The organism is Micromonospora sp. NPDC051227 (genome assembly GCF_044455385.1).
Taxonomy (GTDB): Bacteria; Actinomycetota; Actinomycetes; order Mycobacteriales; family Micromonosporaceae; genus Micromonospora.
Genome location: NZ_JBITET010000006.1, coordinates 345,328 through 402,998, shown reverse-complemented (window position 1 = coordinate 402,998; position 57,671 = coordinate 345,328). Strand labels below are relative to the sequence as shown.

44 protein-coding genes (1 of these 44 running past the window's edge) are annotated in these 57,671 nt (G+C 71.3%); 29 read left to right on the top strand and 15 right to left on the bottom strand.

Annotated elements, in window-relative coordinates:
- The 4 genes in view from ACIA47_RS18495 to ACIA47_RS18480 are tightly spaced (at most 9 nt apart) and all read left to right on the top strand, a layout consistent with a single transcriptional unit that may run on beyond the window.
- Positions 1–873, top strand: the 3' portion of a protein-coding gene (locus ACIA47_RS18495; RefSeq protein ID WP_396709332.1) for an endonuclease domain-containing protein. 237 nt of this gene lie to the left of the window's left edge; only the last 873 of its 1,110 coding nucleotides appear in the window; its start codon lies beyond the left edge, outside the window; it ends in the stop codon at positions 871–873.
- Positions 870–1,589, top strand: a complete 720-nt coding sequence (locus ACIA47_RS18490; protein ID WP_396709330.1) for a hypothetical protein — start codon at positions 870–872, stop codon at positions 1,587–1,589. Before ACIA47_RS18495 ends, ACIA47_RS18490 begins: the two co-directional genes overlap by 4 nt.
- A complete protein-coding gene (locus ACIA47_RS18485) occupies positions 1,586–4,831 on the top strand; it encodes an ATP-binding protein (RefSeq protein WP_396709328.1) in 3,246 nt (1,081 codons plus the stop codon). Before ACIA47_RS18490 ends, ACIA47_RS18485 begins: the two co-directional genes overlap by 4 nt.
- 9 nt (positions 4,832–4,840) lie before the next feature.
- Complete coding sequence (locus ACIA47_RS18480; RefSeq protein WP_203117119.1) at positions 4,841–5,173, top strand: putative quinol monooxygenase; 333 nt, start codon at positions 4,841–4,843, stop codon at positions 5,171–5,173.
- 65 nt (positions 5,174–5,238) lie between these two features.
- Here ACIA47_RS18480 and pdxY read toward each other — a convergent pair whose 3' ends face one another.
- The 3 genes from pdxY to ACIA47_RS18465 all read right to left on the bottom strand — a co-directional run bounded on the left by pdxY (position 5,239) and on the right by ACIA47_RS18465 (position 8,226).
- Positions 5,239–6,090 carry a pyridoxal kinase PdxY gene (pdxY, locus tag ACIA47_RS18475; protein ID WP_203117116.1) on the bottom strand — a complete coding sequence of 284 codons (852 nt, stop codon included), beginning with the start codon at positions 6,088–6,090 and terminating at the stop codon, positions 5,239–5,241.
- A 173-nt stretch (positions 6,091–6,263) separates the two neighbouring features.
- Positions 6,264–7,058 carry a trypsin-like serine protease gene (locus tag ACIA47_RS18470; RefSeq protein WP_112584497.1) on the bottom strand — a complete coding sequence of 265 codons (795 nt, stop codon included), beginning with the start codon at positions 7,056–7,058 and terminating at the stop codon, positions 6,264–6,266.
- A 151-nt stretch (positions 7,059–7,209) separates the two neighbouring features.
- Positions 7,210–8,226 carry a LacI family DNA-binding transcriptional regulator gene (locus ACIA47_RS18465; RefSeq protein ID WP_396709325.1) on the bottom strand — a complete coding sequence of 339 codons (1,017 nt, stop codon included), beginning with the start codon at positions 8,224–8,226 and terminating at the stop codon, positions 7,210–7,212.
- Between the two features lie 256 nt (positions 8,227–8,482).
- Between ACIA47_RS18465 and ACIA47_RS18460 the strand changes: the two genes are divergently transcribed.
- The 11 genes from ACIA47_RS18460 (at position 8,483) to ACIA47_RS18410 (ending at position 21,929) form a co-directional block, all read left to right on the top strand.
- The gene (locus tag ACIA47_RS18460; protein ID WP_396709323.1) at positions 8,483–10,837 is read left to right on the top strand and encodes an AbfB domain-containing protein; all 2,355 of its coding nucleotides are present in this window, start codon (positions 8,483–8,485) and stop codon (positions 10,835–10,837) included.
- 480 nt (positions 10,838–11,317) lie between these two features.
- Positions 11,318–12,610: a cytochrome P450 gene (locus ACIA47_RS18455; RefSeq protein ID WP_396709321.1), complete on the top strand. Its 1,293-nt coding sequence runs from the start codon at positions 11,318–11,320 to the stop codon at positions 12,608–12,610.
- Between the two features lie 261 nt (positions 12,611–12,871).
- Positions 12,872–13,354, top strand: coding sequence for a helix-turn-helix transcriptional regulator (locus tag ACIA47_RS18450; RefSeq protein WP_203117103.1), 483 nt, complete (start codon positions 12,872–12,874; stop codon positions 13,352–13,354).
- 252 nt (positions 13,355–13,606) lie between these two features.
- Positions 13,607–16,006, top strand: a complete 2,400-nt coding sequence (locus tag ACIA47_RS18445; protein ID WP_396709319.1) for a nitrate- and nitrite sensing domain-containing protein — start codon at positions 13,607–13,609, stop codon at positions 16,004–16,006.
- 16 nt (positions 16,007–16,022) lie between these two features.
- Positions 16,023–16,427 carry a roadblock/LC7 domain-containing protein gene (locus ACIA47_RS18440; RefSeq protein ID WP_030490280.1) on the top strand — a complete coding sequence of 135 codons (405 nt, stop codon included), beginning with the start codon at positions 16,023–16,025 and terminating at the stop codon, positions 16,425–16,427.
- A 53-nt stretch (positions 16,428–16,480) separates the two neighbouring features.
- Entirely contained in the window at positions 16,481–17,674 is a 1,194-nt protein-coding gene (locus ACIA47_RS18435) for an ABC transporter substrate-binding protein (RefSeq protein WP_238684964.1), read from the top strand.
- Positions 17,671–18,567: a branched-chain amino acid ABC transporter permease gene (locus tag ACIA47_RS18430; RefSeq protein WP_203117091.1), complete on the top strand. Its 897-nt coding sequence runs from the start codon at positions 17,671–17,673 to the stop codon at positions 18,565–18,567. The genes ACIA47_RS18435 and ACIA47_RS18430 overlap by 4 nt, the downstream gene beginning before the upstream one ends.
- Positions 18,564–19,583: a branched-chain amino acid ABC transporter permease gene (locus ACIA47_RS18425; protein WP_396709316.1), complete on the top strand. Its 1,020-nt coding sequence runs from the start codon at positions 18,564–18,566 to the stop codon at positions 19,581–19,583. The genes ACIA47_RS18430 and ACIA47_RS18425 overlap by 4 nt, the downstream gene beginning before the upstream one ends.
- A complete protein-coding gene (locus tag ACIA47_RS18420; protein ID WP_203117084.1) occupies positions 19,580–20,323 on the top strand; it encodes an ABC transporter ATP-binding protein in 744 nt (247 codons plus the stop codon). The genes ACIA47_RS18425 and ACIA47_RS18420 overlap by 4 nt, the downstream gene beginning before the upstream one ends.
- Positions 20,323–21,093 (top strand): ABC transporter ATP-binding protein, encoded by a 771-nt coding sequence (locus ACIA47_RS18415; RefSeq protein ID WP_396709314.1) that lies wholly within the window; start codon positions 20,323–20,325, stop codon positions 21,091–21,093. The genes ACIA47_RS18420 and ACIA47_RS18415 overlap by 1 nt, the downstream gene beginning before the upstream one ends.
- A 32-nt stretch (positions 21,094–21,125) precedes the next feature.
- Positions 21,126–21,929 (top strand): class I SAM-dependent methyltransferase, encoded by an 804-nt coding sequence (locus ACIA47_RS18410; RefSeq protein ID WP_203117078.1) that lies wholly within the window; start codon positions 21,126–21,128, stop codon positions 21,927–21,929.
- Positions 21,930–22,550: 621 nt separating this feature from the next.
- On the opposite strand, the gene ACIA47_RS18405 is transcribed toward ACIA47_RS18410, so the two are convergent.
- Positions 22,551–23,492 carry a hypothetical protein gene (locus tag ACIA47_RS18405; RefSeq protein WP_396709311.1) on the bottom strand — a complete coding sequence of 314 codons (942 nt, stop codon included), beginning with the start codon at positions 23,490–23,492 and terminating at the stop codon, positions 22,551–22,553.
- A gap of 285 nt (positions 23,493–23,777) precedes the next feature.
- Between ACIA47_RS18405 and ACIA47_RS18400 the strand changes: the two genes are divergently transcribed.
- Entirely contained in the window at positions 23,778–24,758 is a 981-nt protein-coding gene (locus ACIA47_RS18400) for an ATP-binding cassette domain-containing protein (protein WP_396709309.1), read from the top strand.
- Entirely contained in the window at positions 24,755–25,582 is an 828-nt protein-coding gene (locus ACIA47_RS18395; protein ID WP_396709307.1) for an ABC transporter permease, read from the top strand. Before ACIA47_RS18400 ends, ACIA47_RS18395 begins: the two co-directional genes overlap by 4 nt.
- Before the next feature lies 1 nt (position 25,583).
- On the opposite strand, the gene ACIA47_RS18390 is transcribed toward ACIA47_RS18395, so the two are convergent.
- Complete coding sequence (locus tag ACIA47_RS18390; RefSeq protein WP_396709305.1) at positions 25,584–28,766, bottom strand: BTAD domain-containing putative transcriptional regulator; 3,183 nt, start codon at positions 28,764–28,766, stop codon at positions 25,584–25,586.
- A gap of 113 nt (positions 28,767–28,879) precedes the next feature.
- Here ACIA47_RS18390 and ACIA47_RS18385 point away from each other — a divergent pair, with 113 nt between their 5' ends.
- The 6 genes from ACIA47_RS18385 (at position 28,880) to ACIA47_RS18360 (ending at position 35,874) form a co-directional block, all read left to right on the top strand.
- A complete protein-coding gene (locus ACIA47_RS18385; RefSeq protein WP_091406882.1) occupies positions 28,880–29,713 on the top strand; it encodes an ABC transporter ATP-binding protein in 834 nt (277 codons plus the stop codon).
- Between the two features lie 31 nt (positions 29,714–29,744).
- On the top strand, positions 29,745–30,728 hold the full coding sequence (locus ACIA47_RS18380) for an ABC transporter substrate-binding protein (RefSeq protein WP_396709303.1): 984 nt from the start codon (positions 29,745–29,747) through the stop codon (positions 30,726–30,728).
- A gap of 5 nt (positions 30,729–30,733) precedes the next feature.
- Positions 30,734–32,833: an iron ABC transporter permease gene (locus tag ACIA47_RS18375; protein WP_396709360.1), complete on the top strand. Its 2,100-nt coding sequence runs from the start codon at positions 30,734–30,736 to the stop codon at positions 32,831–32,833.
- Positions 32,834–32,860: 27 nt separating this feature from the next.
- Positions 32,861–33,766, top strand: a complete 906-nt coding sequence (locus ACIA47_RS18370; protein ID WP_203119922.1) for a siderophore-interacting protein — start codon at positions 32,861–32,863, stop codon at positions 33,764–33,766.
- A gap of 131 nt (positions 33,767–33,897) precedes the next feature.
- On the top strand, positions 33,898–35,358 hold the full coding sequence (locus tag ACIA47_RS18365) for an SDR family oxidoreductase (RefSeq protein ID WP_196922553.1): 1,461 nt from the start codon (positions 33,898–33,900) through the stop codon (positions 35,356–35,358).
- A 39-nt stretch (positions 35,359–35,397) separates the two neighbouring features.
- The gene (locus ACIA47_RS18360) at positions 35,398–35,874 is read left to right on the top strand and encodes a heme-degrading domain-containing protein (protein WP_396709300.1); all 477 of its coding nucleotides are present in this window, start codon (positions 35,398–35,400) and stop codon (positions 35,872–35,874) included.
- 45 nt (positions 35,875–35,919) lie between these two features.
- Here the strand turns inward: ACIA47_RS18360 and ACIA47_RS18355 are convergent, their stop codons facing one another.
- Positions 35,920–37,296: an FAD-dependent oxidoreductase gene (locus ACIA47_RS18355; RefSeq protein ID WP_203119643.1), complete on the bottom strand. Its 1,377-nt coding sequence runs from the start codon at positions 37,294–37,296 to the stop codon at positions 35,920–35,922.
- Between the two features lie 237 nt (positions 37,297–37,533).
- Between ACIA47_RS18355 and ACIA47_RS18350 the strand changes: the two genes are divergently transcribed.
- Both ACIA47_RS18350 and ACIA47_RS18345 read left to right on the top strand, forming a co-directional pair.
- Positions 37,534–38,910, top strand: a complete 1,377-nt coding sequence (locus ACIA47_RS18350; protein WP_396709298.1) for a serine hydrolase domain-containing protein — start codon at positions 37,534–37,536, stop codon at positions 38,908–38,910.
- Positions 38,911–38,996: 86 nt separating this feature from the next.
- A complete protein-coding gene (locus ACIA47_RS18345) occupies positions 38,997–40,325 on the top strand; it encodes an alpha/beta hydrolase (RefSeq protein ID WP_396709296.1) in 1,329 nt (442 codons plus the stop codon).
- Between the two features lie 59 nt (positions 40,326–40,384).
- Here ACIA47_RS18345 and ACIA47_RS18340 read toward each other — a convergent pair whose 3' ends face one another.
- Positions 40,385–41,605 (bottom strand): MFS transporter, encoded by a 1,221-nt coding sequence (locus ACIA47_RS18340; RefSeq protein ID WP_396709294.1) that lies wholly within the window; start codon positions 41,603–41,605, stop codon positions 40,385–40,387.
- Positions 41,606–41,646: 41 nt separating this feature from the next.
- On the opposite strand from ACIA47_RS18340, the gene ACIA47_RS18335 reads away from it, so the two are divergent.
- Positions 41,647–42,741, top strand: a complete 1,095-nt coding sequence (locus ACIA47_RS18335) for an ROK family protein (protein ID WP_396709292.1) — start codon at positions 41,647–41,649, stop codon at positions 42,739–42,741.
- Between the two features lie 116 nt (positions 42,742–42,857).
- Here ACIA47_RS18335 and ACIA47_RS18330 read toward each other — a convergent pair whose 3' ends face one another.
- Positions 42,858–43,241, bottom strand: a complete 384-nt coding sequence (locus tag ACIA47_RS18330; protein WP_203119634.1) for a MerR family transcriptional regulator — start codon at positions 43,239–43,241, stop codon at positions 42,858–42,860.
- A 117-nt stretch (positions 43,242–43,358) separates the two neighbouring features.
- Between ACIA47_RS18330 and ACIA47_RS18325 the strand changes: the two genes are divergently transcribed.
- On the top strand, positions 43,359–44,063 hold the full coding sequence (locus ACIA47_RS18325) for an SDR family oxidoreductase (RefSeq protein WP_203119632.1): 705 nt from the start codon (positions 43,359–43,361) through the stop codon (positions 44,061–44,063).
- A 57-nt stretch (positions 44,064–44,120) separates the two neighbouring features.
- Here the strand turns inward: ACIA47_RS18325 and ACIA47_RS18320 are convergent, their stop codons facing one another.
- Complete coding sequence (locus ACIA47_RS18320) at positions 44,121–45,368, bottom strand: L,D-transpeptidase (RefSeq protein WP_396709290.1); 1,248 nt, start codon at positions 45,366–45,368, stop codon at positions 44,121–44,123.
- A 204-nt stretch (positions 45,369–45,572) separates the two neighbouring features.
- On the opposite strand from ACIA47_RS18320, the gene ACIA47_RS18315 reads away from it, so the two are divergent.
- Complete coding sequence (locus ACIA47_RS18315) at positions 45,573–46,106, top strand: hypothetical protein (RefSeq protein WP_396709288.1); 534 nt, start codon at positions 45,573–45,575, stop codon at positions 46,104–46,106.
- Positions 46,107–46,335: 229 nt separating this feature from the next.
- The gene (locus ACIA47_RS18310; RefSeq protein ID WP_396709286.1) at positions 46,336–47,472 is read left to right on the top strand and encodes a DUF1996 domain-containing protein; all 1,137 of its coding nucleotides are present in this window, start codon (positions 46,336–46,338) and stop codon (positions 47,470–47,472) included.
- Between the two features lie 228 nt (positions 47,473–47,700).
- Here ACIA47_RS18310 and ACIA47_RS18305 read toward each other — a convergent pair whose 3' ends face one another.
- From ACIA47_RS18305 to ACIA47_RS18280, 6 genes are all read right to left on the bottom strand, one after another.
- Positions 47,701–47,979, bottom strand: a complete 279-nt coding sequence (locus ACIA47_RS18305) for a hypothetical protein (RefSeq protein ID WP_396709284.1) — start codon at positions 47,977–47,979, stop codon at positions 47,701–47,703.
- A 510-nt stretch (positions 47,980–48,489) separates the two neighbouring features.
- A complete protein-coding gene (locus ACIA47_RS18300; RefSeq protein ID WP_396709282.1) occupies positions 48,490–49,701 on the bottom strand; it encodes a helix-turn-helix domain-containing protein in 1,212 nt (403 codons plus the stop codon).
- A gap of 442 nt (positions 49,702–50,143) precedes the next feature.
- Entirely contained in the window at positions 50,144–51,121 is a 978-nt protein-coding gene (locus ACIA47_RS18295) for a hypothetical protein (protein WP_396709280.1), read from the bottom strand.
- A 32-nt stretch (positions 51,122–51,153) separates the two neighbouring features.
- Positions 51,154–52,683 carry an OmpL47-type beta-barrel domain-containing protein gene (locus ACIA47_RS18290; RefSeq protein ID WP_396709278.1) on the bottom strand — a complete coding sequence of 510 codons (1,530 nt, stop codon included), beginning with the start codon at positions 52,681–52,683 and terminating at the stop codon, positions 51,154–51,156.
- 8 nt (positions 52,684–52,691) lie between these two features.
- Positions 52,692–56,630, bottom strand: a complete 3,939-nt coding sequence (locus ACIA47_RS18285) for a ThuA domain-containing protein (RefSeq protein ID WP_396709276.1) — start codon at positions 56,628–56,630, stop codon at positions 52,692–52,694.
- Positions 56,631–56,653: 23 nt separating this feature from the next.
- Positions 56,654–57,658, bottom strand: coding sequence for a multicopper oxidase domain-containing protein (locus tag ACIA47_RS18280; RefSeq protein ID WP_396709274.1), 1,005 nt, complete (start codon positions 57,656–57,658; stop codon positions 56,654–56,656).
- Positions 57,659–57,671: the final 13 nt, after the last annotated feature.

Here is a 57,671-nt window from a genome sequence, read left to right as displayed (position 1 = left end):
CCCCGCTGGCTGACGGGGGCCGACCATTTCGACAGCGAGGGCACGCTCGGCGTGGCCGCGGTGCGGGCCCTCGCGGCCCGTACCGCCGCCCGCTCCCGGCACTTCGGCCCGTTCCTGGCCGACCTCGCCGAGCGAGGGCTGCGCGGCCCGCACCACCCCGGCGGCCGGTCCCGCTTCGCGCCGGGGGTACGCGCCGCCGGGCTCGCCCGGGTGATCGCCGACGCGTACGACCGGCAGAGCTGCGTACTCGTCGTGGCAGTGCCCGACCTGGACGCCGACGCCGACGCCGAGCGGACGCTGGTGGCCGCCGCCGAGTGGCTCGTGCGGCACGGCGGCTTCACCGTGTGGTTGGCCGGCGGGCCGCTGCGCCACGCCGACCGGGTGCGCTCGGTGCCGATGCCGGTGCCGGCGCGGTTCGCCGGGCTGGCCAGCACTACCGAACGGATTCCGACCACCGCCGCCGAGCCGGAGTCGACGGTGCTGGCCTGGCCGCCGATCGCGGGCGTGCCCCGCGGTGACAGCGCCGCCGAGCAGGCGTTGGAACGCGCGCTCGCGCCGCACGACTGGGCGCGGGGTCGGCGGTGGAACCAGACCTACGAGTGGCACGTGCTGGCCACGGCGTACCGTCTGGATCTGTTTTGGCCCACGGAGGGTCTTGCGGTCGAGGTGGACGGCCCGGAGCATCGTGGGCGAATCGCTTTCGCCAACGACCGGCGGAGAGACGTACAGCTGCAACTTCTCGGGCTGGACGTGCTCCGCTTCACCAACGAGCAGGTGCTCACCGACGCGCCGGCGGTGGTCGACGGGATCCGTCGGCTGCTGGCCCGGCGACGCGCGGGCGGCACGTACCCCCACGGAGATGAGACATCATGACGAGCCCGGCGGACGTCCCGCACCTGACGCCGAACCAGATCAACGCCCTCGTGGTGCTGATGGTCGAGGCACGCCGACTCACCAACGTCGAGCTGAAAGAGCTGGCCGGTTTCACGCTGACCGGCAAGGACAACACGAAGCTCGTCGACCTGGGCCTGGTGGACACCGATCGGACGCACCGGCCGTTCGCCCACGAGCTGACCGAGCAGGGCTGGCGGGTGGCACGTCAGCTGCACACCGCCGCGCCGCCGAAGGCGGGTGGCTCGACGACCCGGTCCCTGTTCGTCGTCCTGTCCAACCTGCACCGTTCGCTGGACCGGCTCCGGGTCAGCCACGGCGACTTCTTCAAGCGGACCGAGGCGACGGCCGCCGCCCTCAGCGAGCCGCGACCCGAAGCACCGGCACCCACTGTGAGGGCGGCGACCGCCGCACCGGCGGCACCGGTGTCCGCGGCGGAGGTGGAGGCACTGGTCCGCTCGGCGTACCGGGATCTGGCCACCGCGCCGGGCGCCTGGGTGGGCCTCGCCGACGTCCGCGACCGGCTCACCGACACCGATCGGGCCGCCCTCGACGCGGCGTTGCGGGCGATGGTCGGCCGGGAGGACGTCCGCATCATCCCGGTGGCGAACACCAAGTCACTGACCGCACGGGACCGGGCTGCGGCCGTCCGCATCGGGAACGAGGACAACCACGCCCTGGCGATCGGCCCGGCATGATCTCGGAGGACCAGCGGGCCGCGCTGGAAGCGGTCAGTCTCAACCCGGCGGTCACCCCTGACGACGTCTGGCGGCCCAGCCCGCACAACGTCCCGGAGCTGCACGAGAAGGTGGCCGCGGAGATCCTGCGCGGGGTGGCGCGGGCCCGCACCGACGACACGAGCATGCCGCTCGGGGTGGCCATGCAGGGCCGCGCGGGCGCCGGCAAGACGCACCTGCTCGGGGCGGTCCGCGAACGGATCCAGGGCGACGGCGGCTACTTCTTCCTGGTCGACATGGTCAGTGGCAAGACGTTCTGGGAGAGCGTGGCCCTGGCCCTGGTGGAGGGGATGGGCCGCCCCCACGTCGGCTGGGGCACCCAGTTGAAGACCTTCCTGCGTCGACTCACCCCCCAGCTCGGCCTGCCGGTGGAGGTCCGCGACGCGGTCGCCGGCGCCCGACCGGTGACCCGTGCGCAGCTCGACACCTTCATCTGGGCGCTGCGCGAGCGCGATCGGGAGGTCGGGCGGGACGCCCAGGACACCGCTCGGGCGCTCGTCCTGCACGGCGCCATCGACTTCGAGGCACAGGACGTCGGTTACGCCCACCTGATCTCCGAACCGGGTGACCCGGCCGCGCGGGCGGCGTGGGGGTTGAGCGCCGCGATCCGCACCCCCCAGCAGGTCGTGCAGGACATCTCCCGGCTGATGGCCCTGACCCTGGACCCCACTGTCATCGCCGTGGACCAGCTCGACACGCTGTTCGCCCAGACCAGCACCTCACTGCTCAACCAGCATCAGGGTCTGGAGGACGGCCAGGCCAAGGTGCTCGGCCCGATCGCCGACGGCCTGCTCAAGCTCCGCGACATCACCCGCCGCACGCTGGTCGTCGTCTCGTGTCTGCCGGACACCTGGGTGCTGATGACCCGCACTGCGCCCACCCCGGTCGCTGACCGCTTCCGTACGGCGCATTTGCCGGACCGGATCCCCACCCCGGAGATCGGGCAGGCCATCGTGGCGAAGCGCCTCGCCGCCGCCTACGCGGGAATGTACTTCGGGCCACCGCACCCCACCTGGCCGATCGTCCCCGCCGCCTTCGCCGACGCACCCACCCTGACGCCACGCGCCCTGCTCCGCCGGGTGGACCGCCACATCGCCTGGTGCCGTGATCGCGACGAGGTGGTCGAGCTGGACCGGCTCATCGACGGCGCCGACTCGACGCCGACGGTCAGCACCACCCGTGGCGCTTCCGCCGATCCGACGACGGACGAGCGCCGCCTGCACGAGTTGGACGCGCGGTTCGCCGAACTGGTCGAGGCCGCGGACGTGTCGGCCGCCGTCGACCCGAAGAGCGAGGACGAGCACATGCCGCCGCTGCTCGCCGCCGGCCTGGCCGCCTGGATCGCCGAGCAGGCGCCGACCGGCGCCACCTACAAGTACGATCCGCCGCCCGGGCGCAGGCCCGCGCTGCACGGGCGGCTGATCGAGGTGCTCGACGAGGCCACCGAGAACGAGGCGCACTGGTGCTTCCGCGCGATCGCACACCCCAATGCCATCGCCGTCACCGCCCGGGTCAAGGCCGCCTGCACCCTCGCCGGGTTGGACCGGGACCTGCCACAGCGGCGGCTGATCCTGCTGCGCAACGGTCCGTGGCCGACCGGGAAGCGTACGACCGAGGTGTTGACCGGCTTCGACGCGGCCGGCGGCCTGCGGTGCGCCGTGTCGGAGGCGGACCTGCGGGTCTTCGCGGCGCTGCGGGTGATGGCGGCCGAGCCGTCCACGGGGTTGCAGGAGTGGCTGGTGGCCCGCCGCCCGGCCAGCGGAACCGAGCTGTTCCGCGCGGTCCTGCCCGGGCCCGACGGAACGCGCGGGGATGCCCCGCCGCCGACGACCGACGACGAGCCACCGTCGGGCGGCCCCGAGTCCGACCCGACGACCCTGCCGGCCGCCGACGTCCCGGTTGACGCGTCGACCGGTGCGCCGGCCGAGTCCGTACCCGCTGACCCGGCCGACCTCGTGGTCGGCGAGGGCGGTCGGGCCGTCGGGCTGGGGCGGGCCGTCGACGGCGGTCACCCCTTCACGGTGCCCCTGGAGTCGTTGCGCCGCCACGCGGTCGTGTTCGCCGGGTCCGGCTCGGGCAAGACCGTGCTGATCCGTCGGCTGGTCGAGGAGTGTGCCCGCGAGGGGGTCTCCGCGATCGTGCTCGACCCCAACAACGACCTGGCCCGGCTCGGCGACCCGTGGCCCGACCCGCCGGGCGGCTGGGGCCCCGGTGACGCCGAACGCGCCGCCGACTACCTCGCCCACACCGAGGTGGTGGTGTGGACGCCCCGGGTCACCGCCGGTCGGCCGCTGAGCTTCCAGCCGCTGCCCGACTTCACCTCCCTGCGGGACTGGCCCGACGAGTTCGACCAGGCCGTCCGCTCCGCCGTGGAGGCACTCGCGCCACGGGCGGGCGTGGACCGCTCCAGCCGGCTCGCCCAGCAGGGCAAGGCCGTCCTCACCGAGGCCCTCCAGGCGTACGCGCGCAGCGGGATGGTCGGCCTGCCCGGCTTCACCGAGTTCCTCACCGATCTGCCCGAGGGGGTCAGCCGGCTGGCCCGCGCCGGGAAGCTCGCCGAGGAGTTGGCCGAGGCGCTCAAGGCGGCGATGGTCACCGATCCGCTCTTCGGCGGGGTCGGCGCGCCGGCAGACCCGGGGCTGCTGCTGACGCCGTCGGCGGGGCGGCGGGCCCGGGTGTCGGTGATCAGCTTTGTCGGCCTCACCTCCGACCAGGAGCGGCAGAGCTTCGTCAACCAGTTGCAGATGGCGCTCTTCGCGTGGATCAAGCGGCACCCCGCCGGTGACCGACCGCTGGGCGGGCTGTTCGTGATGGACGAGGCGCAGACGCTCGCGCCCTCGACCGGCACCACGGCCTGCACCGCCAGCTCGATCGCGCTGGCCTCGCAGGCCCGCAAGTACGGCCTCGGGCTGGTCTTCGCCACCCAGGCGCCCAAGGGTCTGCACAACCAGATCTCCGGCAACGCGACGACGCAGTTCTTCGGGCTGCTCAACGCGCCGGCGCAGATCGACGCGGCCCGGCAGCTCGCCGAGGCCAAGGGCGGGCGGCTGCCGGACATCGGCCTGCTCAACAGCGGTGAGTTCTACGCGGCCGGGGAGGGGTTCTCGTTCGTGAAGGTCCGTACCCCGCTGTGCCTGACCCACCACCCGAAGGCGCCGTTGACCCCCGAGGAGGTCGTCGCCCGCGCCCGCCCGGCTGGGTAGCCTGGGGCCATGATCTTCATTACCGCCAAATTCAGGGTCCTGGCCGAGCACGCCGACCGGTGGCCGCAGATCGCCGCCGAGTTCACCGAGGCGACCCGGGCGGAGCCGGGCTGCCTGTGGTTCGACTGGTCCCGCAGCGTGGACGATCCCAGCGAGTACGTGCTGGTCGAGGCGTTCCGCGACGACCAGGCCGGCGGGGCCCACGTCCAGTCCGCGCATTTCCGCACGGCCCAGGAGACCCTGCCGCAGTACCTGGCCGAGACGCCGCGGATCGTGAACGCCACGGTGCCGCAGGAGGACTGGTCGCTGCTCGGCGAGATGGCCGTTCCCGAGGGTCGCTGACCGCCACCGGTCCGCGGTCAGCGACGGTCGTCAAACGCAGCCCGTCGGCGGTCAGCGACCCGCCGTCAGCGCAGCCGGCGGGCGGTGAAGCGGGTCGGCGGGTCGGCGATGACGTCCTGCGCCGCGATCAGCTGGATCTCCCGGGTGCCCGCCGCGAGAGTGGCCTCGAGCACGGCGTAGACGGAGGCGATGGTGCGTTCCAGCGCGGTCGCGGGTGAGCCGGTCGTCCACAGGTGCGCGAGGTACAGCGCCGCGGTGACGTCGCCCCCACCGTTCGGGTTTATCGGCAGCAGCGGTGTGGTCACCGCCCAGGCGCCCTCGTCGGAGACCGCCACCACCTCCAGCGAGTCCGGCGGCAGGTCGCCGTGGAGCACGCTGGTCACCAGGACGTGCCGTGGCCCGGTCGCGCGCACCACGTCGACCGCGTCGAGCACCTCGGCCAGCGAGTTCGTCGTACGGCCGGCGAGGAAGTCCAGCTCGAAGTGGTTCGGCGTGATGATGTCCGCACGGGGCACGACGGTGTCCCGTAGGTACTCCGGAATCCCCGGCCGGACGAACATGCCCCGACCGGCGTCGCCCATCACCGGGTCGCAGCAGTACAGCGCGGCCGGATTGCTCGCCTTCACTGTCGCCACCGCGTCCAGGATTACCGCGCCCATGGCCGGGTCGCCCTGGTAGCCGGAGAGCACCGCGTCGGCGCTGCCGAGGACACCGCGGTCCTCGATGCCCGCGATCACCTCCGCCACGTCCGCCGCCCGGAGCATCGGGCCCCGCCACGCGCCGTACCCCGTGTGGTTGGAGAAGTGCACAGTCAGGACCGGCCAGACCTCGTGCCCGAGGCGTTGCAGCGGAAAGGCCGCCGCCGAGTTGCCGACGTATCCGTAGGCGACCGACGACTGGATGGACAGGATCTTCACCGGCCCATCATCGCCGCTGCGGCCGGCGGCGCACTGACGGCCCGCCGAATCTGTCGGGTGGCCCACTCGCCGCCCGCCGTCGCGGCCCGGTGGCCCACGAGCCGACCACCCATCTGGACGCACGAACGGGCGGCCCGGACCGTGCCGTCCGGGCCGCCCGAGCGGGTGTACGGTCAGCCGCCGAGGCTGGCCGCGGCCGAGGCGATCGACGAGGCGAAGTAGCTCACCTGGGTGTAGACACCCGGGTAGTTGGGCCTGGCGCAGCCGTTGCCCCAGCTGACGATGCCGACCTGGATCCAGGCGTTGCTGGCGTCGCGGCGGAACATCGGGCCGCCCGAGTCACCCTGGCAGGTGTCAGTGCCGCCGCTGGCGTAGCCGGCGCAGATCTCCTGGGCGGGGATGAGATCCCCGCCGTAGTTGGCGTTGCAGGTGGAGTCGCTGACGAACGGCACGTTCGCCTTGAGCAGGTAGCGCTGCTGACCGCCGCCCTCGCGCGCGGCGCCCCAACCGGCCACCGTGAAGGTGCCGCTGTCGTACGCGGTGGTGCTGGCGATCGGCAGCGTGCTCAGCCCGGTGACCGGGCTGGCCAGCCGGATCAGCGCCCAGTCACGGCCGGCGCCGTTGTAGCCGGGGGCACGGTAGACGTAGTTGGACCGGACGGTGATCCGGCTGGACGACTGGAGGTCGACCGTCCCGAGCGTCGCGGTGATGCTGGTGTTGGTGCCGGTCGCGCCCACGCAGTGTGCCGCGGTGAGCACCAGCCGGGGGCTGTACAGCGCCCCGCCGCAGCCCATCGAGAGACGCACCATGAACGGGAACTCGCCCTGAGCGGCGCGGGTGCCGCCGACGACGTTCGGCGTCACGGGGCTGTCGGCCGCGGCGGCCGGTGCGGTGAGGGTGAGGCTGGCCGCGGTCACCGCGGCCAACGCGGTGGCCAGCAGGCCAGTGAGGGTACGCCAGCGAACCATGCATTCCTCCGCATCAGGATGGCACGCCTCGTGAGCGCACCGCAGTCGAGATAGCGGTCATCATATTGAGGATTATGAATCTAGTGGGTCATCCTCTCTGGGTCGTACCACCGGCGGTATGGATCTCGCGCGGCGGGCGGGCGGGCGATGGTCAGGCGGCTGGCGTGCCGGTGCTCTGCCGGCGCAGAAGCCGGAACGATGTCTGCACGGTGAGCGGCCCGGCGATTTCCGTGCCCTCGATGCGGGCGATGAGGCGGCGCACCGCGAGACGGCCGATCTCCCTCTTGTCCGGAGCGATCGTGGTGAGGGTCGGGGTAGTGAACCGCCCCTCCTCGATGTCGTCGATCCCGACCACCGCGACGTCCTCGGGCACCCGGTGACCGGCCTCGGCCAGCGCCCGCAGCGCGCCGATGGCGACCAGGTCGTTGTAACCGAACACCGCGTCCGGCGGGTCACCGAGGTCGAGCAGGTCACGCATGGCGCGCATGCCGTCGAGCCGACCGAACGCGTCGGTGCCGGCGACCAACTGCGGTCGGTACGGCAGGCCGGCGGCCGCCAGGGCCTCCCGGTAACCCCGGACCCGCAGGTGGGCCGACTGTCGGTCACCGCCCAGGGTGGCGCCGATGAACGCTATCCGGCGGCGGCCGATCGCCACGAGGTGCCGGATAGCGGCGTGGCTGGCGGCCACGTTGTCGATGGCGATGTGGTCGTGCGGCACGTCGTAGACTCCCTCACCGATCAGCACGAGTGGGCTGCCGGCCGTCCGGGCCAGCACCTCCTCCCGGCCGATGCGCACCGGGCTGAGGATCAGGCCGTCGATGATGCGCTGCCGGGAGCCGTCGAGGAGCGCCAGCTCCGCCCCCCGATCCGCGGCGGTGTTCTCCATGACGAGTGTGTAGCCGAGCGCTGCGGCCTCGGAGATGGCGATCTCGGCGAGCTCGGCGAAGTAGGGGTTGGTCAGCTCCGGGATGGCCAGGGCGATCAGGCCGGTACGGCCCCTGCGGAGGTGCCGGGCGCCGAGATTCGGGCTGTAGCCGAGTTCGTCGATGGCCTGCTGCACCCGTTGCCGGGTCCGCTCCCCCACCGGCCGGTACCCGTTCACCACGTTCGAGACCGTGGCCAGCGAGACACCGGCGCGCTGGGCGATGTCCTTCAGGTTGACGCCCATCCCCAACCTTTCGCGAATTCGACCGGGCCGGCCGACCGGGCATTGACGAACAAGCATTGACGGGAGGGTCGGCGCGGCTCTATAACGTTAAACAGGTGATGATGGATGTCAATATTCCGGCCGCCGTTGCCGGGTGGAGATCCCACCGACATCCGTCGCTGACGCCCGTCCCTCGTCAATGACCACCCGATGCCCACCACCCGCGCGCTTCGGGCCTGGCTGCACCGCCCGCGGCGACTCCTCACCCGGAGACGGCATGACACGTCACGTCCCCATCCGCCCCGCCCTGCCACTGCTGCTCGCCATCGCCCTGGTCGCCGGCGTGCTCGCCGCGCCCGCCTCGTCGGCGTACGCCGCACCGGCCAAGACGCCGCCACTGACCACCCCCTGGACCAGCCAGGCGCTGGCCGGCACGCCACTGCCCGAGTACCCGCGGCCCCAGATGACGCGGCCGGACTGGCTCAACCTCAACGGCGAGTGGCAGCTACGCCAGTCGGCGACCGACGACGCCCCGCAGTTCGGCACCAACCTGCCCGAGCGGGTCAACGTGCCCTTCCCTGTGGAGAGCGCCCTGTCCGGCATCCAGCGGGCCGCCAACGACAACCGCAACTACCTGTTCTACCGACGCACCGTCACCATCCCGGCGAACTGGTCGGGTCGGCGCACCCTGCTGCACTTCGGCGCCGTCGACTGGCAGAGCACCGTCTGGGTCAACGGTGTCCGGGTCGGCGCGCACACCGGCGGCTACGACGCCTTCACCTTCGACGTGACGCCCCAGCTCACCACCGGGACGAACGAGATCGTCGTCAAGGTCTGGGATCCCACCGACACCCGGCAGAACGGCAGCCTGCCCGCCATCGGCAAGCAGACCAAGACGCCCAGCGGGATCTTCTACACCCCCAGCTCCGGAATCTGGCAGACGGTGTGGATGGAGCCGGTGCCCGCCGCCTCGATCAGCAGCGTGGACGTCTACCCGAACCTCGCCAACAACACGGTGCGGGTCCGGGTCTTCACCCGAGGCGACGTGAGCGGGCACAGCGTGCTCGCCGAGGCGCTGAACGGCACCACAGTGGTCGGCTCGGCCACCGGCGGCTTCACCGACTTCAGCGTGCCGGTGCCCAACGCTCGCCGCTGGTCACCCGACGACCCGTTCCTCTACAACCTCCGGGTGACCCTTCGCGGCGCCACCGGCGCCACAGTGGACCGGACCACGCACTACTTCGGGATGCGGGAGATCACCACCGGCCTGGTCAACGGGGTGCTGCGCCCCAAGCTCAACGGCCAGTTCGTGTTCCAGGTCGGCACCCTCGACCAGGGCTACTGGCCGGACGGGCTCTACACCGCGCCCACCGACGCCGCCCTCGCCTTCGACCTGCAGAAACACAAGGACCTGGGCTTCAACATGGTGCGCAAGCACATCAAGGTCGAGCCGCAGCGCTGGTTCTACCACGCCGACCGGCTCGGCCTACTGGTCTGGCAGGACATCCCGTCGCTGACCGCACAGGACGTGAACCCCACCGACGCCCAGCAAGCGCAGTTCGAGGCCGAGGCACGCGAGATCGTCGACGAGCACCGCAGCTCACCCGCCGTGATCGCGTACACGCCCTACAACGAGGGCTGGGGCGAGCGGTCCCTCGCCGACACCCGGCGGGTCGCACAGAACATCAAGAACCAGGACCCGACACGTCTGGTCAACCCGCACAGCGGCCACAACTGCTGCCAGTCCCTCGGCAACCCCGGCAACGGCGACATCGACGACTGGCACGTCTACCTCGGCCCGGACTCGCCCGTACCGTCGAGCAGCCGGATCGCGGTGCTCGGTGAGTTCGGCGGCCTGGGCCTGCACACGCCGGGCCACGAGTACAGCCCTAGCGGCAACTTCTTCGCGTACGAGTGGCAGTCCAGTTCGAACGCCCTCACCGACCGGTACGTGGGGCTGGTGCAGGGCACCCAGAACCTGATGCTCGGCAAGGGGCTCAGCGCCTCGATCTACACCGAGATCACCGACCTGGAGGGTGAGCTGAACGGGTTCCTCACCTACGACCGACAGGTGATCAAGATGGACCAGGCGCGGGTACGCTCCGCCAACACCGCCCTGATCAACGCCTCGAAGGCCATCGGCAGTTCGGCACCCGTCGCCCTGCCGGTCAACACCCGCCGGTCGTTGCAGGTGACCACGCCCGGCTTCACCAACCGCTACCTACGCCACCAGGACAGCCTGGCCTACACGGAGGTGGTCGACGCCGCGAGTTCCAGCCTGCTCAAGGCCGACGCCACGTACGCCGTCCGGCCCGGTCTGGCCGGTGCCGGTTGCTACTCGTTCGAGTCGGTCAACTTTCCCGGGCAGTACCTGCGCCACCAGAACTCCCGGGTCCGCAACTCGCCGGACGACGGCTCCGCGCTGCTGCGCGCCGACGCCACCTGGTGCGCCCGTACCGGCCTGACCGGCACCGGCGTGTCGCTGGAGTCGTACAACTTCCGAGGTAGGTACCTGCGGCACTACAACGCGGAGGTCTGGCTCAGCAACGGCGCCGGCGGCGACGCGTACAACACGCCGACGTCGTGGACCGCCGACAGCACCTGGAACATGGCCGCCCCGTGGGCGCCCTGACCGCTGCGCGCTGACCGGGCCGTTGCGACAAGAAGAAGCGCGGGGGTTCCGGCGTGGGCCGGAACCCCCGCGACGCGTGGACGGCGTGTCGCGGGCCGGCTCGGCCCGCCCGGGGCTCGGCCCCTTCCGTCGGCGCCGGCCCCTTCCGTCGCGGTCGGTGACCGGACTCCGGCGTCACTCGTCGTCTCGGGGGTCGTTTCCCCGGTCATGAGCGAAAGCGGCGAGTTGATTGCACCGTCCGGCCGGGTCGACTTCGGGGCAAGGACCGCGCCGCAACTTGCATCTGGCCAGGTTCGCTCCGCTGTTGCAACACGCAATTAAGCCGACCAATAAATAGACGAGAACCAATCTTGACTTGTGCGGCCGGCCAGCGCACCGTAAAGAGCCAGAGGCAGATGCACGCCATTATCGGCCCGGCTGAAGTGGATCGCCAAATGGGAGCGCTGCCGGTTTAGCGCCGCGTGCATCAGGAGGCTTTCCATGCGGTTGAATCCGTTCACCGGGCTCTATCTCACCGATCCGGCAAGCATGTGGCGACGCATTCTCGACGATCCCGACGGGGTGCACTACGCCGAGGATCTGGGCCTGTGGTTGATCAGCCGGCACGCACACGTCCGGCGGGCCCTCGCCGACGCCACGACATTCGCCAACGCTCTCACCCTCGCCCCGGTCTACGAGGTGTGTCCATCGGCACTGAACGTGATCATGCAGATCGACGCGCCACCCACGACGGCCGCCGCGGACCCGCCGACGCACCCGCGCACCCGCCGGGCCCTACGGGCGACCTTCGCGAACACCGCCGAGCGGGTCGAGGCTGAGTACGGAGAGATCATCCGACGCCGGGTCGACCAGCTGGTGTCCCGTCTCGCCGCCCGCCAGGGCGACCATGTCGACCTGATCCCGGAGTTCGCGACCGAGCTCCCCCTGCTGGTGGTCCTGGACATCCTCGGGGTGCCCGACGCCGACATCGGGCGCATCAGGAGTTGGGCGGACGGCCAGATCGCCCTCATCTGGGGGCAGCCGGACCCGGCCGAGCAGGTACGCCTGGCCCAGGGCCTGCTGGAGTTCTGGCACTACTGCGAGGACCTGGTCCGCCGACGGCTGGACAGTGGACACCGGGGCGAGGACTTCATCAGCCGCGCCCTGGAATACCGGGACGACGACGACAGCGTGCTGACGGTGCCCGAGGTGGCGAGCCTTGCCTTCAACCTCCTGGTCGCGGGCCACGAGACCACTGCCGGGTTGCTCGCGCACGCGCTCGACCAGGCTCTGTCCACCCCCCAGCGCTGGTCGGCGATCACCGCGGACCCGGGGCTCGTCCCCGCCTTCGTGGGCGAGACGCTGCGGTTCGCGCCCGCCATCGACGGGTGGCTGCGGGTGACCACCCGAGATGTCACAGTGGGGGCGGTGACGATCCCCGCCGGGGCGCGTTGCCTGCTGTTGATCGGAGCCGCGAACCGGGACCCGGCGGCGTTTGATGACCCGGACCGGTTCGACCCACACCGGGCCGATGTGGGCAATCACCTGTCGTTCGGCCACGGTCCACATTTCTGCATCGGCGCGGGATTGGCGCGGCTTGAGGCCGGGATCGCCCTCAGCCGGCTCGCCGAAGCCATTCCCGGGCTAAGGTTGGCACCGGAGCAACATCGCTCATACAAACCCAATGTCGCGTTTCGTGCGCACCGCACGCTGCTCGCCACAATCGGCGTTCCGGCACCCGCGGACGTGTTGGCGGCACGGAATGGCGCGACGGCCGAAGTGCACGCCGCCTGAGAACTCGCGAGCGCCAGCGGTGCTGACCTGCGGACAGGTCGAGGGTGGGATGGGCGACGTGGCCCGCTCCACCCGGCGCATCCGGGTGCCGACACCGGGGCCGGCGCGCACCTTTCCCGCTTTTCCCGACGATCCATGCCGGTGAACGTCTTCACACTCATCGCGTCCTGGGTTAAGAATTGCCCTCTGTGAATGTTCGGCTCATCGGCCAATCTCGATCTGGTGGCCGCCGCTGAATGTCCGTTCCACGAAGGTGAGCGCATGGAGCACACGTCCCCGTCGAGCTCGGCTCACTCTGCGGCCAGTCAGCGGTTCCGACGGGAGTTGCGCGACTGCCGCGTCCAACGGGGCCTGACCCAACGAGCCCTGGCGGACCTGGTGCGGTTCAGCAGGGAGACGGTCGCGGCGGTCGAGTCAGGGCGCCGGTTCGGCAGTCACGAGTTCGCGCTGCGCTGCGACGACGTGCTCGGCACCGGCGGCCGGCTGGCCGCACTGTGGCCCCAGGTCGCGGCCGAGCAGTTGGCGGCCGACGGTCGCCGAGGCCCCCGCGCGCCGGAACCGGCTCGACTGGATCGGCAGGTGCCGCGTCAGCGTGGACGGCGTGACGCGCGCGACCCGGGCGCGGTGGTGGACGCGATCGACGAGCTGCGTGAGCTGATCGGCCAGGTGCTCAACGGTCAACCCGGATCGGATGAACCGGAGCGGCGACACCCGCCGGCCGGGCCCCTCGACCACCAGCGCTGACCCGACGAATCCGCTACGACCTCGGGGCGTCACCGGTCGCTGACGTTGGGTACAGATGCTGGTACGGGCAGTTTGTACCACGGCCAGGTCTGGTCTACGAGCGCGACTTCCGGCCGAATGGGACTTGCATTCGGCAACGTGCGATAGACCGTCATCGACGAGTCGTGGGAGTCAATCTTGGCGTCGAGCACCCGGTCCCACGCGGCCAGACCCTACCCGACCCGTCGACGCGGTTGGAAGATTGCCGGCCGAATGCGGCTCATCGTCGCAGCCCCGCTCGTCGCCGTGATCGGCTTCGCCGGTCTCGCGCTGACCGAGAGCGCACGCCAGACGGCCCGGGCCAGCGACCTGCGGATCCTGGCGCAGGTCGGTGCCGAGGCCGGCGACCTGGCCTACCGGCTGCAACGCGAACGCATCGCCGCCGCCGACCTGCTCACCTATGCCCGGCCGGAGCAGCAGGACGCCTTCGGCGCGGAGATGGTCGCCACCGATGACGCCGTCGTCCGCTACCGCGGGCAGCGTGACCGGCTGTCCACCGACAACGACACCAACACGGCTCTGCTGCGGCGCATCGACGCGGCACTGGACGGCCTCGCCCCGCTGCGCACCCAGGTGCGCACCGCCACGCACGCGTCGGTGTCGGCGATGACCTTCAGCTACCGCATCGCGATAGCCGACCTCATCAACTTCCGGGAGAACGTCTCGCACGGCGTGGTCGACGCCCAGCTCGCCGACGGGATCCGGGCCTCGGCGGCGCTGTCGAAGACGGCCGAGGCCATCGGTCAGCAACAGGTGGCCGTGCTGCGCGCCGTCGCCGGCGGCGAGCTGACCCCGGCCATGCAGCAGGACATCACCGCGGCCCGCACCAGCTACACGGAGTCGAGCCTGTCGTTCCTGGCCCTGGCCCCACCGGAGTGGAGCGTCTGGTGGGAGCAGGCTGGCACCGGCAAGGAGGCTCTCACCCTGCAACGGATGCAGGACGAGGTGTCCCGGGCCCAGCCGGGGGCGCAACTGAAACTGGAGACCGACGCCTGGGTGTCCACCACCCAGACGCGCGCCGCCCGGCTGGCCGACCTGCGCGCCCGGGTCGACGACGCGGTCCGCGACGACGTTCGGGCCGCGCACGCCGACCAGCGCCAACGGGCCGTTGCCGAGGCGGCCAGCGTCCTCCTGGCCCTGATCCTCACCGCGCTGGTGACCTGGGCCGTCGCGCGGCAGATCACCCGACGGCTGCGCCGGCTACGGGACGCGGCCAACGCGGTGGCCTTCGAACAGCTCCCTGCCGTGGTGGCCCAGCTCCAACAGCCCGGCAGCGCCACCGTCGACCCACAGAAGCTGGCCCACCAGCAGTCCAGTGCCGCCCTCGAACCGTCCAGCGACGACGAGATCGGCGAACTGGGTCAGGCGTTCAGTGCCGTGCACCAGGCCGCGGTGCGGACCGCTGCCGAACAGGCCGTCATGCGTGCCAACACCGCGGACATCTTCATCCACCTGAGCCGCCGCGAACAGCGACTGGTCGACGCCGTCCTGGCCCAGGTCGACCTGGTCGAGCGGGACGAGACCGACCCCGACCGACTCGACCAGCTGTACACACTGGACAACCTGGCGACCCGGATGGGCCGGATCAACGCCAGCCTGCTGGTACTCGGCGGTGTCGGCGTGGGTCGCGTACGCCAGCGCGACGTCCCGCTGCAACAGGTGCTCCAGGCAGCGCTGTCCCAGATCGAGCACTACGCGCGGGTCCGGCTCGGCATGATCGACGGGGACGTCGCGGTGGCCGCCAAGACCGTCGACGAGGTCGTGCACCTGCTCGCCGAGCTCATGGACAACGCCACGACGTACTCGCCGCCGGGCAGCGAGACCTGGGTGAGCGGCCGGAGCCTGGGAGACCGCGTCATCGTCCAGATCAGCGACGAGGGCGTGGGGCTGTCCGCGCAGCGGATGCAGCAACTCAACGAGCTGCTGGCCCGCCCACCGGCCATCGACGTGGCCGCCGTACGGGCGATGGGGCTGGTCGTGGTGGGCCAGCTCGCGGCCCGGCTGGGCGCCACCGTCCAACTGCGACGCGGCCCCCGACGCGGCATCCTCGCCGAGGCGACACTGCCCGCGGCCATCATCCGGTCGCTGCCACCGGAGGAGTACCTGCTCGCACCCGGCCGGCTGTCGCGGCGGGCAGCGCGGACGCCCGCCCCCCCGCCGCCGTACCAGCCGCGCCCCGAACCCACCGCCGGACGCCCGCCGGCCGAACGGACCCTGCCGGCCGCGCCGGTCTTCCGACCGGCTCCCCCACCCCCGGACCGGGGTGACGCGCCCACCGAGGAGCTGCTCATCTTCGAACAGGTCAACCACTGGTTCCAGAACGACGTCGTCGACGGTCAGGACGGCCAGAACGGCCAGCAGTGGTCCAGCCCCGCCGACGACGCCTGGCGTACGGCCGCCCAGGCCCACACCCCCGACGTCGCCACGACCACCAACTCCGGCCTGCCCAAACGGCAGCCGCAACGGCACCTCGTGCCCGGCGGTGTGACAGTGCCCCAGCAGCAGCAACGGTCCGAGTACCGCGACCCGGCACAGGTGGCGACGGCGATGGCCGCGTACGCGCGGGGCGTGGCGAACCGACGGCGCACCCCGATCAACCTCGCCAACAAATAACGCGACAGGAGAGCACGTGACCGACCAACAGGATCTCGGCTGGCTGCTGGACAACTTCGCGGCCCGCGCGACCGAGGTCAGCCACGCGATCGCCATTTCCAGCGACGGCCTGATGGTGGCCGCCACCCGCGACCTGCCACCGGACCGGGCCGATCAGTTGGCCGCCACGGGTAGCGGGCTGGTCAGCCTGCTGCGGGGGGCGGCGGCCTTCTTCGACGCCGGCGCGGTGATCTCCAACGTCACCCAGCTCGAGGGCGGGTTCATGTTCTCCATGGCCTTCAACGACGGCGCCTCGCTGCTGGTGCTCGCCGCGCCCGAGTGTGACGTGGGCAAGGTCTCCTACGAGATGACCGAGCTGGCCAACCGCATCGGGGACGCGCTGACCCCCGCTGCCCGAGCGGCGCTCGCCCGCAGCCGCTGACCACCCCGGCGCCCCCACGCCGGAGACCCCTTCCCCTTCCTCTGGAGTTAGACATGCCTCTCACCACGCCTTGGCGCAGCCGTGCCCTCACCGCCGCGCTGCTCGCCGCCGTGCTGACCACCAGCACGGCCTGCGGCGACGACGCTCCGGGCACGAGCGCCGGCGGCTCGATAAAGATCGGTCTGCTCGCCTCGCTGTCCGGGACGTACCAGGCGGTCGGTACGGAGATCCGCGACGGCTTCCAGCTCTACCTGGACACCCACGACGGCAAGTTGGGCGGCCGGCAGGTCGACCTCATCGTCGCGGACGAGGGCAACGGCGCCCAGACCGCGGTCCCGGCGGCGACCAAGCTGCTCAAGCAGGACCGGGTGTCCGCGCTCACCGGCATCGTCGGTGGTGGCTCGGTCGCCGGAGTCACCCCCGTGCTCAACGAGACCAAGGTGCCACTGGTCGGCTCCAACGGCCGGCCGGAGCTCAAGGACGTCTCCCGGGTCTGGCACACCTCGTACCTCTCCGACGAGCCCGGGGCGGCGATCGCCCAGCACGTCCGCGACAACGTGAAGGGCTCCGTGTACGCGATCGGCCCGGACTACCAGGGCGGTTGGGACGAGCTGCGCGGCTTCACCGACGCGTTCGGCAAGATCGGCGGGAAGCTCGCGAACGCCGACGGCAAGACGACCTTCACGCCGTTCCCGGCCACCACCAACTTCCTCCCGTACTTCGCCCGCATCAAGGCCTCCGGCGCGGCGGCCGTCTACACCTTCTACGCCGGCAGCGCCGCCGTCGACTTCGTGAAGCAGTACGCACAGTCCGAGATCAAGGACATCCCGTTGTACGCGGCCGGGTTCCTCACCGAGGGCGGCGTGCTCAACGCGCAGGGCGAGGCCGCCCGGGACATCTACTCGGTGCTCAACTACTCGCCCGACCTCGACAACGCGGAGAACCGCGCCTTCGTGGCCGCGTGGAAGGCGAAGCACGACGGTTCGCCGACGACCTACGCGCTGGCCTCGTACGACGCGGCGGCAGTGTTGGACCGGGCGATCGGCGCCGCCGGAAGCGACCCGACCCCCGAGGCCATCAACACGGCCATCGGCCAACTCGGCCAGATCGCCAGCCCGCGCGGCACCTGGCAGTTCTCCACCACCACGCACTCCCCCGTGCAGAAGTGGTACCTGCGGCAGGTCCGCCAGGACGGCCGGGCGCTGTCCAACACCGTCGTGGGCGACCTCGCGACCGTCGGCCGGTGATAGCGGTGGCGGCCGGCACGAACCGAATCGACCCGTACCTGATCCCGGCGTTGGACGGAGTCGCCTACGGGCTGCTGGTGTTCGTCGCCGCGTCGGGCCTGGTCTTCTGTTTCGGCGTCGCCAACATCCTCAACCTGGCGCACGGCCTGCTCTACGCGATCGGCGGGTACACCGCCGCGGCGCTGCTCGACGGCGGCTGGGCGAGCCTGGCGTTGGCCCTCGCCGTCGGTGTGCTGGCCGCCGCCGCGGCGGGGGTGCTCCTGGCCGGTCTGCTCACACCGGTCGCCACCGGCAATCACCTGAGTCAGGCGCTGCTGACGTTCGGGGTGGCGCTGGCCGGCGGCAGCCTGCTCGTCGCCGCCTTCGGACCCGACAACCCGCAGGTCCAGGTGCCCGCAGCCCTGGAGGGGTCGGTGATGGTCGCCGGCCACCGCTACGCCGCGTACCGGTTGGTGTTCATCGTCGTCGCCGCCCTGCTCGCCGCCGCCCTCTACCTGGTGGTGCGACGCACCAGGGCCGGGATGCTGGTCCGGGCGGCCGTCGACGACCCGGAGATGGTCGCCTGTCTGGGCGTGAGTCCGGCACGGATCCGGGCCGGTGTGCTCGCCGCCGCCGGTGCGCTGGCCGGCGCGGCCGGGGTCCTGGGCGCGCCCATCATCGGCCCCGGCACGGGCACCGCCGACACGGTGCTGCTGCTCTCCCTGGTGGTGGTCGTCCTCGGTGGCCTCGGGTCGATGGCGGGCACCCTGCTGGCCGCGCTCGCGATCGGCGAGATCCAGACGCTGGGAGTGGCGTTGCTGCCGTCCGCCGCGCCGTTTCTGCTGTTCGCCGCCATGGCGGCCGTGCTGGCCGTGCGGGCTCGTGGCCTGGCCGGTAGGTGGAGGGCGGCATGAGGGGTGAGGTGATCCGGCGAGTTCGGGGCGGCATCGCGGCACTCGTTCTGGTCGGCCTGGTCGTGGCGCCCTGGGTGGTCGACGACTACACCACGGCGATCCTCGCCCGGACGCTGGCGCTGGCCCTGGTCGGGGTGAGCGTGGCCCTGCTCACCGGCGTCGCCGGCATGCCCACCCTCGGCCAGACCGCACCGTACGCGGCGGGCGCCTACGCCTGCGCCGTGGTCGGCAGCCGAGTCTCCGACGTCGGCGTCGTGCAGCTCGTCGTCGCGGCGGCCGCCGGGGCGTTGCTGGCCGCGCTCACCGTGCCGCTCGTCGTCCACGCCCGAGGGGTGATCGTCCTGATGATCACCCTGGCGATCGGCGAACTCGTCGTCATCGTCCTCGGGCGGTGGCGGTCGGTGACCGGTGGCACGGACGGGCTGGCCGGCATCCCACCGGTCCGCCCGTTCTGGGGGCTCCCGGCCCTGGCCGACGATCAGGCCCGTTACCTGTACGCCCTGGTCGTCGTGACCATGCTGGTCGGCGCGGTGCTGGTGCTGCTGCGTACCCGGGCCGGGCTGGTGCTGCGTGCCGGCCGTGACGACGAGACGCGGTTGCGGGCCAGCGGTCACCGGGTGGCGCTGCACCTGTCCGGCGCGCACATCGCCGCCGGGGCGATCGCCGGTGCCGCCGGCTCGCTCCTGGTCGTCGCCCAGCAGTACATCTCCCCCGCCGACTTCGGCTTCGACACCTCCGCGCTGCTGCTGCTCGGTGTCGTCATCGGAGGCACCGCCTCGGTGGGCGGTGCCCTGGTGGGTGCGGCGTTGGTCATCGCCGTCCGGGACTGGCTGTTCGGGGTGCTGCCCGGCCACGCGCCACTGGTGCTGGGCGCGCTGTTCGTGGCGACGGTCTACCTGCTGCCCAGCGGCGTCAACCGGGCCCGGGGTCGGCTGCGCCCGCCGGGCGCCCCGGCGCTACAGCCGGACCAGCCAGCCGCCCATGATCAGACCACCGTTGCGGAGCTGCACCGATGACCGGCCTGCTGGAAGCCCAGGAGATCAGCGTGCGGTACGGCTCGCTCGCCGCACTCGACGGCGTGGACCTGCGCATCCACGACGGCCAACGGCACGCGTTGATCGGCCCGAACGGGGCCGGCAAGACGACCCTGCTCAACGTGCTCGGCGGGTCCACCCGGCCGCAGCGCGGCACGGTGCGGTTCGACGGACGGGACGTCGGTCGGCTCGGGCCGGCGGCCCGAGCGCGGCGGGGCATCAACCGCATCCACCAACGACCCGCGGTCTTTCCGACGCTCACCGCGACGGAGAACGTCGTGGTGGCCGCGCTGCCCCGAATCATCCCACGCCGCCGGTGGTGGCCGGGCGGACGCCGACGCGCCGCGCAGCGCCTGGCCGGCCCACTGCTGGACCAGATGGGGCTCACCGCCGTCGCGGCGGTGCCCGCCGGGCACCTCGCGCACGGGCAACGACGCCAGTTGGAGATCGCGATGGCCCTGGCCGGTCGCCCCCGCCTGCTGCTCCTCGACGAACCGGCGGCCGGGCTGTCCGCCATCGAGGTCGGCCGGCTGGTCGAGCTGCTCCAGGCGCTGCCCAGGGCAGTCGCCGTGTTGCTTGTCGAACACCGACTGGACCTGGTGTACGCCCTCTCCGACACGGTCACGGTGCTGCGCGACGGTCAGACGTTGGCCGCCGGCACACCGGACGAGATCCGTACCTCGCCGCTGGTGCGGCAGGCCTACGCCGACGGAGTGGCCTGATGCTCACTGTGGATCGTCTCTGCGCCGGCTACGGCGGGGGAATCGTCCTGCACGAGGTCAGCCTGCGGGTACGCCCGGGCAGCATCCAGGCTGTGGTGGGCCGCAACGGGGCGGGCAAGAGCACGCTCGTGCACACCATCGCCGGGCTGGTGCGGGCGTCCAGCGGTCGCATCGAGATCGGCGGCGTGCACGTCGCCGGCCGACAACCACATCGCATCGCCCAGTCCGGCGTCGGTCTCGTTCCGCAGGGCCGACGGGTCTTCTCCCGGTTGACAGTGGCCGAGCACCTGCACCTGGCGGCCGCGCCGTGGCGGGCCCCCACCTCCGGCGGCGAGGGCTGGACGGTCGCCCGGACCCTGGAACTGCTGCCGAGGCTGGCGGTACGGCTGCGACACCGCGGCTGCGAACTCTCCGGCGGCGAGCAGCAGATGCTGGCGATAGCCCGTGCGCTGCTCGGCCAACCCCGGGTGCTGCTGCTCGACGAACCATGTGAGGGGCTCTCGCCCGATCTGGCCGCCCGGGTCCGCGAACTCGTCACCGGTCTCGCCGCCGACGGCCTGACCGTGCTGCTCGTGGAGCAGCAACTCCAGCACGCCATCGAACTCGCGGACCGGGTGGCGGTCCTGGAGTACGGCCGGGTGGTCTACGACCGGCCGACCGCTGAGGCCCGCCGCGATCCGGCCCCACTGGCGGCGATGTTGAGGGTCGCAGCCGTTGCGCCGCCCCCGGCCAACCGATCGATCCCTCGGCTCTGGGCCGACACCCCGTAGTCACCCGACCATTCACGGAGAGGTAGACACCGATGACAACCGCTACGAGCGATGACACGTACACGTTCGACAACGGAGCACCGGACGCCGTTCCCCAGATGCACGCGCTGGAGTCCTTCCTGGATCCGATCACGACACGTCGGCTGGCCCGCCCGGTGCTGGAACCGGGCGCTACCTGCTGGGAGGTCGGGGCGGGTGGCGGCTCGATGGCCCGGCGGATGGCCCGCGCGGTCGGCGACGACGGGCACGTGCTGGCCACCGACATCGACCCCACCCACCTCGTGGCCGAGGGCAACCTGCACGTACGCCAGCACGACGTGCGCACCGAACCGCCACCCGGGGACGCGTTCGACCTGATCCACGCCCGGCTGGTGCTGCTGCACCTCCCCGATCGACGACGGGTCCTGCGCTCGCTCACCGGCGCGCTGGCGCCCGGCGGGTGGCTGGTGGTCGAGGAGTTCGACTGCACCGCGCCGCAGCGGGTGCTGACCGCCCCGACCGACGACGCCGCGAAGCTCTTCGCGCAGGTCATGGACGCCATGATGGGTGTCCTGGAGGACCACGGCGCCGACCTGGGCTGGGCGCAGGACGTACACACCGAGATGGCCCTCGCCGGTCTGACCGACCTGGACACCATCACCCACTCGCAGAGCTGGGCCGGCGGGTCGACCGGAACATCGCTCTACGAGACCAACTCCCGCCAGTTGGAACCGGACCTGCTGGCCGCCGGGCTGTCGCCCCAGCAACTGCACGTCTTCCGACGGCTGCTCCGTGACCCCGGGTTCGCCGTCATGTCGTACCACTTCGTCTCCACGCGGGGCCGCCTACCGAGCTGAGCAGGCGGACCACCGCGCGGAGCGCGGTCGCGCCGTCCGTACCTCTCCCGCCGCAGCACCTCCCCCCGCGCTGCGCTCCGGACAGCCCTACGACGGCGCCGACCGCACCGGCCGGGCTCCCCGCGAGGGAGCCCGGCCGCCCCGCGCCCCGCGCCCCGCGCCCGCACCCCGCCCCCGCGCCCCGCCCCCGCGTCGCCCCGCGCCCCGCCCCGCCCCGCCCCGCCCCGCCGATCTTGCACTTTCGGTTGACGGTACGCGCGGAATCTCCGCTATGTCGGGACAGAATGTGCAAGATCGCGGGACGAGGGCGGGCTGGCCTCGTGGATCATGGACTTGTGGTGCCTGAATCCGTGCTATTCAGGGCTTTTGTTGCCCACCACAACCCCATGATCGACAAGGTGGTGCGGGGGCTGATGGACAACTACTCCACCTGACGCGAGGGTGTTGCTGTCAGACTGCCCGGGTGTTCGTCAGGCTTGCCGAAAGGCAGAACTCCGACGGCTTCCTCGGCTTGGCGGCCCAGGTCGAGTGCTGGTTCGGCCCATGGCGGCAACGAAGCTGTTCAGGAGGGTCTGACCGGGCCCGGAGGGGACGATGCGGGCACCGAGCCGAGCCCTGGGCTCAGCGCGGAGTGGTCTCCTGGCCGGCCAGGACGATCAGGTCGTCGGGGCGGGCCGGCAGCGGCGCTGTCGCCCCGTCGAGCCACACGAGGTAGCCCACCGGCGGACCTGACCGACCCCACCGGGCACCGATGATCGTGGCCGACTTCGCCTGGTGCGGCTCAGTGAGCAGGCGTACCCGGGTGCCCGGCGCGTGTCCGTCGTCGGCGACGATGAGCAGCGCGTCGAGGATCTGCCGGGCACCGGCGACGGGCAGCCCCGGAACGTACGGCTCGCCCGCGCATCCCAGACGCGGCGTCATCATCGTGCTCAACAGCGCGGTCTGCCGGATCGCCTCCTGGCGGACCTGCCCGTCCACGCTACGTTCGGCGGTGGTCAGCGCCTTCTGGATGCGCGACCAGAGGGCCACCGGCTCCTGCTCGAGCAGGCGGCGGGCCTCGCGGTCGATGTCGGCGCAGGCCGTGTCGAGCGCGGTGTCCTCGCCGAGTTCCGCGATCCAGGCGAGGTCCCCCACCTCGGGCAGCAACCCTGGCGACTCGGCCACGATCACGATGTACAGCATCGCGAGCAGTTCCTCGCGGCCCTCGCCGTGATAGAGCGAGCCCACCCCGCTGCCGGTACGCCCACGGCTGGGCGGGAACCGCTCGACGAGGTGCCGCGCGCGGCCATGGGGCAGGACCGCGGCCCGCCTGCTGTCCGACACCCGCTCCGCGAACGACCGCCGCTCACGACGTTGGACGAGCAGCTGGCGGTGCGGATCGAACCCGATCGGATAGATCGTCCGCCCGTACCGGGAAAGGGTTTCACCGGGCCGGAGGCCGACCGCTTCAAGTTGCCGGGCGGCCTCCGAGTAGGCGACGCCAGCCCGGGCGGCATGTTCTCGGATGGCGCGCTTGCGGGCGCGCCCCGGGGCTGGGGTCCGTCGGGGGGTGGAATCAGACATGACGCCTCCGGTGCAGCCCCACGCACTCCACCGAACAGGCGGCGTGACCGGCACGCCGGGAGTCGACAGATCGGCGCGGAGTCGGAGACTCTTGGCCCCAGGCATGCGGTCGGGCGTGGGCCACCACATCGGGCGCTGGCAGGCGCTCTGCCGTGGCCAGCATACCGGGACGCCGACCGTCGGTGTGGATGCGCACACACTGGCCGCCCTCCCTCTCGGCCCCGGTGTCAGCCCGTGTCGGTGGCGTGTCGGGGCGGTGTCAGCGGGCCCGCGCAGACTCGGCGCATGACAGCTGACCTGGTGATCGAGGCCGAGGGCCTCGTGAAGACGTTTGGGAAGACGAGGGCGCTTCAGGGCGTGGACCTCGCCGTACCCCGTGGGACGGTGCTCGGGGTGCTCGGGCCCAACGGCGCCGGCAAGACCACCGCCGTGCGCATCCTCTCCACCCTGCTCGCCCCGGACGGCGGGACCGCCCGAATCAGCGGTTTTGACGTGGTACGGGACGCCGAACGAGTTCGGCAGAGCATCGGCCTCACCGGCCAGTACGCCTCGGTCGACGAGGACCTGACCGGGCGGCAGAACCTGGAGCTGTTCGGCACCCTGCTGGAGCTGGGGCGCGCCGGCGCCCGGCGACGGGCCGCCGAACTGCTCGACTGGTTCGACCTGACCGATGCCGCGAACCGTCCGGCCAAGACCTACTCCGGCGGCATGCGGCGACGGCTGGACCTGGCCGCCAGCCTCGTCGGCTCCCCCGACGTGATCTTCCTGGACGAGCCGACGACCGGGCTCGACCCGGCCAAACGCGAGGACATGTGGGACGTGGTCCGTTCGCTGGTCAACAACGGCTCGACGGTGCTGCTCACCACCCAGTACCTGGAGGAGGCCGACGCGCTCGCCGACGCGATCACGGTGATCGACCACGGCCGGGTCATCGCGCACGACACCCCCGAAGGGCTCAAGCGGGTGGTCGGCGGGCAGACCCTGGAGGTCCGACCGTCCGATCCGGCTCAACTGCCCCGCACCGCGGAGATCCTGACCCAGGTCGGTTCCGGCGCGCAGGCCGACGAGATCCGCAAGGGCGTGCTCGCGGTGCCGGTCACCGACGACGCGGCCCTGACCGAGAGCGTCGCGCGGTTCGCCACGGCCGGCATCGCGGTCACCGAACTCTCCCTGCACCTGCCGAGCCTCGACGAGGTGTTCTTCACCCTCACCGGGCGTACGGCGTCTGTTGACGACACCACCCGCCCCACGGAGGTCGCGGCATGAGCACTCTGACCGACACAGCGCCCACGAGAAGTCGCGCGCTGTCGAACTCCGCGCCGAACCCTCGGCCGTTCCGGCTGGTCCGGCATTCGTTGGCGCTCGCCAAGCGCAGCCTCATCAAGACCTGGCGTACGCCCGAGGCGCTCATCGACGTCACTTTGCAACCGGTGCTGTTCCTCATCATCTTCGTGTACGTCTTCGGCGGGGCCGTCGCCGGATCGACCCACGACTACCTGCAGTTCCTGCTGCCCGGCATCCTGGCGCAGACGATCGCGACCGGCGCCATCGCGATCGGCGTCAACCTCAACACCGACATCGCCAAGGGCATCTTCGACAGGTTCCGGTCGTTGCCGATCCCCCGCTCCGCACCACTTGTCGGCGCGGTCCTCGGCGACGTGGTCCGGTACGTGATCGTCACCGTGTCGACCCTCGCGATCGGCTACGTGATGGGTTTCCGGATCGACACCGGCCCGTTCCGGGCGGTCGCCGGGTGTCTGCTCGCGGTGCTGTTCGCGCTCTGCCTGAGCTGGCTGCCGGTGCTGGTGTCGATGAAGGTGCGCACCGCGGGTGCCGTGCAGGGTGTGATGTTCGCGTTGATCATGCCGCTGAGCTTCGCGTCCAACGTGTTCGTCGGCGCCGACACCCTGCCGGGCTGGATGCAGGCGTTCGTGGACGTCAACCCGATGACCCACCTGGTGGCGTCGGTACGCGGGCTGTTCCTCGGCACCCCACTGGGCAACCACGTGTGGTGGACGCTCGCCTGGTGCGCCGGCTTCGTGGCGGTGTTCATGCCGTTGGCGCTGCGGGCGTACCGCAAGAAGATCTGAGTCAGGCGAGCAGGTCGTCCATCAGCTCGCGGATCCGGCTGACGGCCGCGGCGGGTGGCCGCTCGCGCCACGCGGCCAGCAACGGCTCACGCTGCTCCTCGTTCCCGAGGATGGCGTTGAGCCGTTCGCCGTTTTCAAAGGGGAAGAACATCTCGATCTGGGTGCCGATCCGCTTCGCGAGTACGGCCAGTTCGCGGGCGGCGTCGACGTCACCCCGGTACGCCGCGAACTCCGCGCCGCCCGACGCCCACGCCCCGATCACCGGCAGATCCCGTGAGGTCAGCGCATCGTCGCGGGCGAGCGACAGCATCGCGGCCGCCTGGATCGTGGCGTTGTTGCCCGACACCCGCCCAACCTGGGCCACCCGCAGATAGATGATCGCCGTCGTGGCCCGGAGCATCACGCGCGGCTGTGGCTGCGGCCCGACCCAGCCGGCAAGGACGCGCGTCACCTCGTCGGCGCGGGCGAGCGCCTCGTCGTACCGCTCACGTTGCCAGGCGAGGTGCGCCAGGCCGAGCAGCGCCTGCGCGGCGTCGATCTGCTCGGCCTGGCCCAGCGCGGCCGTCTCGCCCAGTCGCCGCTCCGCCTCGGCGTCACCGGTCAGGGCGAGCTGCACGTCCAGCCGTACCCGGATCGACCGCGCGTCCTGCGTGGCGCCGACGAGCTCCATGTGCCGGACGCTGCGGGTCAGCCACTCGGCCGACCGGGCATCCCCGCCCGGGACCAGGAACTGCCCGACCGCACCCGCCGCCATCGCCATGCCCCAGTGGTCTCCGGCGGCCTCGAAGCGGTGGTAAGCCTGCTCGGCGTCGCTGATCGACGCTTCCGGCAGGCCGCCGTTCTCCCGTACCGCCGCGCGCGCGAACAGCCCCAGCCCCTGCACGTACGGGTCCGGGTGCACGACCATCTCGGTCGCGCTCTTCAGGCTCTGCTCCAGGTCGGACGCGTCGAAGCCGGGCAGCGCCGACGCGAGAGCGGTCATCCGGGACGACACCTCGCCGGGGCGTTCGTTCTGGAGCGTCCGCAGGGCCCGCCGGGCGAGCACGGCGGGCCGCAGATCGGCGCTGACGCCGGCGTTCACGCTGATCACCACGCACGTCCAGGCCAGCCGGTCGGCGTTGGGCAGTGGCCGGCCGCTGGCCGCGCCGCGCAGGATCGCCGACCGCAGCCGCCGCTGCGGGTCGTCGATGTGCAGCAGCCCGCGCGCCCAGGCGAGGACCTCCAGGTGCAGGCCCCGCACCGACCAGAGGTGGAACAGCGCGGTGGCGACGTCGACGGCGGCGGGCTCGTCGTCCGCTCCCATCGCCCATCGCAGGCCGGCGACCAGGTTGTCCTGCTCGGCGGCGCAGCGGTGCAGCGCCTCGACCTGGCCGGGGCCGATGAAGCGGCCGGCCAGCGCGACGGCCTGCTCCCGCGCCCACCTGACCAGGCCGGCCATGGCCTGATCCCGGGCACCGGCCGCGTCCAGCCGGGCCTCGCCGTACTCGCGGACCGTTTCGAGCATGCGGTAGCGCGGCGGACCGTCCCCCTCGACCAGGGTCAACAGGGATTGTTCGACGAGGGTCGCCAGGCCGCGACGGACGTCCGGGGCCTGCGCGACGGCGGCGGCGAGGTCCGCGGTGAACGGCGCGGGGATGACCGCGACCCGCTGGAGCAGGTCGCGGTCGACCTCGGCGAGCAGTTCCCTGCTCCAGTCGACAAGCGCCCACAGGCTCGCGTGCCGCTCGGGCAGGCCGCGCAGGGCGTCGTCGAGCAGCGCGAACCGGTCGGTCAGCCCGGCGAGCACGTCGTCGATCGGCATGTGCCGCAGTCGTGCGGCGGCCAGTTCGAGGGCCAACGGCAGGTTGTCGAGCCGGTGGCACAGGGCGAGCGCCCGCTCGGTGTCCCAGGTCGGTACGGCGCCACCGGCCCGTGCCCGGGACTCCACCAGCGCGAGCGCGTCGGCGTCCGGCAACGCGGTCAGCCGGTGCACCAGCTCGCCGACCAGGCCCAGTGGGGCGCGGCTCGTCGCGAGCACCGCGACGTCAGGTGAGGCCGCCGCGACCAGGTCCGCGACGACGACGGCCACCGCGTCGAGCACGTGCTCGCAGTTGTCCAGCACCACCAGCCCGTCCAGGTCCGGCGCCACCGCGCGCAGCCGCTCCTCGGGGCTGAGGACCCGCCGTTCCAGACCCAGATTGCCGCCGGTCGCCGTGGTGTCCGCACCACCGAGCGCGGCGAGCACAGTGGGCAGCACCTCGTCGGGCGAGCGCAGACCAGCGAGTTCGATCACGCGTACCGCCTGCCCACCCGCTGCCGTACGCCTGGCCACCTCGGCGGCGAGCCGGGTCTTGCCCGCCCCGCCGGTCGCCACGATCGTCACTACGGGTGTCTCGGCGAGCGCGTCGGTGACGGCCTTGACGTCCCGCTCCCGCCCGACGAGGGCGGCCATGGGGCGGCGCCACGCGGCGGGCAGCGTGATCCGCGCCTGTTGCCGGGGCGGCGCCGCCCCGGCGGGCGGTGCGGTGAGTTCGCCGCGCAGCAACGCCAGGTGGACGCTCGTGATCACGGGCGACGGGTCGGTGCCGTAGCGGTCGGCCAGGTCGGCGCGCAGCCGCTCGACCACCTCCAGCGCCTCTGCCTCCCGTCCCTGCGCGGCAAGCACCCGGACGAGCAGGGCGGCGGAGGGCTCGTCCGGCGGCGTACGCGCGACGAGCCGGCCCAGGTCGACCTCGTCGAACGGGCCCACGCCGGCGAGTGCCGCCTGCGCGCGCAGCGCGGCGACGTCCGCGAACAGCCGGGTGTCCTCGGCGCTGACCAGCTCTGGCACCTCGGGGAACAGGGCCCGCGCCTGATCGGCCAGGCCGCGGGCGGCACGGAGGTCACCGCACCGGAGTACGGTGCGCGCCTGGTCGACGAGGGCGCGCGCCTCGACCGCGTCGACGGTGATCTCCTCGGCGGGCAGCCGGTATCCGCCCGGCACCGCGACCACGGGCAGCCCGAGACGGCGCACCCGGGACACGAGCGCCTGGACGGCGCCGGTCGCGTCGTCGGGTGGCACCCCGTCCCAGACGGCGTCCACGAGCAGGCTCACGGAGACCGCCCGCCCCCGCGCGTCGACGAGCGCGCGGAGCACCGCCGCGAGCCGTTCACCCCGAACGGGCTGGCCGTCGACGGCGAGTGGGCCGAGGGTCGCGATCTGCACGGACCCAGCATCCCCCACGCGCGCATTGACCCGACGACCACCGGTCCGCGAGGCCGGTCACCGTCCCGCGACCGGCTTGACAGGCCGTCATTTGGTTAGGTTAGCCTAACCTCATGCAGAACGAGTTGGCGTCGGTCAACGGGGAGCGCAGCCTGTCCGGCGTCGACCTCCGTCTGGGCTATCACGGTGTGCCGGTGGTGCACGGTGCCGTGATCAACCTGCGCGCGGGTGCCGTCACCGCACTGGTGGGGCCCAACGGCAGCGGCAAGTCCACCCTGCTGCGGGCCCTGGCCCGGCTGCACCCGATCGAGGCCGGAATCGTGCACCTGGCCGACGGCGTCACGGCTGCCAGCCTCGCGGCCCGGGAGTTCGCCCGGCGGGTCACCCTGCTCGCCCAGAGCCGGCCGGTGCCCAGCGGAGTCACCGTCCGCGACGTCGTCGGCTACGGCCGCCATCCCTACCGGGGGCGCTGGCGCACCGAGGACCCGGACGGTCCCGCCGCCATCGCACGCGCCATGGACGTCACCGGCGTCGCCGCAATGGCCGATCGTCCCGTCGACGAACTCTCCGGAGGCGAGTTGCAGCGGGTCTGGTTGGCCACCTGCCTCGCCCAGGACACCCCGGTTCTGCTCCTCGACGAACCCACCACGTTTCTCGACCTGCGCTACCAGGTGGAGATCCTCGACCTGGTCCGTGACCTCGCGGACGATCACGGCGTCGCCGTCGGCGTCGTGCTGCACGACCTCAACCAGGCAGCCGCCGTGGCGGACGAGGTGGTCCTGTTACAGCAGGGCCGGGTCCGCGCCACCGGCACCCCGGCAACGGTGTTCACCGAGAACGCCCTCACCGAGACCTACGGGATCCGCATCGAGGTGACCACCGATCCGCTCAGCGGACTGGTCACCACCCGCCCGGTCGGGCGGCACCAGATCCGCGCCCTGGTCTGAACACCCCCAACCACAGCAGAGAAAGACCGTCATGACCCGTACCCGTTTCACCGCCCTCATCGCCGTCATGGCCGCGCTGACGCTCGGCGCCTGCGGCACCACCGAGAAGACCGCCACTCCCGAGACCTCCACCTCGGCGGCCGGCGGCCCGGTCACCGTCACCGACAGCCGGGGCAAGGAGATCACCCTCAAGGCCCCGGCGACCAAGGTCGTCGGTCTCGAGTGGGGTGAGGTCGAGATGCTGGTCAGCCTGGGCGTCATGCCGGTCGGCGTGGCTGACCCGAAGGGCTACGGCACCTGGGTCACCTCGGCGAAGCTCGACCCCGGCGTCAAGGACGTCGGCACTCGCGGCGAGCCCAGCGTCGACGCGATCGTCGCCCTCCAGCCCGACCTCGTCGTGATGGAGGACGACCGGGGCGCCAACATGGTCAGTCAGCTGGAGAAGTTCGTGCCCGTGGTGGTCGCCAAGGGCAGTGACGCCACCGACAACCTCGGCCGGATGCGCACCGACCTCAACATGATCGCGAAGGCGGTCGGCAAGACCACCGAGGCGGAGAAGCTGCTCACCGACTTCGACGCGGCCATCGCCGACGGCAAGAAGAAGATTGCCGACGCGGGTGCCGCCGGCCGTCCGTTCGCCATCGCCGACGGCTGGAAGGAGGGCAGCACCGTCAGCATCCGGATGTTCGGCAAGGGCGCTCTGGTCTCCCAGATCGGCATCCAGCTCGGCCTCACCAACGCCTGGACCGGCAAGACCGATGAGCTGTGGGGCCTGGGCCAGACCGACGTCGAGGGGATGACGGTCCTCAAGGACCCGAACATGCACCTCTTCTACAACGCCTCCGACGGCGACGACGTGTTCGCCGACGGTCTCGCCGGCAACGCCATCTGGAAGTCGCTGCCCTTCGTGCAGCAGGGCAACCTGCACAAGATGCCCAACGGCATCTGGACCTTCGGCGGTCCGCTCTCCGGCAAGCAGTACATCGACGAACTCGTCAAGACGTACACGGTGTGAGCGTGCTGAACGCACCCCCGCGCCCGGAGCCGGCCACCCGGCCGGCTCCGGGCGGACGCCTGGCCGTGCCCCGCGTCGCCGTCGTCTTCGTCGCCGCGATCCTGCTGCTGCTCGTGGTCGGCGCTGTGCACCTCACCCAGGGCACCTCGAACGTCGGCGCCCTCGACCTGCTGCGGCTCGCGACCGGCGCGGACGATGAGGCGGCCCGCGTCCTGATCGCGTCCCGGCTGCCCCGGCTGCTCGCCGGGCTCGCCATCGGCGTGGCGCTCGGGTTCGCCGGGGCGGCGTTGCAGTCGATCGCCCGCAACCCGCTCGCGTCCCCCGACACCCTCGCTGTCAACGCGGGCGCCCACCTGGCGATCGTCGCCGTCGCCGCGTTCGGCGTCTCGCTGCCCGCGCTGCCCGCCGGCGGCCTCGCCTTCTGCGGCGGGCTGGCCGCCGCCGGCCTGGTGATGGCGATGTCCTCCGGTGGGCAGGCCGGCACCACCCGGCTGATCCTCGCCGGGTCGGCGACCGCGCTGGCGCTCGGGTCGGTGACCACCCTGCTGCTGCTCCTGTTCGAGCAGGCCACCACCGGGCTGTTCGCCTGGGGGAACGGCTCGCTGGTGCAGAGCGACCTGACCGCGCTGACCCAGCTCGCCCCGGTGATCGTCGGCGCCGCCATCGTGCTCGTGCTGCTCGGGCACCGCCTCGACATCCTCGCCCTCGGCGACGACACCGCCACAGTGCTCGGCCTCGACGTGCGGCGCACCCGGCTCACCGTCATGGTGCTGGCCGTGCTGCTCTCCGCCGCGGCCGTCACCCTCACCGGCCCGGTCGGCTTCGTCGGCCTGTGCGCACCGGTGATCGTCCGGCTGCTCGCCCCCGTGGTGCCGGGGGTGCACCGGCACCGCGTCCTGCTGCCGTTGTCCGGCATCGCCGGGGTCATCATCGTGCTCGGCTCCGACGTGCTGCTGCGGGCCGTGATGGGCGGGCAGGCCGGGGTCGACATCCCCACCGGCGTGGTCACCACCCTGTTCGGCGCGGCGATCCTCATCTGGCTGGCCCGCCGGCACCGCGACGCCGGCCCCACCCGTCGTCCCCCGGGAGGGCACGCGGCCGTCCGCTCCGCCGCCTTCCACCGCGGCGTCGTCGCCGTCACCGCCGTCCTGACCGTCTGCGCAGTGGCGGTCGGCATGCTCGCCGGTGACACCTGGGTGCTGCTCGGTGACGTCGTCAACTGGGTCAACGGCAGCACCGGGCCGGCGTACACATTCGTGCTGGACCAGCGGTGGCCGCGCGTCGCCGCGGCGGTCCTGGCCGGCGCGGCGCTCGCGGTCGCCGGCACCACAGTGCAGGCGGTCTGCCGCAATCCGTTGGCCGAACCGGGCATCCTCGGCATCACCGCCGGCGCCGGGCTCGGCGCCGTCTCCCTGCTCACCTTCGTGCCGCTGGCCGGGGTGTGGGCCGTCTCCGGCGTCGCCGGGCTTGGCGCGATGCTGGCGTTCGCCCTGGTGTACGGCCTGGCCTGGCGCGGCGGACTGAGCTCCGACCGACTGGTGCTGATCGGTTTCGGCGCCTGGCAGGGCGGCATGGCGGTCATCACCTACCTGGTCGTCGCCTTCGATCCGTGGAACACCGGCAAGGCGTTGACCTGGCTGTCCGGCTCCACCTACGGTCGGATGCCCACCCAGGTGCTGCCGGTGCTGATCGCCCTGCTGGTGCTCACCCCGGCCGTGGTCGCCGCCCGCCGGGAACTCGACCTGATGGCGCTGGACGACGACACCCCCCGGGTGCTGGGCGTCCGGCTGGAACGCACCCGGTTGATCGCGCTCGGCGCGGCGGCGCTGCTCACCTCCACCGCCGTCTCGGCCGTCGGGGTCATCGGTTTCGTCGGTCTGGTCGCCCCGCACGCCGCGCGGGCGCTCGTCGGCGGTCGGCACTCCCGGGTGCTCCCGGTGGCCGCCCTGCTCGGCGCGGCGCTGGTCAGCATCGCCGACACCCTCGGTCGGACGGTCATCGCGCCGGCCCAGATCCCCGCCGGCCTGGTCACCGCCATGATCGGCACCCCGTACTTCGTCTGGCTGCTGTGGCGTTCCCGCGCCGTGGCGAGCACCACCCGGTAGACGCGAGCCCGAGTCGAGAGAGGCACCATGACCGAGACCCTGCCCATCGCCCCGTGGCGCGTGTTCGCCGTCACCGTCCGGGCGGTACGCCGCCTGAGCCCGTCCTTCACCCGGGTGACCTTCACCGGGGCAAACCTGGACCGCTTCGCCGACAACGGTTACGACCAGCGGATCAAGCTGGCGCTGCCGCTGCCCGGTCAGGACCGGGCGACCCTGCCGGACGGCGCGGACTGGTACGCGACGTGGCGGGCCCTGCCCGAGCACCTGCGCAACCCGATACGCACCTACACGGTCCGGGCGGTCCGGCCGCACCTGGCCGAGGTGGACGTCGACCTGGTGCTGCACGGCGACAGTGGCCCGGCGACGCGCTGGGCTCGGCGGGCCAGCGTCGGCGACGAGATCGCTCTGGTCGGGCCGGATGCCGGCTTCGACGGCAACCACGGCGGGGTCGAGTTTCGACAATCCACCGGCGGCACGCTGTTGCTGGCCGGGGACGAGACCGCCGTACCGGCGATCAGCAGCATCTGCGAGCGGCTCCCCCTCGACGCCCGGGGCACTGTCGTGCTGGAGGTGCCCGACGCCGCCGACGTGCTGCCGCTGCTCGCGCCGCCTGGCGTCGAGGTCCGCTGGCTGGCCCGGGGCGCCGACGGGTACGGCAGCAGGCTGGTGCCCGCCGTCGTCGCGGCGGCCGGGGAACTGCTGGCCCCCGGCGCGTCGACGGCCGCCCAAACTGTGCCGGACGTCGACGTGGACACCGAGATCCTGTGGGAGGTGCCCGAGCAGGTGGCCTCGACGCCGCTCTACGCGTGGCTGGCCGGGGAGGCCGGCGTCATCCGTAACCTCCGCCGGCACCTCGTCGCCGAGCGCGGTCTGGACCGGCGGGCGGTCGCCTTCATGGGCTACTGGCGTCTCGGCCACTCCGACGCCGACTGACAGCGCCGCGAGGCGCACCACGCCGAGCGGCCGCAAGGTGCGTCGGAGGCCGTGAGGCGCGTACCGTTTCGGGTCGGACTTGGGGCGGGTCGGCTGGAGCCGGCACGGGATACGGGACGAGACAACGACGCATGACGGTGGACAACATTACCGAAAACGGTCAAGAGGGCATTGACCGAAGCCGGCTGGAGGCCTGCCTCAGCGTCTTCGAGGCGTTGGAGGCGCTGCCCTCCGACCACCCCGACGTGGTGCGGGTGCAGCGGGCCACCGCCCGGCTCTACAAGGTGATCAAGCAGCGGCGGCGGGAGGAGCGGCGGGACGCCATCCTCGCCGCCGACCGCGCGGTGACGGAGGCCACCGCCACCGGCGCTCCGGGGCGGATCGACGACGAGACACAGGGCATTCCGCTCGCGTCCTCCGTCGCGGGCGAGACGGCCGGCTTCCTGCACAACCCGCGCGGCTGCTACGTCTGCAAGCAGCGCTACCGCGAGGTGGACGCCTTCTACCACCAGCTCTGCCCGTCCTGCGCAGCGCTGAACCGGGAGCGCCGCGACGCCCGCACCGACCTGACCGGCCGGCGTGCGCTGCTCACCGGCGGCCGGGCCAAGATCGGCATGTACATCGCGCTGCGGCTGCTGCGCGACGGCGCGCACACGACGGTGACGACCCGGTTTCCGCACGACGCGGTCCGCCGCTTCGCCGCGATGCCCGACAGCGCGGACTGGCTGCACCGGCTGCGCATCGTCGGGATCGACCTACGCGACCCCGCCCAGGTGATCGCGCTCGCCGACGACGTCAGCAGCCAGGGCCCCCTCGACATCCTGATCAACAACGCGGCGCAGACCGTCCGCCGGTCCCCCGGGGCGTACGCGCAGCTCATCGCCGCCGAGGCCGCAGCCCTGCCGGACGGCCCGCTGCCGGAGCTGATCACGTTCGCCAAGCCGGACGGGCAGGGCGGCCCGGTGGGCAGCCTGACCGCCGGGCCACAGTCGACAGCGCTCACTCCGCACGCGCTCACCGCGCTGGCACTGACCAGCGGCTCGGCCTCGCCGGAACGGATCGCGGCGTCCACGGCCATCGACGCCGGAGGTCTCGTGCCCGATCTCGACTCGGTCAACAGCTGGGTCCAGCGGGTCCAGGAGGTGGACCCGGTCGAGCTGCTCGAAGTGCAGCTGTGCAACGTCACCGCCCCGTTCGTGCTGGTCAGCCGGTTGCGCCCGGTGATGGCCGCCGCGTCGGCCCGCCGCAAGTACGTGGTGAACGTGTCGGCGATGGAGGGCCAGTTCGGCCGCGGTTACAAGGGGCCGGGGCACCCGCACACCAACATGGCCAAGGCGGCGCTGAACATGCTGACCCGCACCAGCGCCGAGGAGATGTTGACCGACGGCATCCTGATGACCAGCGTCGACACCGGCTGGATCACCGACGAACGCCCCCACCCGACGAAGATGCGGCTGGCCGACGAGGGCTTCCACGCCCCACTGGACCTGGTCGACGGAGCGGCCCGGGTGTACGACCCGATCGTCCGCGGCGAGCAGGGCGAGGATCTGTACGGCTGTTTCCTGAAGGACTACGCGCCCTGCGCCTGGTGATCGACCGATGATCGCCCCTGCACGATGAGGAGAAGAGACATGTCAGCTGACCGTGACTCGTGGCCGACGCTGGACGAGCTGCTGCGCGAGGAGGGCGAGCTGGAGCTCGCGGGTCTGTCCGAGACCGACGCGTACGAGCTGGGGATGCTCGCCGTCACCGCCGCGACCGAGCAGCGGCTGCCGGTCTCGGTGGGCGTGTGGCGGGCTGGGCGGCAGCTGTTCCACTGTGGCCTGCCGGGGTCGACGGCGGACAACGACGCGTGGCTGCGCCGCAAGGGGCGGGTGGTGATGCGCTTCGAGCACTCCTCGCTCTACATGGCCCGCCTGTGCCAGGACAAGCAGGTGACGCTGGCCGAGCGGTTCGGGCTGCCGGCCTCGCGGTACGCGGCGGCCGGGGGCGCGGTGCCGCTGCGCGTGCGCGGCACCGGCGTGGTGGGCTGGGTCGGTGTGTCCGGGCTGCCGCAGCTGGACGACCACCGTTTCGTGGTCGACATCCTCCGCAAGCTCCCCCGGTAATGGGCTATCCCGGCGGCCTCCTGCCGAGGCCGCCGGGTCACCCGCTCAGCGTGCGCGCCGGTTGGCCCGCAGGGCGCCCAGGAGCACGCCGGGCCGGGCCAGGGAGCTCGGGTGCTCGCGCATGGAAACCACGTCGTTGAACCGCCGCGCGGTCGCCACGTCCGTGACGGTCGCGGCGATGATCTGCCCACTGGCCCACCTGGAGAGCCGGTAGCCGCGCGGGTAGGGCCCGTCGACGTGGGGCAACGCCAGGTCCGCCGAGGTGGACAGCGACCAGGCGGCGTCGACCACTACCTTCTGGAGAGCGAGGTAGTGGCGCGCGGGCGCCCGCAGGTCCGGGCCGGACCGCAGGTACGTCGACAGGCAGGCCGCGTGCAGGGCCGCCGCCGTCATGCCCTGCCCGTACACCGGGTTGAACGACGCGACGGCGTCGCCGACGCTGATCAGGCCGGCCGGGAACCGCTTGAGCGCGTGGAAGTCCCGTCGCCGGCTGTCGGCGTGGTGGTAGGTCTGGACGTCACCGATCATCTCCTGGTCGGCGACCTCGCCGAACTCCGGTGGGAACTGCTCGCGCAGGCGGCGGACGAAGTCGTCGGCGGTGCGCCCCGGGCGGTCCTTGCCGTAACCGGCCATCATGGCCATCCACCGGCCGTCCTCGATGGCAAAGAAGGCAGCCCCGGCCACGTCCACCTGGGCCCTGGCGGTGTTCAACGCCAGCACGACCGTCGAGGCCGGGGTCACCTCCGGGCGACGGAACAGGGCGGTCGCGTAGTTGAGGTGCACTGTCATCCGCTGGGTGACCGGCCGGTCCCAGTCGGCCTGCGCCAGCCAGTCCGACAGTTTGCTGGACCGCCCCATGGCGTCCACCACGAGGTCACCGCGCTCGACACCGGCCACCCCGCCAACCTCACAGCGGACCCCGGTGACCGCGGAGCCGTCGAACACGAGGCCGGTGGCGCGAGCGGTGATCGTCTTGACGTTGGGCAGTCGGAGCACCTGCTGGCGGATCAGGCCCTCCAGCAGCGGGCGACTGCCCGCCAGACTGTCGGCGTCGTCGGGGACGACGACCTTCAGACGCCCGTCGAGGTAGTTGCGCCGGGCCGCGGGCGGCGCCTCGACCGCTCCGCGCGCCAGTGCCTCGTCGCGGAATCCGGGAAACAGCCGCTCCAGCTGGAAGAGGCCGCCGGGCAGCAGCGCGTGTAGCTGCGTCCCCTGGGGTACGCCGGGCCGCGCGCCGGTCACCTGCGGGTCGTCCCGGTCGATGATGACGACGGTGTCGGCGTGGTCGGACAGCACCCGGGCGGCCAGCAGACCGGCGACACTGCCGCCGACCACGACGGCCGTGCCCATCGTCGGGGACGGCTGGTCAGGGGGTCGAGCCGCATTCAGCTCTGCGAAGACCCGGGACGGGGAGAGGGACATCGTGCTCTCCAAGGGGGTAACGGGGCGTGTGCCCTCCCCGGTCACTGTCCGCGACCATGCGCGGACAGACCGGTGGACGGGTCGTTCGACGTAATGCCCGCCGATCGTCGCACAACCGCCCGAACGGCAACCGGCTGTGTCCGCCAGATGACCGCCTGTTGACTGATGAGCCGGAGAGGTTCGACATTCGGACGGGTCAGGTGGCGCGCCCGAGAGCCTACTGTCACGATCCCCGGCATGCCCGTTGCGCGTCGTACTCTGCTCGGGGCCGGCCTGGCCGCCGCGACCACCGCCCTCACCGGTTGCGGTGCCACCGACGCGCCGAACCCCGGCTCGGCCGGCCCTGGCGACGCGTCGACCGGGAAGGGCGCCACTGGCAGCCGGGTCGGATTTGGTCCGGCGGGAGACGCCGGGCCGCCGCTCAGGGCACCGGACGCACCGGTCGGCGGCAACCCACCGGTCCGTCAGGCCCGCTACGCGCAGGACGTGACCGCTCTGCTCCGGCGACACCTGCCCGCGACCCCGCAGACCGTGCAACACAAGGGTTTCCCCGGTGCGGTCGCTCTCGTCCTGGTGGGCGGGAAGGTGACGGTGCACACAGCGGTCGGTGAGGCGCTGCGTTATTCGGCGGGCCCGAAGCTGCTCGCGGCGAACCATCGCGTCGCGATGCGCCGGGACTCCATCTTCGACCTCGCCTCGGTCACCAAGGTCTACACGGCCATCCTGCTGTTGCAGCAGGTCGACAAGGGGCGTGTCGACCTCGGCGCTGCGGTGCGCGACTACCTGCCCGCCTTCACCGGCACGGGCAAGGAGCGGATCACTGTCGAGATGCTGCTCACCCACACCAGCGGCCTTCCCGTCGGTGCCAAGGTCACCGGCCTGCCCGACAACGCGGCCCGCTGGAACGCCGTGCTCGGCACGCCGCTGGTCTCCGGCGCCGTGCCGGGGAAGACGTTCCGCTATTCCAGCGTCGGGCTCATGGTCGCCGGCAAGATCGTCGAAAAGGTCACCGGCCAGCGGCTCGACCAGACGCTCAAGACCAACCTGACCGACCCGCTCGGCCTGCGCGACACCGGTTTCAACCCGAACAGCTGGCTGTCGGCCGCCGCGAAGGCCAGCAGACTGGTCGCCACCGACGCCCGCTCGTCACGGGGGCTGCTCCGTGGCGTCGTCCACGACGACGTCGCCAACCATCTCGGTGGCATCGCCGGTCACGCCGGCATCTTCGCCTCCGCGGCCGATCTCGCGGCCATCGGCCAGCTGCTCCTCAACGAGGGCGCCCACCAGGGCAAGCGGATCCTCGCCGCGGCGACGGTGCGCCGGATGCTCACCGACCACAACGCCGGCAAACCGGCCGTCGACCCCGAGCGCCCCAACCGGACCTCGGCGCACGGCCTCGGCGTCGTCCTCAACCAGAGCTGGTTCATGGGGAGGCTCGCCTCGGCCCGGACCTTCGGCCACACCGGATTCGCCGGCCCCTCGCTCCTGGTCGCGCCCGACCGCAAACTCGTCCTGGCGCTGCTCACCAACCGCGCGCACCCCAACTGGAGCTGGTCGGACCCCGACCCGGTCCGCGCCGCCGTGGGCGACCTGCTCGCCACAAAGGTCAACTGACTGGAAGGTGTGGACCATCGCGCCCCACCCTGACACGATACTTGCGCTAGTAGTGCAAATACTTCGTCCGTCCTGGTGGAGGATCGATGCACACATCTCGCCGGAGGCTGCTCTCCGTGGTGGCCGGGGTCGCCCTCGCGGCCAGCCTGTCCGCAGTCGCCGTTCCACACGCCGCCGAAGCCGCCGCCACACCGACGTACCGTCCAGTGATCTTCGTACACGGCAGCGCCGGATCGGCGGCGCAGTTCGAGACCCAGACCAAACGGCTGGCCAGCAACGGGTACCCGATCGACATCATCGAAGCCCACGAGTACGACTCACCGAACGTCGCGACGATCCTGCCCCAGGTGTACGCGGGACTCGACGCCCGGATCTCCCGCCTGCTGGCGGCCACCGGCGCGGACCGGGTCGACCTCGTCGCGCACTCCCTGGGCACCTTCGTCTCGCAGGGCTATCTCAACAGTTCGCCGGAGCGTGCCGCCCGGGTCGCGCACTACGTCAACCTGGACGGGCGCACCGCGACCTCCCCGCCGGGAGGTGTGCCAACGCTGGCCATCTGGGGCGAGGGTGACCCGGCCCGCGCCGTCGTGGGCGCGACAAACGTGCACCTGCCGGACCAGTCGCACACCCAGACCGTGTCGTCGGCGGAGTCGTTCACCGAGATCTTCGGCTTCCTCCGGGGCCGCGCGCCCCACACGACGCGGATCGTGCCGCAACTCTTCGGCGCCGCCCGGGTCTCCGGCCGCGCCGTGCTCTTCCCGAGCAACGCCGGTGTCACCGGCGCGACCCTCGAGGTCTATCCGGTCAGCCCACTGACCGGCGGCCGACTGTCACACCGGCCCGCGCATCGGCTGTCACTCGGCGGCGACGGCTCGTTCGGCCCTCTCCCGGTGCTCGCCACAGCTCGCTACGAGTTCGCCATCGTGCGCCCGGGCGCCGCGACGCACCACTTCTACTTCCAGCCGTTCCTCCGCTCGGATTCGTTCCTGCGCCTGGCGACCAGCGAGCCGGGCGAGGGCCTCAGCGGCCTGGTCGAGACCAGCGATCGGCACACCGCGCTCACGATCCAACGGCAGAAGGAGTGGTGGGGCGACCAGGGCGACGCCGGCGACCACCTCTGGATCAACGGCAGGGATGTCCTGAACGCGGCGAACACACCCCGCGCCAAGCGGACGATCGGCATCTTCGCCTTCGACGACGGCAGCGACGGCGTCACCGACCTGACGGCCCCGTTGCCGGAGTTCTTCAGCCAGACCTTCATCACCGGCATGGACGTCTTCGTTCCGGCGACGCCGGCACACCTCGGCCTGGTACGGATCACCGTGGGCCAACGCGGCGGCGGCTACGAGGTAGTCAACGTGCCCAACTGGAGATCGAGCACCGACCGGGTGACGGTCAGCGTGAACGACTTCTGACCGCGTCTCGCGGACGGCCCGGCCACCTCAGATCGAGACGGTGGCCGGGCCCGCACTCGTCAGACGGTGGCCGGGACCCGTTTGCGCACTCGTCGCCCGAAGGCGAAGCTGACCAACCCCAGGATCAACCCGGCGATCGCCAGCGCGACGCCCACCCGGGCCGGCGCGAGGTAACCGAGGCCGGCGGCGATGGCTACGCTGCCCAGCGCGGCGCCCAGGCTGTTCGCGATGTTCATGGCCGACTGGTTGAGCGCCGCGCCCATCAGTTGCGCTCCCGGGGCGACGGTGATCAGGCGCGCCTGCAAGACCGGACCGAGATACAGGCTGGTCGCACCCACCAGGAACGCGCCCACGAACAGGCCGACGCGGGACGACGCCACGAGACTGAACACGGCGATGCTCACGATCATCGCCACGAAACCGATGACCATGCTCCGCTGGAGGTCACGGTCAGCCAGCCAGCCGCCCAGGGCGTTGCCGACGGTCATCCCGAGACCCACCGCGACCAATGCCCACGGCACCGTCGCGGCGGAGAGGCCGGTGACGTCGGTGGTGACCGGAGCGATGTAGGTGTTCACCGCGAAGAAGCCGGCGAAACCGACCGCGCCGGTCGCGGCGACCAGCCAGACCTGCGAGGTCCGCAGCGCCCGCAGCTCGGTGGCCGGCGAGCCGTCGACCGCCGCGGCGACCTCCGGCACGACCGCCAGCACCGCCAGCAGGGTGAGCATGAAGAAGCCAGCGATGACCAGGTACGCGACCCGCCAGTCGACGGCCTGCCCGAGCCGCGTGATGAGAGGTACGCCGACCAGGTTGCTCACGGTCAGACCGCCGAGCACGGTGGCGAAACCACGGGCCTCGTTACCGGGGCCCATCAGGGTCGCCGCGAGCAGACCGGCCGCACCGAAGTACGCGCCGTGCGGCAGCGCCGCCGCGAACCGGGCCACCAGTACCAGGTCGAAGGTGGGGGCGAGCGCGGACGCGACAGTGCCGAGGGCGAACAGCACGAGCAGCCCGAGGACGAGCTTCTTGCGGGGCAGGCGCGCGCTCAACGCGGCGATCAGCGGCGCGCCGACGACCACGCCGAGCGCGTACGCGGTGATCATCCAGCCCGCTCGGGCGACAGCGTCCGACGACGACTGCGCGTACTCGTGCGGGAGCAGACCGCGGGCGATGTCGGGCAGCAGCCCCATCGCCACGAACTCGGTCAGGCCGACAGCGACGCCGCCCAGTGCCAGGGCGGCAAGCGCCGCCAATCGTCGACCTCTACTCAACTCGATCACCGAAAAAATTTAGCAACAGCGTTGCGTAATAGGGTGGTGAGATGACTCGCGTCACTGCCGACGTCACCTTCCTCCGCGACTACAACCAGGCACTGCTCATGGCGGTGGGGCGTACCGCTCGCACGTTCGAGCGGGCGACAGTGGTCGAGGCCACCGGCCTGACCCCACAGGCGGTCTCCAAGGTCATCGCCCGGCTGACCGCCGACGGCCTGATCCGCCCCGCCGGCGTCCGGCGCCCGGGCATCGGCAAGCCCGCGGTCGTCTACGAACTCGTCCCGGACAGCCGGTACGCGATCGGCGCCCACGTGGCCCGACGCACGCTGCGGCTCGTCCTGGTCGACCTGGCCGGCACCGTGCACCACTCGGCGGTCAGCCCACTGCCCCGCGACTTCACCCCGGAGCAACTCCTCGACGCCCTGAGCGTCGGCATCAACACGATGGCCGGCATCGGCGACCTGCGGAGCCGGCTCACCGGGCTGGGCATCGGCATGATCGGCCCACTCGACCACGCCAACGGCCTGGTCCGGGACGCCCACGGCCTGCGGCACTGGCACGACGTACCGCTGCGCGAGATCGCCGAGAAGCACCTCGGCCTCCCCGTCCACCTGGACAAGGACGTCACCGCGGGGATCACGGCGGAGGCTTGGCGGCACGGCGCGACGTTCGGCGACGCGGCCCTCATCATGGTCGAGTCCGGTATCGGCGGCGGCTTCTGGCTGGGCGGCGCGGCCCACCGGGGGGCGCACACCAACGCGGGCGAGTTCGGCCACACGGTGGTCGACCTGACCGGGCCCCGCTGCGTCTGTGACCGGCAGGGGTGCCTGGAGATCGTGCACCACCGGGCCGCCGAGGCCGGAGACATCGCACACGCCGCCCGCGTGCTGGCCGTCGGCGTTGTCAACCTGCTCCAGACCCTCGACCTCGCCCACGTGGTGCTGGCGGGCGCGGACCTTCTCCGACACCCGCAGACCTATCTCGCGGCGGTCACCGAGGCCGTCGGGGCGGACGCCCGACGCGCGGACTGGCTCAGCACCAGGGTGGCCCTGTCCAGCCTCGGCGCGGACGTGATCGCCGCGGGCGCCGCCATGCAGGTCCTCGACCAGCACTACGGCATCCCGGAACTCGCCCCGATCTGACCGCCGGCAGCCGCCGGGTGCGGGCGGTCGCGGCCCGACCGCTGGCAGCCGCCGGTGCGGACGGTCGCGGCGTTCGGTCGGCGGTGGGCGGGGACCGCGCCGCGCGCGTCGGGCCGTTACGGCACCAGGGCGTCGGATTCCACGTGGGCGCATCCGCTGGCCGGGCTCTCGCTGGAGGCGATGACCGCGTCGAGCCGGTCCCGCGCGTCGCGGAGTTGCCTGATCTGCTCGTCGATGCGGGCACGTTCGGCGCGCAGCAGCGCCCGGGACTCCGGCGTGTTGACCTTCGCGTCGACACAGGGCAGCAGGTCCAGGATGGTCCGGCTGGACAGCCCGGCCGCGTACAACGCCTGGATCAGGTGCACCCGCTCGACCGCGCTGTCGCCGTAGTGGCGTTGCCCGCCACTGCTGCGGTCGGCGGTCAGCAGGCCCTGCTCCTCGTAGTAGCGCAGGGCGCGCACCGACACCCCGGTCGTCGTGGCGAGCGCACCGATGCGCATTGCCCCTCCCCCCGTTCGGTGACACCTGTCACACGATCTTGTCCCTCACGTTGACGTCAGGTTCTAGCGTAGCTCGCGTACCGCTCCTCCCTGAAACCCGACAGGAGGCAACACGTCATGCAGATCATCGGTTCGATCGCGCTTGTCACCGGGGCCAACCGTGGCATCGGTCGGCACTTCGCCCGACAGTTGGTGGAACGTGGGGCGACCAAGGTGTACGCCACGGCCCGCAACCCCGAGCAGATCGACATCCCCGGCGTCGAGAAGCTCCAACTGGACATCACCGACCCGCGGTCCGTCGCAGCGGCTGCCGCTGCCGCACCCGACGTCACCCTGCTGGTCAACAACGCCGGGATCACCACCTACACCAACCTGGTCAACGGGGACCTGGGCAAGATCCGGTCCGAGCTCGACACGCACTTCTGGGGGACCCTGAGCATGGTCCGCGCGTTCGCGCCGGTGCTGGGCGCGAACGGTGGAGGGGGGATCCTCAACGTCCTGTCCGCGTTGTCGTGGTTCTCCTACGACGGGGCCAACGCCTACGGCGTGGCGAAGGCAGCCGAGTGGAGCCTGACCAACGGGATTCGGCTAGAGCTCGCCGGCCAGGGGACCCTGGTGACCGGCCTGCACCTGGGCGCCGCCGACACCGACATGATGGCCAGCTACGACGGCGACAAGATGGACCCCGCCGACGTCGTCCGCACCGCACTCGACGGCATCGAAGCCGGCCGGATCGAGGTCCTCGCCGACGAGTGGAGCGCGCACGTCAAGGCATCCCTGGCCAACGATCCGAGTGACTTCTACACCGAGACGGCGCGCTGACTCACTGGCAGACGGGCTGCCGGGCAGGCGGCGAGAGCTTGCCGGGCGCCAGGTGGTTCAGCCGCCGGCGGACGGCCCCGGCGTCGGCACGCCACCGGCGAGCGAACGCGCGGGTGTCGCCGACGCCGGGGCCGGTCGAAGATCCGCGGGTACGGGCAGTGCGCTGCCCTTGACGAACTGGTCCCAACTGGTGTTCCAGGCCGTCCAGCCGTTGCCTGGCTGGAGCCGGACCTCGGTGCCTATGAAGGTGACCAGGTCACCGACGTGGGTGACGCCCATCAGCCAGTCGGCATTCGCCGGCGAGATGTTCGTGCAGCCGTGCGAGACGTTGCGGTGTCCCTGATCCGACACCGACCAGGGTGCCCCGTGGATGAACTCGCCACCCCAGGTGAGCCGTTGCGCGTCCTTGACGTTCACCACGTAGCCGCCGTTCGGCTCGCCGCGCGTGTCGAACGTGGTCTGCTGGTGCTTCTCCATGATCACCATCTTGCCGCTGGACGTGGGGGTGCTGCGCTTGCCGAGGCTGACCGGGATCTTGCGGATCAGCCTGCCGTCCCGCAGCACGCGCATCTGCTTGGTGGCGTTGTGGACCTCGAGCGCCACCTGCCGTCCGATCCGGGACGTCGCGGTGCGGTCGGCGTCACCGATGTGGCTTCTGCCGATCGGCAGACCCTCCAGGCCGGCCCGGACACTGATGGTCGTGCCCGGCCGCCAGAAGTCGGGAGCCCGGTAGTAGACCTGGCTGCCGTCGTCCACCCAGGACCAGACACCCGGCTGGGGCGGGTTAGTGGTGACGAACAACCGACGCTGCACGTCGGCGCGGGCCGCCCCGGCGACGGGCGGATCGAAGCCGATGGTCACCGGCATGGCCGTGCCGTACGTCTGTTTGTCGGCGAAGTACAGGGTGCTGGTCACCTGCGGCTTCGTCGACGCCGCCGCGGTGGTGAAGGTGGTGGTGCGGGTGGTCGTCCGCCCGGAGTCGGCGGTGGCGGTCACCGCCGCGGTGTAGGTGTGCTGCGGCCGCAAGGGAGTGGTCGGCACCCAGGCCGAGCCGTCCTCGCGTGGCTCCGCCCGGACCAGCGTGCCCGTGTCGTCGACGATGCGCACGGCGGTGATCTTTCCGCCCGTGACGAGCGGAACCACCTCGGCGCTGAGTGGCACGTTCCGGGACAGGTCGGCGGGCGTGAGAGTCAGTTCGGGCGATGGCACCACCTGCTCCGCGGGGCGTGCGGCGGGCTTCCGCTCGGTGGTGCACCCGCCGAGGACCAGCGGTGTCGCCGCGACGGTCACCGCCACGAGCGCCATGCGCCTTCGTAACCCCATCCAACGTCCCCCGGCTTCCGTGTGCTCCGTGGCGGCAATTCTCTCCGCGTCGGCGGCGCCCTGCGCCGTTTCTCGGAAATCACGCCGCGAAGGGGGGAACGTTCGGCGCGGCACCCGTCCGGTCGCGCCTCCCTTTCGTGATCCTCGGGGCATTGAAGCGTGATGCTGACGTGGAATGCTGCGGACATGCGCAGAAGACAACGTCCGTGGATTCTGTTAGCACTCCCCCTCCTCCTTACCGCCTGCACCCCGCCGGATGAGCCGCTGGTCGCTCTCGCCGTTCAGGACGGCCGGCCGGTCGGCGTGCTGGTGACGTGCGACGACGATTTCGCGCAGCTCGGCGTGTTCGAGAACGACCACCAGGACGAGCCGGGCCGGCGACCGCTGATCAAGTGGGACGTCAGCGGCCAACCCACGAGTGAGGTCGTGGAGGTCACCCTGTTGGGTCAACCACCGCAGGGTTGGGAAGTCGACGAGCCGGTCGACTTCCCGGGGCCTGAACCAGGCGTGGAGGTGGACGTCCAGTTGCTCACCGAACTTCGCCCCGGAGTCACCTACAGCCTCGACGGGTCAAGTCGCCGTAAGGCCATCCCGGTGGACTTCACCCTCGCGGACCTGCCGCGCATCGGCCCGGACCAGGTCTTGGCGCCGCGCGGACATGACGATACGAAGGTCATGTCCCGGGAAGCCTTCCTGCACAAGGCACGCGACAAGTGCTGAGCGGGACGGCGGTGGGGGGACCCGGCAGGAAAGCAGAGCGCCGCCGCAGCCGCCGATTACAGTTTTCGGCGAGAATCAAAGAATTGAGATTGAGCCGATACCGCGCCGGCTCCACAGAGCTGACCAGGCAATCGCTGAGCGCTATTTAAAGGAGAATTAATCGTCTCAGTTGGAAACGAGCAGGGGGCCGACTCGTATTCTTCGTGCTCGGAAGAAAGGTGCGCCCCCGTTGATAGATCTCCGATCCACCCCTCGACACCGTCGTTCCGTAACCGCCCTGCTGCTGGTGAGCGTGGCGCTCGCCGGCGGATGCAGGGAGGCGCCGGGCAGCCCCGGCGCGTCCGGCCCGTCCAGCGACACCGGCATCGGCTCGCCTGGCCCGGACTCGCCGACTGCCACCGCCCCGGGTGACCCGTCGGCCACGCCGAGCGCTCCGGGCACCTCGGCCACCCCGTCTGCGCCGGGCAAGCCGGGAACGCCGGCGACCAGCGCCGCCCCGCCCACCGCTTCCGGCGGCTGGATCACCATCGACGCCGCCGCGCAGGCCGCCGCGACGAAGGCGTTCTTCGCGCGCAAGCCCAAGCCGGTGACCGGCAACCCCGTCAAGGTGCCCGAATTCAACGTCGGCTGTACGATCAGCCACCACAACAGCGACGACCCGATCGTGCTGCCGAAGCTGGTGGGCGGCTCGCACAACCACACGTTCTGGGGCAACAGGTCGACCGGCGCCAACGCGACCGCCGACTCGCTGCGGGCGTCCAAGGCGACCACCTGCAACTCGCCGGACGACCAGTCCGCCTACTGGGTGCCGACGATGTACCAGAACGGCAAGGTCGTGGACCCGAAGGAGGTGACCGTCTACTACGGTTCCCGCCTGAAGGACCCGAGCAGGACCCAGCCCTTCCCGTTCGGCCTGCGAATGATCACCGGTGACGCCAAGAACCAGGTCGACACCCCGGACAAGCAGGGCAATCACTTCTGGTGCGCCGGCATCGGCGGCGAGATCGGCCGCAGCGCCGACAAGACGTTCCCGGTCTGCGCCAAGACCGCGAACATCGTCCGGCAGATCACCTTCCCGGACTGCTGGGACGGCAGGCACCTGGACAGCCCCGACCACAAGGCGCACATGGCCAACGGGGACCACACCGGGGCCTGCCCCAAGAGCCACCCGGTGCCCGTCCCGTCGGTGTCCTTCGTGATCTCGTACCCGTTGAGCGCGAACACGGACGGCATCACCCTCGCGTCCGGCACGTCGTTCTCCATGCACGCGGACTTCTTCAACGCGTGGAAGGACGAGGCGCTCGCCGCACGGGTGCGCAACTGCCTTGACCAGGGCATGAAGTGCAACTCGGCGGGCAACTTCTGAGCTGACCTGGCCCGCGCGTCGTCGCCGCTCGGCGACGACGCCCAGCGAGGTCTCCGGTGGACGGGTTCATCGACCGGGCCACACCCGATGCCGGAGACCTCGCGCCAGCCGACTGACTATCTACTTTCACAGCACATTGAGGAAGTCGACAGCCGCCGGGAACGCGCCCCACGCAAACGCCTGCCGAACGGTGGCGGCGCGGGTCCTCCTTACCAGGGCGTTGGTCGACTACTGCCTGGCTCGGTCGGACTGGCACGCCTGCGGTGCCGCTGCATCCGGCAGCTCGGCATCCCTGGTCCATCCGAGGAATCGGCGGTGCAGTACACCGGCCGGTGTCCACCGCATGTCCTCGGTCGCCTGCACCAGGTAGGACCCGAGGTAGAGGGCCAGCGACACTGGCGCATCGGCATACTCCGCGCGCAACTCGCGCTTGCGGGTCGTGCAGGGCCAGGGCAGGCCGCAGCCACCGCAGCTCCGGATCGGCATGACCGGGCCGTGGACAGTCACCGCGCACCCGCCAGAAGTCGCGGTGCTCGTCAGCGTCCGCCGACCGGTCGCCCATTCGACCTGCCAACAGGGGTACGACGTGAGCCAGGCCCACCACGTCCGGCAGCCGCTACACCTGCCGCCCAGCCCTCGGACGCGAACCGCGACGATCGCCTTCTGCTGCTGGCTACTCACTGCTCGCCTTCCCGCGGCCAGTGGCCACGACTGATCGGAATCCGGTGCCGGGCACGGCACGGCAAGTCGACTCCGCAGCGGCAGACATGTCGCCAGAGCCGCCACGACCACACCGGCCGGTGCCTGCGGGCGAGAGTCAGCGCGACGGCCGAGAGGTATTCGTCATACGAGACGCGCCGCACGGACCTCTCCCTCGTTCGAGCACGAGGACGACTTCCCGCCCTCGACGCTGAGGGGACGCGGCGACCAGGCGATATCCGCACCGCCCGCCGCATCCCTTGAGCAAGAAGCTACGGTGAGTCGCGGGGCGGAATGGGTACGGTTTCTACCCCTGAATCAGGAGAGCAGCCCAACCTTTATCGCGAGGTCTCGGGCGTCGTCACGAGTGGAACGTGGGCCATCGAGCAGGTCCAAGGTGATCTGGCGTGCGTACCCGTTGAAGCGAATCGTCTCCGGGGCCGACTCGTACGCCTGCCGGAGGGTCATCACGGCCGCTTCCTTGTCGTCCTTGCCGTAGTGCGCCCGCGCGACCTCGATGAGATGGCGTGCCCGGCGCGGCCTCGACGGGATCGCCGCGGAATCATGGCGGCGTGCCTGTCGCACCGCCTCCCCGGAGTTCTGCAACTCCACCGCCACGGTCACCGCGTGAGCGCCCATGATGACCTGCGAGAACGACGTCTGCGGCTGATAGAAACCCGTTGGCAGGCGCTGCGCCACCTGATCCGCGCGATCCCAGTACCGCCAGGCCCTACCTTCCTCACCAGCACGGGCGGCGGTGTAGGCAGCCTCAAAGTTCAACGCACCCCAGAGCGCCAACAGGTTCGTGTTCCCGTCGGTCGCACGCGACTCCAGCGCCGACAGGAGGTCCACTGTCACCGACGTCGCGGTGTCCCAGTCACCGGCATCCCGATGCACCTGGCACAGGAACCACCCCGCGCACGCCACCGCCTCCGGGTCGCCGGACTCCTGCGCCGCCACCATCGCCCGGTCCGCGACCCGCCACAACACCTCGGCAGCGGGTTGGTAGGCAAGGAACATCTGCGTCAGCCCGAACGTCTCCGCCAACAGGGCCTGAGCCTGCCGACGCTCATCACCCTCGTACGCCAACACGGCGCGCTGCACGTCGCGCAGCAACCCCGGCAACAACCCGCCCAGCACGGTGCGGTGGTCCGACGCCTGATGACGCGCACGCCATGCCATCGCGAGCCGGTCCCTCAGGCTCGTCAACGGCTCCGGGGAAACATCGTCGGATAGTGCGAAGCGGTTGACCGCGTCCCGGACGGACGGCAGCGCCGGATGCTCGGGCCCGTTGACCACAGCCGACCGGGCCCCCAACTCGCCGGCGAGGGCGGACACCTCGACCTTCAGAGCACGCGCGATCCGGTCCAGCATGTGAATACGCGGCGGCAGGATCCGATCGGTCTCCACCGCCTTGACCCACTCGGCACTGCGACCGACCAGTCCGCCAAGCACCGCACGGGTCTTGCCGGACCGCTCACGGTAGGCCTTCAACCGCTGCCCGAAAGTCAGTTCCGGCAGGGAATCCATCCCGAACCTCCTCGTAGCGCGGAAGCACCAGCCGTATCCAGGGCCGACGTTGCATCAACGCTACCGAGCAGCCAAGATCCTCATAACCCCTCGCTTACACGTTCTGGGCGCTCCGGCTGACCCCGTCCGCACACACCTCTGACGTCGGGGTTGGTCCGTCGCTGGCTGGCTTCGAAGCTCGCTGATCGGCCTGTTGCTGTGACAGCAACAGGCTGACTGCTTCAGTGTGAACGAAGTCAGGTAAAGGCAGTAGTCGCAGTAGACGGCGTGACGGTAGAGGTGACCAGGCAGGCTTCCCCAACCCGACGAGTTGGCTGGCCAGCTCCGCGTCGATGGGGCACAACGCCAGGCAAGCGCGGCTCGCGACGGTCCGACCCGTTACGACGGCGGTGGCCGGTCACCCCCACGGTTCGGGGTGACCGGTCACCGTCGCGTCGGTCGGTCAGAGCCGGGCGGCGCCCGCCTCGGTGGCCTCCTGCACGGCCGAGGTACGGCGAAGCTCGGCTCGCTGGTCGCCGGCCTCTTCACGATCCGGAGCGGCCACTCGCGCCGCCCGGTTGGCGGTCGCCGCGGCCTGGTCACCGGTCACCCCGCCACGGATCCGGTTGTTGGCGGCCACCTGGGCGGCCGGGTCGTTGGACGTCACCGCCAACTGACCGTTGATGATGTTGTCGTCGACGGTGACCCCACCGGTGGTGCTGGTGATGCTCACGTCCCCACCCCAGTAGCCGCCGGAGGCACAGCTGTCGAGGGTGCCGTTCGGGCCGAGCTGCACACCGCCCAGGTTGCCGGCGAAGGTGGCCCGGCCCTGGACCGCACTGCCACACACCACGCTGCCGGTGGCGCTGTTGAGCACCGACAGCGTGCCGTCGACGAACGAGTCGTGCAGGTCGGTGTAGTAGGTGCCGGTGCTGCTGATGTTGCGCTGCACCTGGGTGCCCCGGTCGAGCCGGACCTCGCCGGCACCGACGTTGACGTGTCCGGTGACCGTCGACGCCTCGGCGAACAGGAAGCTGTCGATGGTCGTGGAGCCCTTCGGCCGTACGGTGACGGTGCCGGTGCGGGCGTCCTTGAGGAAGATGCCGTACCCCCCGGCCGCGAGCACCACCTGTCCGTCGACTGTCGTCTCGGTGGCGTCGAGGTACCCGTCGGTGGCGACGCGTACCTCACCGCTGACCCGGCCACCGGTCACCACCAGGTTGCCGCCGGCCGCGACGGTGACGTTGCCGGTGATCGTGGTGCCGGTGAGCGCGCAGGACTCGCCGGCGGGCACGAGCAGGTCGTTGGGCACGGTCACCGCGCCGCCGGTGCCGATGCAGTGGGTGACCAGGTCGGCGTGTGCGGTGGGCGCCACGGCCAGCACCGAGGCCGCGATGACGGCGCTCACGGTGGCGAGCTTGGCGACGGTACGTCCGGGCATCGTGGTACTCCCTGTCGGTGAGGTTCGAGGACTCATGCGCCGACGTCCGATCGGGCCGCGGCCCGGACGATGGCGCCCTGCTGCCGCCGGTCGAGCGTGCCGCCGGTCACGAGAGCGGCGGTGACCGCTTCGACGTGTCGGACGAATTCGGCGTGGCCGGGGTAGTCGGCGTGTTCGTCGATCAGATCGTTGATGGTGCAGCCGTCGCCGGTGTCCACGTTGGCCACACCGCTGTCGTTGCCGTCGATGACCACTGTGGCCCGGGTGTCGGAGCCGGGGCAGCGGTCGGTGCTGTCGGCCACCACTGTGAACGACGTCGACTGCTCGGTGGAGGAGTTCCCCGCCGTGTCGGTCGCCCGGTAGCGCACTGTGTGCGCGCCGGGTGCGCGGACGGCGACCGGAGCGGTGTACGCCGTCCAGCCTCCGGTGTCGAGCGCGTACTCGATCTTCGCCACCCCCGACTCGGCGTCGGTGGCCGTGACGGTGACGGTCGCTCCGCCGACGTACCCGCCGTCGTCGTTCCGGTCACCGGCCACCGTGGCGGCGACAGTGGGTGGGGTGGTGTCCTCGGCCTGCGGCTCGACGACGGTGAAGTGGGACATCTGCTCGGCCGACGTGTTGCCGGCGACGTCGGTGGCCCGGTAGTGCAGCATGTGCATCCCGGTCGCGTTCACCACGATCGGCGTCGTGTACGCGGTGAAGGCCGCCCCGTCCAGCGCGTACTCGATGGTGGCGACACCGGATCCGCTGTCGGTGGCGGTCAACGTGGCGGTGGCCGTACCGATGTAGTTGCCGTCGCCGTCGCGGTCGCCGGCCAGTGCGGCCGTGACCACCGGCGCGGTGGTGTCCTCCTCCCCCGGCTCGACGACCCGGAACGACACCGAGCCGACGGCGCTGGTGTTGCCGGCCTGGTCGGTGGCGCGGAACTGCACCGCGTGGTCGCCGATCGCGGTCACCCGCACCGGCTCGGTGTACGGCAGGAAGCTGGTGTCGTCGACCTGGTACTCGACGGTCTGTACCCCCGAGTCGGCGTCGGTGGCCGTCACTGTCACAGTGGCCGCGCCGAGGTAGTTGCCGTCCTGGTCCTGGTCGCCGGAGACCGCGGCGGTCACTGTCGGCGCGGTGGTGTCGCCGCCGCCACCGCCCTCGGTGACCACCAGCTCACCCACCATCGAGCTGTGGCCCGGGATCGAACAGAAGTACCGGTACCGGCCCGGGGTCAGCGTCACGGTCGCCTGGTGGCGGCCGTCGTTCGCGTCGAACGGGCTGGCCAGGATGTTGACCGTGACGTCGTGGTTGTAGCCCTCGGTGCTGGTGTCGAAGGTCAGGGTGTGCGGCATCCCGGTGGTGTTTCCGGTGGCCGCGCTGTTCTCCCAGATGATCGTGGTCGCTCCGGCCACCGCCGTGGCGGGCGCGGACTTGTATTGGGTGATGCTGTCGTCGGCGGTCCAGGTCAGCACCTGGTCGGCGGCGACACGCGGGGCGGCGGAGGCGGGCGCCACTGCCAACGGGATCACCGTGAGCAGGAGCGCCGCCAGCGCGGCCGTCAGTCGTCGGGTCATCGTCACTCCTAGAGTTCCCGCGCACGGATGTTGCGGAACTCGGTCAGGTCGTTGTCACCGTGGTTCTGCAGGCCGATGAAGCCGCGCAGGAACTGCCGCAGGTCGGTCGGCGGGTCGCCGGCGCGCGACGACTGCTTGCCCGGCGTGTTGTCGAACTCGTTGATCACCACGCCGTTGCGGATCATCGTGTAGTGCTGCCCGACGACGCGGATCTCGTAGTCGTTCCACTCGTTCTTCGGCGTCACGCCGGCCTGGGCCAGCGGCACCGGGTCGAAGTTGTAGACCGAGCCGGTCTTCTGCGGCTCACCGGTGTCACCGTCGTAGATCTGGATCTCGTGTCCGCAGTAGATAGCCATCCAGGCGGGTGAGGTCCGCGCCGACCCGACCGTGCCGCAGCTGTCCGGTGGCCGCTGGTCGAGGGGGGTTCGCAGGTCCGGGAACCGGACGAAGACTCCGGTGTTGGCCCGGCCGGTGCCCGGCGCGATGTCCTTGAACTGCACCTTCAGCGAGAAGTCGCCCAGCTCCTTGGTGTGCCAGAGCATGCCCAGGCCACCGCTGGAGCGCAGCGCCCCGTCGGGCTGGATGGCCCACGACCCCGTCGGCGCCTGCTGCCAACCGCGCAGCGACTCGGCGGTGCCGTCGAAGAGCGGCTCGTACCCGGTGTGCCCGTCCCGGCCGATCTCCGACGCGGCGGCCAGGCGGGTGAGGGTGCCCGCTTCGCGGGTGCTGAGCAGGTCGTCGTCCTGCAACGCGCGGGCCACATCGGTCACGTGCCGGACGAAACCGTTGTGGTCGGCCCAGGTGCTCTCGTCGTCGATCAGGTCGTTGGCCGTGCAGCCCTGCCCGACCGTGCGACTGGGCACCCCGGTGTCCGTGTCGCCGAGCCACACCGTCGACCGGTCGTCGGGCACCGCGCAGCCCACCGTCACAGTGGTCTGCACCGTCGCCGTCTGACCGTCGGCGTACGTGACGGTCAGCTTCGCGGTGTAGGTGCCGACCCGGGCGTACACGTGCCGAGGGTCCGCCTCGGTCGACGTGGCGCCGTCGCCGAACTCCCACCGGTGGCTGACGCCGCCGGAGCGGGAGCCGTTGAAGGCGATGGTCAGCGGCTTGTTCTGCACGGCGACCGAGGTCGCCGCCGGCGCCGGGGTGGGCGCCCCGCCGGTGTAGGTGATCCGGATCAGCTTCTGGTTCGCGTGCAGGCTGAAGAACCCGCCGCCGTAGTCGAGCAGGTAGAGCGCGCCGTCCGGGCCGAACTTCGCGTCCATCCAGCTCTGCAACCGGGTGTCGCCGTTGCCACCGGGGATGATGGCCCGCAGCGACTCGGCGTACACCGGTGGGGCGGCCTGCGGCACGCCGGCCGGGTCGACGGTGACCGCGATCCGGTTGGACGCGTTCGACTGGTCGCCGATGAGCCACTTGCCGTCCCAGTGCTCCGGCCACGCCACGCCACTGGCGGTGTCGACGAGGCTCCGGTGGTACGTCGGGCCGGACATGATGGCCTGCCCGCCGCCGCGCAGGTACGGCTGGGTGTAGGTGGCGTCGGCCGCCACGTAGGTCGGCAGGCCGCTGCCGTCGGTCCGCTTCGGGAACACCGGGCCGCCGCCGTCCGGCGAATACCAGATCATGTTGTCCCGGGCCGCCGGGATGTCCACGAGTCCGGTGTTACGCGGCGACTCGTTCTTCAGGTTGTCGCAGTCGTACCAGCCGGTCAGCACCGTCGCGTCGGTGGTGCTGCGGTCGCGGTACGGCTGCCGGTTGCCCATGCAGTACGGCCAGCCCTGATTGCCGGCCGAGGTGATGATGGTGGCTGTCTCGTACTTCGCCGGGCCCAGGGTGGGGCTGGGCGACGAGGCGTCCGGGCCGACCCAGCCGGCGGTCAGCCACTGGTGCACCGGGTCGATCTGGAGACGGGCGATGTTGCGCACGCCCATCACGTAGATCTCCGGTCGGGTCTTCTCGGTACCCGGTGGGAAGAGGTTGCCCTCCGGGATGGTGTACGTGCCGTCCGCCTCCGGGTGAATCCGGATGATCTTGCCGGCGAGGTCGTTGGTGTTACCCGACGTGCGGCGGGCGTCCTGGAACGAGATCCCCTGGTACTCCTGGGTCCAGTTGTTGCCGGCGTAGCCCTGCGACCCCTCGGAGGAGTTGTTGTCGCCGGAGCCGACGTAGAGGTTGCCCTTGGCGTCGAACGCCATACCGCCGCCAGCGTGGCAGCAGCTGTGGACCTGCACCGGGAACTGCAACAGATCCTTTCGGGTGGCCTGGTCGATGGTCTGCGCCTGACGGTCGTAGGTGAACCGCGAGACGGTCCGCTGACCGACCCGCTTCACCCGGTCGACCGAGTCGTGCGGCATCCAGTAGACGTAGAGCCAGCCGTTCTCGGCGAACTTGGGGTCGGGCACGATGCCGAGCAGACCCTCCTCGTTCTTGACCAGCTCGGAGCCGCTGCCCCGGTTGCCCATCACCTCCAGGGTGGTGAGCAGCTTGACCTGCTTGGTGCGCGGGTCCCAGGAGTGGATGGTGCCGCAGCCCAGGCCGACCTTCGGGTTGTTCCAGTCCGCGATCGGGCCGCTCGGGCAGGCCGCCTTGCCGACGTAGAAGACAGTGCCGTCGGGCGCGATGGTGAGCCCGTGCGGCTCGCCGATCTGGTCCAGCTGGCCGGTCTGGTTCGCTGCGGTGAGTCGCTCCACCTTGTAGTTCGCGGCGATGGTGGCCTGGCAGTCGCCGCGTACCCGACCGGTGGTCCAGTTGAGGGCGCCGGCGAGGTGCGTGCGGAACGCCTCCTCGCCGTAACTGCCCTCGGTGTGGCCCATGCCGGTGTAGAACGACCGGCCGCCGTCGTAGTCCCGGCACCAGGACACCGGGTGGAAGGCGCCGTTGGCGGCCGCCCCCGGGTTGTAGTGCCGCTCCTCGACCTGGGCGAGCGTGTGCACGGTGCCGATCGGGTTCGGGTCCCAGTTCTCCCAGCGGTCGGACCGGGTGAGGGTCATCGGCAGCGACGCGGTGGCCGGGTGCTTGCGGTCCAGGATGTTCACCACCGCGCGGTTCACCGCGGGCGGCTCCGGGGCGGTGGTGCTGCCGGTGAACAGGCGCAGATCGGCGAGTTGGACCAGCGGCTCACCGCTGTTCGCGGTGACGTTCAGCCGGTAGCGCGAGAACTCCTGCGGCGTGGCGATGTCGAACCGGCGGGTCTGGAACCGGTCCGGGAAGGTCTGCCCGGTGCGGCGGTCCAGGTCGGTCCAGCTCTGACCGTCGGTGGAGCCCTGCAGGGTCCAGTCCTTCGGGTCACGACCGGCCGAGTCGTTGGCCGACGTGAGCGCGTACCCGGTGATCTTCTTCGGTGCGCTCAACTCGTACGCCACCCACGCGGTCGGGGTGCGGACCAGCCACTTCGTGTTGGCGTCGCCGTCGGTCAGCTTCTCCTTGGTCTCGTTGGGCGGGTTCTCGCCACTGGCGGTCACCCGCGCCACCGGCTCGGCGACCGGGATGGCGCCGGCCGGGCGGGTGCCGATCAGCCCGGTGAACCAGGTGGAGTCGACCTGGGCGCGGGCGGCGTCGGCGATGCCGACGAAACCGCCACCGGCCTTGACGTAGTTCTGGAGCGCCGACTCCTGGTCGCGATTCAGCGCGGCGCCCGTCGCGGAGAGAAAGACCACGCTGCGGTACGCGGACAGCCCGGCCGTGGTGAAGGCGCCCGGGTCCGTGGTGGCCGTGACATCGATGTCATGACCGGCACCAAGCTGTTTGATGGTGTCCACCGCGCGAGAAACCGGGTCCTGCTGCTCGGCCACCGGGCCGTGGAACACCAGGACCGCGGTCTTCTGCTGCTGCGCCGCCTGCGGGGCGGCCGCCGTTCGTGGTGCGGCCGCGGCCGCCGTCGATGCCGGGATCAGTGTCGCGAAGGCCGCTACCGCGGCGAGGGTTCGTCGTAGTTTTCTGGTCATGCCCGTCCCCACTTTCGGTTCGGTCAGCTGTCGTGCGTGTGGGTGTGGCCCTGGAACCGGTGGATCGCCTCCTCGGCACCCGGCGGCATGCTGCCGTCGGCGTTGCGCACCAGGAAGATCCCGGCCATGCCGCCGTCGGAATGCGTCTGCACGTGGCAGTGGTACATCCACGCGCCGGGTCCGACGCCCTCCCCGGCAAGCACCTGGAAACCGAACGAGCTGCCGGGGTTGAGGTCCTTGTTGTCGACCACCAGGCTCGGGTCGCTCGGCCCCTCCAACATTCCGGTGCGGTTGTCCGCCCAGCGGTGCGCGTGCAGGTGGAAGGTGTGGAACAGGTTGCCGTGGCCGATGGCGATCCACTCGACGCGCTCGCCCAAATTCGCCTCGAACATCGGGGTCGCCGGGGCCATCTTGTTGTTGATCATCATGTCGTGGAACACGGCCGTGAACTGCTTCGACGGCAGGATGTCTCCGCGCCGCCGCACGATCAGCGCGCCGTACAGTCCCTTCGCGACACCGCCGGTGCCGTGGTCGGTACCCATCGCGTGATCGTGGTAGTGCCAGTAGCCGGCGCTGCCCGGCATGTACCGCCGGCCGGCCGCGGCCACCATCTCGTGTGAGCGCCAGACGTACGTCCGCGTCTCGCCGGGGTTGTTGAACGAGGCGTTGAACGGGCTGCCGTCGGACTCGGTGCTGTAGTCCACCCCGTGCGGATGGATGGAGAGCCGCTGGGTGGTGGTGTTGACCAGGGTGATCTCCAGGGTGTCACCCTCGTACATCTCCAGGATCGGGCCCGGAACGGTGGCCTGGCCGGGTGCCAGGCCGTACCCGAACAGGTTGCCGGGCAGCTGCTCGGCGTAGATGGTGATCTTCTTCGTGACGCCGGCGGCGGCCCGGGCGGGGCTGCCTCCGAACGCGCTGCCGATCGCTGGGGCGGACGCGCCCAGCGCCCCGGCGGCGAGCGCTCCAGTGGCGATCAGCGATCTGCGGGACAGGTGGCGGTGAGGGCCACCAGCGTGATCGTCCATGGGTCTCCGTTCC

What these genes read in the sequence shown, in the direction of transcription:
- ACIA47_RS18320 (WP_396709290.1), bottom strand. Translation starts at nt 45,368, where the DNA reads ATGGCGCTCGTGGCGGTGACCGTCGCGGCGACACCGCTGGTCCTCGGC.
- ACIA47_RS18330 (WP_203119634.1), bottom strand. Translation starts at nt 43,241, where the DNA reads ATGCGCATCGGTGCGCTCGCCACGACGACCGGGGTGTCGGTGCGCGCC.
- ACIA47_RS18350 (WP_396709298.1), top strand. Translation starts at nt 37,534, where the DNA reads ATGCCCGTTGCGCGTCGTACTCTGCTCGGGGCCGGCCTGGCCGCCGCG.
- ACIA47_RS18435 (WP_238684964.1), top strand. Translation starts at nt 16,481, where the DNA reads ATGCCTCTCACCACGCCTTGGCGCAGCCGTGCCCTCACCGCCGCGCTG.
- ACIA47_RS18405 (WP_396709311.1), bottom strand. Translation starts at nt 23,492, where the DNA reads ATGTCTGATTCCACCCCCCGACGGACCCCAGCCCCGGGGCGCGCCCGC.
- ACIA47_RS18285 (WP_396709276.1), bottom strand. Translation starts at nt 56,630, where the DNA reads ATGACCAGAAAACTACGACGAACCCTCGCCGCGGTAGCGGCCTTCGCG.
- ACIA47_RS18490 (WP_396709330.1), top strand. Translation starts at nt 870, where the DNA reads ATGACGAGCCCGGCGGACGTCCCGCACCTGACGCCGAACCAGATCAAC.
- ACIA47_RS18345 (WP_396709296.1), top strand. Translation starts at nt 38,997, where the DNA reads ATGCACACATCTCGCCGGAGGCTGCTCTCCGTGGTGGCCGGGGTCGCC.
- ACIA47_RS18470 (WP_112584497.1), bottom strand. Translation starts at nt 7,058, where the DNA reads ATGGTTCGCTGGCGTACCCTCACTGGCCTGCTGGCCACCGCGTTGGCC.
- ACIA47_RS18445 (WP_396709319.1), top strand. Translation starts at nt 13,607, where the DNA reads ATGCGGCTCATCGTCGCAGCCCCGCTCGTCGCCGTGATCGGCTTCGCC.
- ACIA47_RS18370 (WP_203119922.1), top strand. Translation starts at nt 32,861, where the DNA reads ATGACCGAGACCCTGCCCATCGCCCCGTGGCGCGTGTTCGCCGTCACC.
- ACIA47_RS18335 (WP_396709292.1), top strand. Translation starts at nt 41,647, where the DNA reads ATGACTCGCGTCACTGCCGACGTCACCTTCCTCCGCGACTACAACCAG.
- ACIA47_RS18465 (WP_396709325.1), bottom strand. Translation starts at nt 8,226, where the DNA reads ATGGGCGTCAACCTGAAGGACATCGCCCAGCGCGCCGGTGTCTCGCTG.
- ACIA47_RS18355 (WP_203119643.1), bottom strand. Translation starts at nt 37,296, where the DNA reads ATGTCCCTCTCCCCGTCCCGGGTCTTCGCAGAGCTGAATGCGGCTCGA.
- ACIA47_RS18400 (WP_396709309.1), top strand. Translation starts at nt 23,778, where the DNA reads ATGACAGCTGACCTGGTGATCGAGGCCGAGGGCCTCGTGAAGACGTTT.
- ACIA47_RS18315 (WP_396709288.1), top strand. Translation starts at nt 45,573, where the DNA reads ATGCGCAGAAGACAACGTCCGTGGATTCTGTTAGCACTCCCCCTCCTC.
- ACIA47_RS18395 (WP_396709307.1), top strand. Translation starts at nt 24,755, where the DNA reads ATGAGCACTCTGACCGACACAGCGCCCACGAGAAGTCGCGCGCTGTCG.
- ACIA47_RS18410 (WP_203117078.1), top strand. Translation starts at nt 21,126, where the DNA reads ATGACAACCGCTACGAGCGATGACACGTACACGTTCGACAACGGAGCA.
- ACIA47_RS18360 (WP_396709300.1), top strand. Translation starts at nt 35,398, where the DNA reads ATGTCAGCTGACCGTGACTCGTGGCCGACGCTGGACGAGCTGCTGCGC.
- ACIA47_RS18450 (WP_203117103.1), top strand. Translation starts at nt 12,872, where the DNA reads ATGGAGCACACGTCCCCGTCGAGCTCGGCTCACTCTGCGGCCAGTCAG.
- ACIA47_RS18300 (WP_396709282.1), bottom strand. Translation starts at nt 49,701, where the DNA reads ATGGATTCCCTGCCGGAACTGACTTTCGGGCAGCGGTTGAAGGCCTAC.
- ACIA47_RS18365 (WP_196922553.1), top strand. Translation starts at nt 33,898, where the DNA reads ATGACGGTGGACAACATTACCGAAAACGGTCAAGAGGGCATTGACCGA.
- ACIA47_RS18290 (WP_396709278.1), bottom strand. Translation starts at nt 52,683, where the DNA reads ATGACCCGACGACTGACGGCCGCGCTGGCGGCGCTCCTGCTCACGGTG.
- ACIA47_RS18380 (WP_396709303.1), top strand. Translation starts at nt 29,745, where the DNA reads ATGACCCGTACCCGTTTCACCGCCCTCATCGCCGTCATGGCCGCGCTG.
- ACIA47_RS18460 (WP_396709323.1), top strand. Translation starts at nt 8,483, where the DNA reads ATGACACGTCACGTCCCCATCCGCCCCGCCCTGCCACTGCTGCTCGCC.
- ACIA47_RS18280 (WP_396709274.1), bottom strand. Translation starts at nt 57,658, where the DNA reads ATGGACGATCACGCTGGTGGCCCTCACCGCCACCTGTCCCGCAGATCG.
- ACIA47_RS18485 (WP_396709328.1), top strand. Translation starts at nt 1,586, where the DNA reads ATGATCTCGGAGGACCAGCGGGCCGCGCTGGAAGCGGTCAGTCTCAAC.
- ACIA47_RS18480 (WP_203117119.1), top strand. Translation starts at nt 4,841, where the DNA reads ATGATCTTCATTACCGCCAAATTCAGGGTCCTGGCCGAGCACGCCGAC.
- ACIA47_RS18455 (WP_396709321.1), top strand. Translation starts at nt 11,318, where the DNA reads ATGCGGTTGAATCCGTTCACCGGGCTCTATCTCACCGATCCGGCAAGC.
- ACIA47_RS18385 (WP_091406882.1), top strand. Translation starts at nt 28,880, where the DNA reads ATGCAGAACGAGTTGGCGTCGGTCAACGGGGAGCGCAGCCTGTCCGGC.
- ACIA47_RS18325 (WP_203119632.1), top strand. Translation starts at nt 43,359, where the DNA reads ATGCAGATCATCGGTTCGATCGCGCTTGTCACCGGGGCCAACCGTGGC.
- ACIA47_RS18415 (WP_396709314.1), top strand. Translation starts at nt 20,323, where the DNA reads ATGCTCACTGTGGATCGTCTCTGCGCCGGCTACGGCGGGGGAATCGTC.
- ACIA47_RS18295 (WP_396709280.1), bottom strand. Translation starts at nt 51,121, where the DNA reads ATGCCCGGACGTACCGTCGCCAAGCTCGCCACCGTGAGCGCCGTCATC.
- ACIA47_RS18420 (WP_203117084.1), top strand. Translation starts at nt 19,580, where the DNA reads ATGACCGGCCTGCTGGAAGCCCAGGAGATCAGCGTGCGGTACGGCTCG.
- ACIA47_RS18425 (WP_396709316.1), top strand. Translation starts at nt 18,564, where the DNA reads ATGAGGGGTGAGGTGATCCGGCGAGTTCGGGGCGGCATCGCGGCACTC.